The organism is Stenotrophomonas acidaminiphila (assembly GCA_002951995.1).
Lineage (GTDB): Bacteria > Pseudomonadota > Gammaproteobacteria > Xanthomonadales > Xanthomonadaceae > Stenotrophomonas > Stenotrophomonas acidaminiphila_A.
Map to the genome: position 1 here is coordinate 60,001 of CP019797.1, position 57,671 is coordinate 117,671.

The following is a 57,671-nucleotide window of genomic DNA, read 5'->3' on the forward strand; positions in this document are numbered from 1 at the left end:
TGTGCGTACAAGCAGTAGGAGCTCGAAAGAGTGACTGCGTACCTTTTGTATAATGGGTCAGCGACTTACTGTTCGTGGCAAGCTTAACCGTATAGGGGAGGCGAAGGGAAACCGAGTCTGATAAGGGCGCATAGTCGCGGGCAGTAGACCCGAAACCGGGTGATCTAGTCATGCCCAGGGTGAAGGTGCGGTAACACGCACTGGAGGCCCGAACCCACTCCCGTTGCAAAGGTAGGGGATGAGGTGTGATTAGGAGTGAAAAGCTAATCGAACCCGGAGATAGCTGGTTCTCCTCGAAAGCTATTTAGGTAGCGCCTCATATGTATCCTCTCGGGGTAGAGCACTGTTATGGCTAGGGGGTCATCGCGACTTACCAAACCATTGCAAACTCCGAATACCGAGACGGACTGTATGGGAGACACACGGCGGGTGCTAACGTCCGTCGTGAAAAGGGAAACAACCCAGACCCACAGCTAAGGTCCCAAATTTTGTGCTAAGTGGAAAACCATGTGGAAAGGCACAGACAGCCAGGAGGTTGGCTTAGAAGCAGCCACCCTTTAAAGAAAGCGTAATAGCTCACTGGTCGAGTCGGTCTGCGGGGAAGATTTAACGGGGCTAAGCACAGAACCGAAGCTTGGGGTGCATAACTTTGTTATGCGCGGTAGAGGAGCGTTCCGTAAGCCTGTGAAGGTGAGTTGAGAAGCTTGCTGGAGGTATCGGAAGTGCGAATGCTGACATGAGTAACGATAATGCGGGTGAAAAACCCGCACGCCGAAAGCCCAAGGTTTCCTTGCGCAACGTTAATCGGCGCAGGGTGAGTCGGCCCCTAAGGCGAGGCAGAAATGCGTAGTCGATGGGAAGCAGGTTAATATTCCTGCACCTCGCGTAAGTGCGATGGAGGGACGGAGAAGGTTAGGTGTACCAGGCGTTGGTTGTCCTGGGGAAAGGCGGTAGGTTTGGATCTTTGGCAAATCCGGGATCCTTCAAGACCGAGCACCGAGACGAGTCTTTAAGACGAAGTCACTGATACCACGCTTCCAGGAAAAGCTCCTAAGCTTCAGCTTACGCAGACCGTACCGTAAACCGACACAGGTGGGTAGGATGAGAATTCTCAGGCGCTTGAGAGAACTCGGGTGAAGGAACTAGGCAACATGGCACCGTAACTTCGGGAGAAGGTGCACCATTGCCGGTGGCCCATGCGGGCTATAGCTGGCGATGGTCGAAGTGACCAGGCCGCTGCGACTGTTTATCAAAAACACAGCACTCTGCAAACACGAAAGTGGACGTATAGGGTGTGACGCCTGCCCGGTGCTGGAAGGTTAATTGATGGGGTCAGCCGCAAGGCGAAGCTCTTGATCGAAGCCCCAGTAAACGGCGGCCGTAACTATAACGGTCCTAAGGTAGCGAAATTCCTTGTCGGGTAAGTTCCGACCTGCACGAATGGCGTAACGACAGCGGCGCTGTCTCCACCCGAGACTCAGTGAAATTGAAATCGCTGTGAAGATGCAGCGTTCCCGTGGCAAGACGGAAAGACCCCGTGAACCTTTACTATAGCTTTACACTGAACGTTGAGTTCGTCTGTGTAGGATAGGTGGGAGGCTATGAAACTGTGGCGCCAGCTGCAGTGGAGCCATCCTTGAAATACCACCCTGTCGTGCTTGACGTTCTAACCTAGGCCCGTTATCCGGGTCGGGGACCGTGTATGGTGGGTAGTTTGACTGGGGCGGTCTCCTCCTAAAGAGTAACGGAGGAGCTCGAAGGTACGCTCAGCGCGGTCGGACATCGCGCACTGTGTGCAAAGGCATAAGCGTGCTTGACTGCAAGATCGACGGATCAAGCAGGTACGAAAGTAGGACTTAGTGATCCGGTGGTTCTGTATGGAAGGGCCATCGCTCAACGGATAAAAGGTACTCCGGGGATAACAGGCTGATACCGCCCAAGAGTTCATATCGACGGCGGTGTTTGGCACCTCGATGTCGGCTCATCACATCCTGGGGCTGTAGTCGGTCCCAAGGGTATGGCTGTTCGCCATTTAAAGTGGTACGCGAGCTGGGTTCAGAACGTCGTGAGACAGTTCGGTCCCTATCTGCCATGGGCGTTGGAAGTTTGAGAGGGGCTGCTCCTAGTACGAGAGGACCGGAGTGGACGAACCTCTGGTGTTCCGGTTGTCACGCCAGTGGCATTGCCGGGTAGCTATGTTCGGAAGCGATAACCGCTGAAAGCATCTAAGCGGGAAGCGCGCCTCAAGATGAGACTTCCCGGGGCACAAGCCCCCTGAAGGAACCATGTAGACTACGTGGTTGATAGGTCAGGTGTGTAAGCGCGGCAACGCGTTGAGCTAACTGATACTAATGATCCGTGTGGCTTGACCATATAACCTCAAGTTGCCTTGGCCGACATGACATGTCGATAGACCCAAGTGCACGCTACGTCACAAGACCTACGAGAGGCTGGCGCTTTATCCTGCTCCAACGGATAGCGACCCTCCAACCCTCTCCCTGGTGAAATTAGCGCTGTGGAACCACCCGATCCCATCCCGAACTCGGAAGTGAAACGCAGCTGCGCCGATGGTAGTGTGGCTCAAGCCATGCGAGAGTAGGTCATCGCCAGGGGCTTTATCCCCAAACCCCCGCTGCTCACGCAGCGGGGGTTTGCTTTTGTGCGGCATCCAAAACCCGGCTGTCGCATGGACCAGAACGGCGCCTGACGGCGCCGTTGGCGTTTTCCACCCCTCAAATCAGCGTTGCTGCGGGCGTTGCCCGGCAGTGAGCCGCCCTGCGCGTGGCAAGGTTGGGTGCGGTGATGCATACCGCCTCGTCGTCGTCACCGCACGCTCCAGCAGCTGTATGCCTGCCTCTCGCTCACGTGCTACGTGCGAGCCCACGGATCTGCAGGAGTGCACTGCGACGGCCGCCCTGCAGGCGCGGGACAGACAAAAAGGCCAGCAGCCACGCGGGCCTGGCTGCTGCACCCTAACCGATCCGCCTAGGCGAAGGCGTGGAGCAGGTGCAGCCTCAAGCTGATCGGCGCCCACCGCACATACGACAACGGCGCCAAAAGGCGCCGTTGCTTCCATCATTGCCGCCAGAACGCGAAGATCACACCCGCCCGAACACCAGCGTCGCGTTCGTACCCCCAAAACCAAAGCTGTTCGTCATCACCCTCTCCAACCGCGCTTCCTGCGTCGAACGCAGGATCTCAAAGCTCTCAGCGCGCGGGGCCAGCGTGGTGAGGGTCGCTGCGCCGGATCTGAAGCCGTCGCGCCAGCGGGACGCCGCAACTCCGATGCAGGTCGGTGTATACGGTGCCTATACGGCGCCGCCGGATGCTTCACTGTGGCTGGTTAGTGGTGCAGCGCGCATGCCGCCACGTTGCCGTGCGGCCACCGCCCAGCGCGCGGCGATGTTGGGCGCGGTGATGCACACCGCCCTGTCCGTCACCGTCGTCACCGCCCGCTCCAGCAACTGGATGTCAGCCTCGTGCTGGCGCGCTACATGCGGGTCCTCGAAGAAGATCGCGCGTTGGCAGCGGCCCTCCAGCACACGGTCGGCGATCTGCGCATCCCCTCCCAGGGGACCACTCTGGAAACGCTGGATCCACGCCTGGTCGCGGGGCCAGCCGCGGCTCCAGGCCAGCTCGTTCAGGCGTTGCCCGGTGGTGCCGGTACCGATGCGCTGGCCGAACCGCGACAGCACGTCGAAGTGCTCGGCGGCGAACGCCAGCATCTGCGGCTTGCGGGCGTCGTGCGCGATCAGTGCCAGGGTCTGGTTGCCCAGGTCGTGGAGATCGTCGGCGCCGGGGTCGGCGGGCAGGCCTGCATGGATACGTTCCATCTCGACCCAGTCGCGGGCGCTGGCCACCGTGGAGATGAAGGGCTTGCCGTGGATGACGCACTGTCGCTTCAGCGCGATGGCCTCGGGGAACACCGATGACGGATCCACCGGATCGATCAGATAGATCGCGCCGTCCAGGGTACGTGCGGGCGTGCCCATGCCCACGATCTCGGCGACCAGCTTCATCAGTCCGCCGTCGCGGCCGTTCGGGTAGCGCGCCAGGCCGGGCAGGCTGCCGGGGGCAGGGCACCGGCGATGGCGTCATGGGTGCGGCCGACGGCATGCAGTTCGACGCCGAGCTCGCGGATGCCGCCGGCGCTGGCCCGGAGCCAGCGGAACAGGGCGGCGTCGGCGCGTTCGTGGTGCAGGCGGTTGGCGGCCAGGCCGATGCGCATGGAGATCTCGCTGGAGTGGGAACGCACTGAGTTTACGTGCTGGAGAGGGCCGGACCCGCGGCAGGGGCACGCAGCCGCAGTCGTCCGCTGCATGCCGCCGCGCTTCGGTGATGCGCGCGCCCGCGTGCCCGCGCACCGGGCGATGCGCTCGGGCGCGGGCACCGTCGACCCAGGTGACCACCGGGCGCGTTCCGGTACCCGCGAGGCACCCGGTCCGCGCCGCGCACAATGCGCGCCTCATCTGTCCCGGTCGGGACCGGAGAAACGGGCAACGCGGCATCCGGGCCTGCGGCCGTGCAACGCACGACTCAGTACAGCAGCAGCCGGATGATGCTGGCCGCGGCATCGCGCCCTTCGGCGACGGCCGTCACCACCAGGTCGGCACCGCGGACCGCATCGCCGCCGGCGAACAGGCGTGGATTGTGGGTCTGATAGGGCAGCCGGCCGGCGCCGCCGGTGACGATGCGGCCGCTGCCGGTCGCCTCCACCCCCTGCGATGCCAGCCAGCCGGGCAGGGTGGCGGAGAAACCGAAGGCGATGATCACCACGTCGGCTTCGAGCAGTGATTCGCTGCCTTCGATCGGTTCGGCATTGCGGCGGCCGTTGGCATCGGGCTCGCCCAGCCGCGTTTCCACCACGGTCACGCCGATCACTTCGTCGTCGGCGCCGGCCTCGATCGCCAGCGGCTGGCGGTTGAACAGGAAGCGCACGCCCTCTTCGCGGGCATTGGCCACTTCGCGCGCGGAGCCGGGCATGTTGGCCTCGTCGCGGCGATAGGCGCAGGTCACCCGCGCCGCACCCAGGCGGACCGCGCTGCGCACGCAGTCCATGCCGGTGTCGCCGCCGCCAAGCACCACCACCCGCTTGCCGTTGAGGTCCGGCAGCGTGATCTGGTCTTCCCAGCCGGCGATCGGGCGCCCCTGCGGATCGCCGCCGCCGACGATGCGCCCGTTCTGCACCAGGAACGGCAACGCCGGCAGCACGTTCTTCAGGTCCTGGCCCACCAGTCCGCCGTCGGTATAGCGGTAGGCGCCGGTACCCAGGAACACCGCGTCGTAGTCCGCCTGCAACTGTTCGATGGTGATGTCGCGGCCGATCTCCACGCCCAGCCGGAACTGCACACCCATGCCCTCGAGGATCTCGCGACGGCGCGCGATCACGCGCTTGTCCAGCTTGAAACTGGGGATGCCGAACTGCAGCAGGCCGCCGATCTGTTCGTAGCGGTCGAATACCACGGCCTGGATGCCGGCGCGCGCCAGGCGATCGGCGCAGGCCAGCCCGGCCGGGCCGGCACCGACGATGGCGACCCGCCTGCCGCTGGGCTGCACCGACTGCAGGTCCGGCTTCCAGCCGCTGGCCAGCGCGGTATCGACGATGTACTTCTCGACCGCGCCGATGGTCACCGCGCCGAATTCCTCCAGCGTGCAGCTGCCTTCGCACAGGCGGTCCTGCGGGCACACCCGGCCGCACACCTCGGGCAGCGGATTGGTCGAATGGCACAGCGTCGCCGCCTCGTGGATGCGGTCTTCCTGCACCAGCTGCAGCCACTGCGGGATGGCGTTGTGCACCGGGCACTTCCAGCTGCAGTACGGGTTGCCGCAGTCCAGGCAACGGCCGGCCTGGTGCTGCGCATCGGCCTTGTCGAACCTGCCGTAGAGCTCGCCCCAGTCACCGGATGTACGCAGTTCCACCGGAATGCGCCGCGGCATGGTGCGTGGGAGGTCGAGGAACTGGAAGGCTTGCTTGCGGCTCATGGGCAGCTCGTGAAGAGGGGGCGGGGGCGGAGCGGGGATGCCGTTGCGGCATCCCCGCCGCAGTCCCTTGGCGTGCGCGCGAAAGGGACTCCTGGCGTCATGCGGCGTTGCGTAGCGCGGCCGCCAGCGATTCGATGCTCGCGGCCTTGGGTTTGACCAGCCAGAACTTGCCGACGTAGTCGCGGAACTCGTCCAGGATCTGCTGTGCCCAGATGCTGCCGGTCAGCTCGCGGTGGCGGCCGATCAGGGCGTGCAGGTGCTGGCGGTAGTTCTCGAAGCCTTCGGCCGAGATGCGGTGGATGTCGATCAGCTCGTGGTTGTAGCGGTCAACGAAATCGCGGTCCACGTCCAGCACGTAGGCCAGCCCGCCGGTGAACCCGGCACCGAAGTTCAGCCCGACCTTGCCGAGCACGACGACGATGCCATCGGTCATGTATTCGCAGCAGTGGTCGCCGGCACCCTCGATCACCGCCAGCGCGCCGGAGTTGCGCACGCCGAAGCGCTCGCCGGCCCGGCCGGCGGCGAACAGCTCGCCGCCGGTGGCGCCATACAGGCAGGTGTTGCCGACGATGGCGGTACTGCGCGCCTCGAAGCGCGCGCCGCGCGGCGGTCGCACCACCAGCCGGCCGCCGGCCATGCCCTTGCCGACGTAGTCGTTGGCCTCGCCCTCGACTTCCAGGTTCAGCCCGCCGACGTTGAACGCGCCAAAGCTCTGCCCGGCAGTGCCGCGGAAGCGCAGGTTCAGCGGCGCGTCCTCCATGCCGTGGTTGCCGTGCGCGCGGGCGACGGCACCGGCAAGGCGCGTGCCCACCGAACGGTCGGTGTTGTGGATCAGGAAGCGGTGTTCGCCGCCACGCTTGTGCGCGATCGCCCCGGCCAGCAGCCCGTCCATCTGCGTGGCCAGGCTGTCCGGCGACTGGTACAGGCGCTGCGCCGCACAGTGCGAGCCTTCGTAGCGGGCCGGCGCCAGCAGCCGCGAGAGATCCACCTTGACCCCTTCGCGCGGCGCCACGTCCAGCTGCTCCAGCAGGTCGGTGCGGCCGACGATCTCATCCAGCGAGCGCGCGCCCAGGTACGACAGCCACTGCCGCACTTCCTCGGCCAGCAGCCGGAAGAAGTTCTCCACCCGCTCGGGCAGGCCAGTGAAATGGCCCTCGCGCAGGCGCTCGTCCTGGGTGGCCACGCCGGTGGCGCAGTTGTTGAGGTGGCAGATGCGCAGGTACTTGCAGCCCAGCACGATCATCGGGCCGGTGCCGAAGCCGAAGCTGTCCGCGCCCAGCAGCGCGGCCTTGACCACGTCCAGCCCGGTCTTCAGGCCGCCGTCGGTCTGCAGCAGGGTGCGGCCACGCAGGTCGTTGCCCACAAGTGCCTGGTGCGACTCGGCCACGCCCAGTTCCCATGGCACGCCGGCGTAGCGGATCGAGCTGATCGGCGAGGCGCCGGTGCCGCCATCGTGGCCGGATACGGTGATCAGGTCGGCGCCGGCCTTGACCACGCCGGCGGCGATGGTGCCGACCCCGGCATGCGATACCAGCTTCACCGATACCAGCGCGTCGGGGTTGACCTGCTTGAGGTCGTAGATCAGCTGCGCCAGGTCCTCGATCGAATAGATGTCGTGGTGCGGCGGCGGCGAGATCAGGCCGATGCCCGGCTTCGCATACCGCAGCCGCGCGATCAGCTCGTTGACCTTGTGGCCGGGCAGCTGGCCGCCCTCGCCGGGCTTGGCGCCCTGCGCCACCTTGATCTGCAGCACCTCGGCGTTGACCAGGTACTCGGCGGTGACGCCGAAGCGGCCGGAGGCCACCTGCTTGATCTTGGAGCGCTTCTCGGTGCCATAGCGCGCCGGGTCTTCGCCGCCCTCGCCGGAGTTGGAGCGGCCGCCGAGGCGGTTCATGGCGATGGCCAGCGCCTCATGCGCTTCCGGCGACAACGCGCCGAGCGAGATGGCGGCGGTGTCGAACCGCTTGAACAGTGCTTCGGCCGGTTCCACTTCGGCCAGCGGCACCGGCGTGGCCGCCTGCTTGAGCTGCAGCAGGTCGCGCAGCGCCGACACCGGACGCGAATGCACCGCCTCGGTGTAGCGGCGCCAGTCCTCGGCGTTGCCGGTGCGCGCGGCGCGCTGCAGGGTCAGCACCACGTCCGGGTTGTACATGTGGTACTCGCCGTCGTGCACGTACTTGAGCAGCCCGCCGACTTCGGCCGGGGCCAGCGCGTTCCAGGCGCGCGCGGCGAGTTCGCGGGCTTCGGCATCCAGCCGCGCCAGGCCGACGCCGCCGATGCGCGCGGTGGCATCGGGGAAGCACAGCCGCACCACGTCCGGGTCCAGCCCGACGATCTCGAACAGCTGCGCGCCGCGGTAGCTGGCCACGGTGCAGATGCCCATCTTGGAGATGATCTTGCTCAGGCCCTTGTAGATGCCCTTGCGGTAACTGCGGCCGATCTGCGAGACCTCGCCGCCCTTCTTCAGCAGCAGGATGCCGCGCCGGCCCATGTCGAACAGGGTCTGGTAGGCCAGGTACGGGTACACCGCGGTGGCGCCGAAGCCCAGCAGGCAGGCCATGTGGTGCGCGTCGCGCGCGGTGCCGGTTTCGATGATCAGGTTGACGTCGCAGCGCAGGCCCCGCTGCGACAGGTGGTGGTGCACCGCGCTGGTGGCCAGCAGCGCATGCACCATCGGCCGTTCCGGCACCGGGTAGCGGTCGGACAGCAGCAGCATCACCGCGCCGTCGCGGGCGGCCTGCTCGCATTGCGCGCAGATGCGCGCGATGCCGGCGGCCAGGCCTTCCTCGACGCTGTAGGACAGGTCGATCAGGCGGTTGCGTTCGACGTACTGCTCCATCTTCAGCAACTGCCGCAGCTTGCGCTGGCTCAGTACCGGCGAGTTGAGGATGACGTGGTTCACCGTCTCCGGCCCGGCATGGAAGATGTTGGTCTCCCTGCCCAGCTGGGTGGTCAGCGACATCGCGCAGTCTTCGCGCAGCGGATCGATCGGCGGATTGGTGACCTGCGCGAACGCCTGGCGGAAGTAGTCGTACAGCGGCCGGGTGTGGCGGCTGAGCACGGCGATGGGGGTGTCGTCGCCCATCGAGCCGGTGGCTTCCTGCCCGGTCTCGGCCAGTGGCCGCAGCACCTGCTCCACTTCCTCGGCGGTGAGCTGGAACAGCTTGTGGTAGCTGCGCAGGGTGGCTTCGTCGAACGGCTCCTCGGCGAGCGAGGGGTCGATCAGTTCGGTCTGCAGGTAGGTCACGCCCTGGTGCAGCCATTGCTTGTACGGGGCGCGCGCGCGGTTGATGCGGTCGATGGCGTCGGAGTCGAGCAGGTCGCCGCGCTTGAGGTCGATGGCCATCATCTGCCCCGGCCCCAGCTTGCCCTTGCGCACCACGCGCTCGGTGGGCACTTCCCACACCCCGGCCTCGGACGCCACCAGGAAGTGGCGGTCGGCGGTCAGCATCCAGCGCGCCGGGCGCAGGCCGTTGCGGTCCAGCGTGCACGCCGCGTAGCGTCCATCGCAGGCGACGATCCCGGCCGGGCCGTCCCATGGCTCGCTGTTCAGGCCGTAGAACTCGTAGAACGCGGCGAGGTCGGCGTCCTTGAATTCCAGCGACTGGGTCGCCGGCGGCACCAGGATGCGCAGCGCCTGGATCAGCTCCATGCCGCCGGCCACCAGCAGTTCGAGCATGTTGTCCATGCTCTGCGAATCCGAGCCGTGCATCGAGATCACCGGGTCGAACTCGGCGATGTCGAACCTGGGGGTCTTCCATACCCGGCTGCGCGCCTGCGCCCAGTGGCGGTTGCCCTCGATGGTGTTGATCTCGCCGTTGTGGGCGAGCAGGCGGAACGGGTGCGCCAGCGGCCAGCGCGGCATCGTGTTGGTGGAAAAGCGCTGGTGGAACACCACTACGCTGGCGGCCAGTTCGTGGCGCTGCAGGTCCGGGTAGAACGTGCTCAGCTTGTCCGGCAGCACCATGCCCTTGTAGCTGATGGCGTCGGCACTGAGCGTGGTGACGTAGTAATCGGCGACATCGCGCAGGGCCTGTTCGCTGCGGCGTCGCGCCAGGAACAGCGCCAGCGCGAACTGCGTGGCGTCCTGCCCCGGATCGGCATCGGCGAACACCTGCTCGATTCGCGGCAGGGTGTCGCGCGCCAGCTCGCCACAGACGCTGGCATCAATGGGTACCTCGCGCCAGCCGCGCGGATGGCAGCCGGCCGCGCGCAGCTGCGCGTCCAGCTCCCCGCGACAGCGCTGCGCGGCCGCGGGGTCATGCGGCAGGAATACCACGCCGGCGGCGAAGTTGGGCCCGAGCGCGATGCCGGCTTCCTCCGCCAGCCGCCGCAGGAACACGGTGGGCTTGCGCAGCAGCAGGCCGCAGCCATCGCCGGTGAGGCCATCGGCGGCGACGCCGCCGCGGTGGGTCATGCGCGAGAGCGCGGCGATCGCGGTGTCGACGAGGAGCCGGGAAGGCTGGTCGTCCAGCTGCGCGACCATGCCGAAACCACAGGCGTCGCGTTCGTCTTGCGGGTCGTAGAGCCCCTGGCGAGTGCGGAGGGTCATCTGGGCCTCGTGGTGCGCGGGTGGGCGGCGACACCTCACCCTCGTCCACCGCGGCACCCCATGCACGGCCATGTTGCTGTCGCGTGCACGGCATGCCCGTCACTGGAGCGCAGCGTTGAGGCCACCGGATGCGCTCGACTAGAACACAGATGCTGCGGTGCCGCAACGCATGGTTGCGGCAGCAACCAAACCCTTGCGCCGCAAGGCTTTGCGGCGTGTTCCGGGTCAGCCGCAGCGGACCCCGGTGACCACGTCCTTGTCATCCACTTCGATGTTCAGGCGCTCGCCCAGGAACTCCATGGTGACCGGCTGGTTGGGCTTGAGCAGGCGCAGCTTGGCGGCCCCGGCGTCCTGTCGTGCCTGCTCGGCCAGCGCCTCGGTGTAAGCCTGCCCGACCAGGCCTTCGACCTGGCTGGCATCGCAGCTGCCCACCGGCGGCGGCGTGGTGGCGACGCCCTGGTCCGGGGTGGCGGCGGCATCGGCGGCCTGCTTGGCCTGGTCCAGCGCCTGCTCCTGTTCTTCCGGGGCCGGGCCCTTGCACGCGCCCAGCGCGAGCACGAGCGACAGGGCGGCGATCAGGGCGGTGGGGCGGCGCACGGCGCGCGGCATCGTCGGGATTCGCATCGGAACTCCAGTGCTGATGAAGGACACCGAAGCATATCGCCTGGTTCCAGGCCTGTACCGTCGCAGCGCGTCATCCCGCCTGCATGCACAGGCGCCGCGCTCAACCGCAGCGCAGCGCGGTGATGGCGTTGCCGCGACCGACCTCGATGGTGAGGCGGTCGCCCCCGGACGTGGCGCTGGTCGGGGTCGCCGGCAGCCGCGTGCCACCGCGCACCGTCTGCACCTGCAGGCTGTCGCTGTCCACCCGCGCGCGTTCCACCGTGGCCGGCGAGGCGGCCAGCCCGGCCGCGCCGAGCACCATGTCGGTGTGGCATTGGCCGGAGATGACCCCGTCGATGGGCTGGATGCTGGCGACCGGCGCGCTGCTGCAGGCGGCGGCGGACAGCACGACGGTGCCGGCGAGGATCAGGCTGCGGTACATGGCGGACTCCATGGCGGGGCGGTGTGCCGAGCCTGCCGCCGCCGCCGTGTGCGGGCGATGAAAGCCGGCCGCGACGGCCGCGGCGATGCCCGCCGATAATGCGTGCATCGCCGCATGCGGAGTGGATCGATGTCGCAACAGGAAGGCTGCCGGGTCGTGGTGCTCGGCGGGTACGGGCATTTCGGCGCGCGCATCGTGCGCGCGCTGGCGGCGACCCCGGGCATCACCGTCATCGCCGCCGGGCGCCACCCGCAGCGCGCGGCGGCCAACCTGCCCGGGGTGGAGATGGCGCCGGTGCAGTGCCGGCGGCTGGATACGGCCGCGGCGACGTTCGCCGACGACCTGCGCGCGACCGGCGCCGATCTGGTCATCCACACCGCCGGACCGTTCCAGGGGCAGGACTACGGCGTCGCGCGTGCGTGCCTGGAGGCGGGCATGCATTACATCGACCTGGCCGACGGCCGCGATTTCGTCCGCGATTTTCCCGCGCAGCTCGATGCCGTGGCGCGCCGGCACGGACGCAGCGCGATCAGCGGCGCCAGCACCCTGCCGGCCCTGTCCGGCGCGGTGGTCGATGCGCTGCGCGGGCGCTTGGACGTACTGCAGTCCATCGACATCGTGATCGCGCCGGCGCAGGCCACGCCGCTGGGCATGGCCACGGTGCGCGCGGTGCTGTCGTACTGCGGGCAGTCGTTCCGCTGCTGGATCGACGGACGCTGGCAGCCGGTCGTCGGCTGGGCCGACCCGCAGCCGGTCACGTTCGCGCACATCGCACCGCGGCTGGCCTCGCCCTGCGACGTGCCCGACCACGACCTGCTGGTGCAGCGCCATCCAGGCGTGTCGACGGTGCGTTTCCGTGCCGCGCTGGAACTGCCGCTGCTGTCGCGCTGCCTGGCGGCCCTGGCCTGGCTGCGGCACCGTGGCGTGCCGCTGCCGATGGCGGCGCTGGCCGGTGCGTTCGCCCGCGCCGGGCGCTGCTTCGATCGTTTCGGCACCGACCTGGGCGGCATGCGCGTGACCCTGCGCGGGCAGCGCGGCGGCGTCGCCCACCGGGTGCACTGGGATCTCACCGCACCGATGCTGCACGGGCCGGAGATCCCCACCTTCGCCGCGGTGCTGCTGGCGCGGCGCCTGGCGCGTGGCGAACCGCTGCCGGTCGGTGCGCAGGCGTGCCTGGGCCTGCTGGACCTGCCGGAGTTCGAAGCCGAATTCGCCCGCTGGCAGATCGACAGCCAGGTGTCCTGAGCGGCCCCGCAACCTGAAGTATTCAGCCCGACACCGGGCGGTATGCCTTCCGGGCTATTGACTACATTTGTAGTCATGACTACCGTGGCGACAAATGTAGTCACGGAGTCGACCATGCGCCGCAAGACCATCGGGGACCAGGAGCTGGCCCTGCTGCAGTACATCGGGGAAAACGAACCGGCCAGCGTCGGCGAAGTCGCCGCCGGCTTCGGCGAGGCGCGCGGCCTGGCCCGCTCCACCGTGCTGACCATGATGGAGCGGCTGCGCGGCAAGGGCTACCTGCAGCGCGCGCAGGACCAGGGTGTGTACCGCTACCGCTCCACCGCGCAACAGCAGGAGGTGGTGAGCAGCGCGGTCGGCAGCTTCGTCGAAAAGACCCTGCAGGGCTCGATCTCGCCGTTCGTGGCGTGGATGTCGGAGAAGGCCGAGGTCAGCGACAACGAACTGGCCGAACTCGAAGCGCTGGTCAGCAGGCTGCAATCGCAGCGCCGGGAGGATTGATCATGGACAGCCTGTTCGAACTGCTGGGAAATCGCCTGCTCGCCACCAGCGTACAGACCGTCGTGCTCACCGCGCTGGTGTGGGTGTTGTGCCGCTGCGTGCGGCGACTGCCGGCGGCAACCCAGTGCGGGTTGTGGTGGCTGGTGGCGCTGCAGGCGGTGGTCGGCCTGGTCTGGAGCGCGCCGTTGCAGCTGCCGGTGCTGCCGGCGCTGGACACCACCGTCGACGTGGTGCAGCAGGCCGCCGCCGCGCAGCCGCAGGCCACCGCCGCACCGTTGATCGTGATGCAGCCACTGCCGCTGGAAAGCGGCTGGTCGTGGTTGCACGTGGTGATGGCGCTGTGGCTGGCCGGGGTACTGGTGATGGCGCTGCGCACCGCCTCGGCCTGGCGCGCCAGCCGCGCCCTGCTGCGCACGGCACGGCCCAGCGACGACCGTCGCCTGGATGCCGCGTTGCAGCTGGCGGCCGAAGCCCACGGCCTGCGCCGCGCGCCGCGGCTGATGCTCAGCGCGGCCATCGATTCGCCGCAGCTGGTCGGCCCCTGGCGGCCGGTGCTGCTGCTGCCGGCGCGTGGCCTGCCGCGCATGGGCGACGACGACCTGGACATGGCCCTGACCCACGAGCTGGTGCACCTGCAGCGCCACGACCTGTGGCTGGGGCTGGTGCCGGCGCTGGCCCAGCACCTGTTCTTCTTCCACCCGCTGGTGCACCTGGCGGCCCGCGAGTACGCGATCGCCCGCGAGGCGGCGGTCGATGCCGCGGTGGTCGCCGGCAACCGCCATTGCCGCCAGCACTACGGACGCCTGCTGCTGCAGCTGGGCGTCAGCCCCCGGCCCGGCGCCGGCCTCGCCAGCGCCTCGCCCACCTACCTGAGCCTCAAGCGGAGACTGCTCATGCTGCAGAACACCTCGTCCTTCCCGCGCCTGGGCGCGGGCCTGATCGTCGCCGCGGTGGCGCTGGTCGGCGTGTTGCCGATGCGCCTGGTGGCCATGCCGGCACCGCCGTCCCCGCCGTCCCCGCCGCCGGTGCCCGCGGCCCCCGCGGTACCGGCCGTGCCAAGCCCGCCTGCCGTGCCCAAAGGCGACCATTCGGTGGTGCACACCGTGATCAGGGCCAAGGGCACCGCGCCGGCGCTGCCCGCGCCGCCGCCGCCGGTAGCCCCGGCCGCCCCCAAGGCCCCGCCGGCACCGCCCGCGCCGCCGGTGTCGACGCATGGCGTGATCCATCTTTCGCAGAGCCCGAGCAGCAACGGCTACGTGCTGTTGAAAGACGAGCACAGCGTGATGAACGGCTCGATGGCCGATCTGGAGCAGGCGCGCCGGCTGGACGACGGCAACGGCGTGCTGCTGTTGCGTCGCGATGGCCGCGCCTACGTGGTGCGCGATGCCGGGGTGCTGTCGCGGTTCGAGCAGGCCTTCGCCGAAACCACGCGGCTGGGCGAGCAGCAGGGCCGCCTTGGCGAGCGCCAGGGCAAGCTGGGCGAACGCCAGGGCGAGATCGGCGGGCGCATGGGTGACATCGGCGCCCGCATCGGCGAGCTGGCCGCGCGCCAGGCGGAACTGGCGTTGGCCGCGCACGGCGGGGATGCCACGACGAGCCGCCAACAGGCCGAAGCCGCCCGCCGCGAGGCCGAGAAACTGCGCGCGCAGATCGACACCCCGGCCATGCGCGAGGAGATGCGTGAACTGGCGCGCCGGCAGGCGGAACTGGGCAGGCAACAGGCCCAGCTGGGCCGCCAGCAGGCCGCCGCCAGCGTGCGTGCCCAGCGCGAGGCCGAGCGCCTGATCGAGCAGGCGATCCGCGACGGCCTGGCGCAGCCGGTCCGCGGGTGAGGGGCCCTCGCCGGCGCGGGTCGGCGCCGGCATTGCAACGTGAAGGCGGGGCAAGCCCCGCCTGTACGGGGCCTGGCATTGCAATGCGAAGGCGGGCGGGCCCCGCCTCCACGTCCCGTAGGTGCCGGGCTTGCCCGGCACGTGGCTTTCCCGGCAACGCCCTGCAGGGCATGCCCCGCCTCTACGGGGCCAGCGAGGATGCCCGCTCGTCGGCCTCGGCCTGCACCAGGCGCAGGAACAACTGCGCCAGCGTCACCACGTCCTGGTGGTTGTGGTCGCCGACGCGGCGCAGGTTGCGCGCGCTGCCGCCGCGCAGATAGTCCAGCCAGGCGGCCGGTGCCTCGGAACCGGGCAGGTCGTCCTCGCGCTGGATGCGCAGCAGCTGCCGCTCGATGGTCGCCAGCCGGCAGTTCTCCCAGGTGCCGCGGTAGCGGCGCCGGGTCGGGAACAGCAGGTCGACGTGGTCCAGCGCGGAAAGCGGGTCGCCGCGCCGCGCCAGCCGGTAGCGCGTCTTCAGCAGTGGCGCGTCGTAGCAGCGGCCGTTGTAGCTGGACAGCACCGTGGTTGGCGCCAGCCAGCTGGCGAATACCTCCAGCATTGCGCTCTCGGCGCCCATCGTGGACATCAGCAGCTGGCGCACGCGCAGCCCTTCGCCGCGCGCCGCATCGCGATGCCAGTCGGCGGCGCCGATCATGAAAGCGCGGGTGCCGGTGCCGCCGGCCAGGCCGGTGGTCTCGGTGTCGAAGAACAGCAGGTCCTGCGGCCGCACGGTGTCGTCCGGGCGCCTGCTGAACGCCAGTGACAGCGGCTGCGCCGGAACCGGCTGCGGCAGGAAGGCCTCGATCAGGTGCAGGCCGGGCGCGATCTCGGTGCCCGGAAGCGCGCGGTCGACCGGGCCGTTGCGTGGCAGGCGCGGCGCCGTGGCCACCGCGCGCCCGCGCGTGGCCAGCAGGCGACGCAGGCCATCGCTGTCGGGCGTGCGCGCTGGCACGGCCGCGGGCTTGTGCCGGATCTGCTCGACCCACCCGAACACCGAGTCACCGCGTGGCGGTGCCGGCCTCGGCGCGGCGTCATGGCGTTGCGGAAGCGGCGCCTGCGGCCACGCCGCGGGCGCTTCCGGCGCCGGTGCGGCGCACGGCGCAGGCGCAGGCATTGCCGGGGGCGGCGGCCGGGCCGGTTCCGTGGCCGATGGCGCGGGGCCCGGCAGCGCCGCCGCAGGCGCGGCGGCAACGGCGGCATCGGCATGCCCGGCCTGCCTGCGCAGCGCCTTGAGCTTGTCCAGGCTGACGCTCATGGCAGCAGGTCGAGCGCCTCGTCCACGGCGTCGGCCGTGACCGCCGGCACCTGCGTGCAGCGCTCGGCCGACAGCAGCGACAGCACCTTCAATGCCAGCGAGCGCGGTGTTTCGCCCCGGCCCTGTTCCTGCGCGGCCAGCACCGGGCCGACGCAGGCCGGGCAGCCGGCACTGCAGTCGCAGCGCTCCACCAGCTCGAGCGCGCGCTGCACCAGTTCGGCCTGGCGCTGCCACAGCGGCTCGCTCAGGCCCACGCCGCCGGGGAAGTTGTCGTACAGGTACACGGTGGGCACGAAGCTCTGCATCAGCTCCACTGCGCCGTCGCCGCCCTCGTTGCCGCGCAGCTGGCCGCGGCCGCTCTGGTCGGCCACCGCGAACCACGCGCCGTCGCCATTGCCCACCGCCTTCTGCAGGTCGCGCGCGTCGGCCATCACCGCCACGGTGGCGACGATGTGCAGCGCGTACGCCGCGCCGAGGAAGCCATCGAGCGCATCCTGCTTCTGCGCGAAGCTGCGCAGCAGGGTGGCCTGCGGCAGCTGCCACCACACCGCGGTGGTGTGCAGCTCCTGGTCGGGCAGGTTGACCGGGCCATAGCCGATGTTCTCGTGCGTGTAGTAGCGGATCTTCTTGTAGCCGGCCACGCGCCGCACCACGTGCACCTCGCCGTGGTGCGAATCGCCGCGTCCGGCGGCATTGCCGTCGAAGCGGTCCAGCACCTTGAGCTTGGTGAAGTCGATGCTGTCGGTGTAGTAGTCCACGTGGGTGCGGGTGACGTAGGCCTTGCGCCCGTCCCAGTCCAGCCGCTCGACCTGGTAGGGCGTGCTCTGCACCATGTGGATGGCGCCTTCGTACAAGGTGAGCGCGGCGGCGGAATAGTCCACCTCGGCGATGATCTGCTGCTTGCCGTCGCTGCGGTCGACCACCACGAAGTTGCCATCGGCCACCGCGCGCAGGCTCACCGCGTTGGCCGGGTAGCTGTCGGCGATCCATTCCCAGCGCTCGCCTTCCTGGTGCACCACGCCGGTTTCGGCCAGCGCCTGCAGGAACACCAGCGGGTCGACCGGCCCGAACGGCTCCCCGCTCAGGAACGGCAACTCGAACGCCGCGCAGCGGATGTGGTCGAACAGGATCAGCGGCTGGTCCGGGGCGATGCGCGCGTGCTCGGGGTGGCGTTGGCGAAGAAGTCCGGGTGCCGCACCACGTACTGGTCCAGCGGCTGGCTGCTGGCCACCATCACCCCGAGCGCGGCCTGCTGGCGGCGGCCGGCGCGGCCGAAGCGCTGCCACGTCGCCGCCACGCTGCCGGGGTAGCCGTTGAGCACCACCACGTCGAGCGCGCCGATGTCCACGCCCAGCTCCAGCGCCGAGGTGCTGACGATGCCGTCGATGCTGCCGGCGCGCATGGCCCGCTCCACCTCGCGGCGCTCGGTGGGCAGGTAGCCGCCGCGGTAGGCGCGGATCCGCGCCGGCTTGCGCGGGTCGTTGTCGAAGATATCCTTCAGGTACTTGGTCAGCACCTCCACCATCAGCCGGGTCTGCGCGAACACCAGCGTCTTGAGCCCGCTCTTGATCGCGATGCGGGCGATGCGGTTGGCCTGCGAGCGCGCCGAGGCGCGCAGGCCCAGGTCCGGGTTGATCACCGGCGGGTTCCACAGCAGCACGTGCTTGGGGCCGCTGGGCGCGCCACTCTCGGTGATCGCATGCACCTGTTCTTCCACCAGCGCCTCGGCATGCGCATGCGGGTTGCCGATGGTGGCCGAGCACAGGATGAACTGCGGGCGCACGCCGTAGAACGCGCAGATGCGCTTGAGCCGGCGGATCACGTTGGTGACGTGGCTGCCGAACACGCCGCGGTAGGTGTGGATCTCGTCGATCACCACGTAGCGCAGGTTCTCGAAGAACTGCGCCCACTTGGTGTGGTGCGGCAGGATCGCCTGGTGCAGCATGTCCGGGTTGCTGACCACGATGTCGCCGTGCAGGCGGATCGCCTGGCGCGCGTCGCCGGGCGTATCGCCGTCGAAGGTGAAGGCCTTCACGCCGAGGTCGCCGGCGCGGTTGAGCTCCAGCAGCTCGGCCACCTGGTCCTGGGCCAGCGCCTTGGTCGGAAACAGGTACAGCGCCTTGGCGTTGCCCTGCATCGCCGCGCTCACCACCGGCAGCGTGTAGCACAGCGACTTGCCCGACGCGGTCGGGGTGACGACGGCCACGTGCTCGCCGCGCTGGGTGGCGTTCCAGGCGTCGGCCTGGTGCGAGTACAGCTGTTCGATGCCGCGCGCCCGGAGCGCGGCCTGCAGCGCCTCGGGGACGTCGTCGGGGATCGGCGCGTAGCTGCCTTCGCGGCCCGGGATCGTGAAGCTGCCGGTGACGCGGTCGCGGTAGCGCCGTGCCAGCCGCTGGCCAAGCAGCGCGCCGTCGCGCGAGGGCAGGCCGTCGGTGGTGGCCAGCGCCCGTTCGCTGGCTTCGGTGCGGGGAGCGAGGGAGAACGCCATGCCGGTAGTGCCGATCCAAAGACCGGCATGGAAGCACGGCGCCGTCTCAGCCTGTGAGACCCATGCAGGCTGAACGCCCGGCACGCCGCCAACGCAATCTGAAGGTGGCGCCCGTATGCTGCCTGCTTCGGCAACCGGCAGGGACAGGAACGGTGGCAAGGCCTCGATGGTACGCAATGGTGTTGGCGGGGATGGTGCTGGTGGGCGCGGCGCAGGCGCAGCAGGCGTCGCCCCCGGTCGTGGATACGGTGCCCGCGGCCGACCCCGCGGCCGACCCTGCGGCGGCGTCCACGGACGCGGTGAGGACGCTGGAGGAAGTGCGCGCGCTCAAGCCCGAGGACGACACGCCGCTGGACCTGTACCGCTTCCGCAACCCGGTGAAGATCGAGCCCAACCGCTTCAGCCGTTCATGGAGCGAACCGCCCACGCCCGAGCAGGTCAGCCAAAGCGGCGGTTACCTGCTGATGGGCATCAGCTACGGCCTGATGGCCGCTGCCAAGGGCCTGCACAAGCTGACCGGCGGCCGCGACCAGATCCAGTCGGCCATCGCCCGCCCACCGCCGGAGCTGAGCGAGGACCAGCGCCGCCGCGCGGCGCGCTTCTGTGCGCAGCAGGAGGGTTGCCAGGCCCCGCCCGGCGACTGAGCGCCGGCCCCGGGCGGCGGCCTTTCCCGCCCGCGCCCGCGCCTGCCGGGAAGCGCCGCATCGGCACGGTTGGCGGCAGCGTGATCGCCTACCATGGCGCATCTTCGACGGGCCTGCCGCAGTGACCGACCTCCTCCCCCTGAAGCCAGCGACGCCGCCGGCGCGCATCGCCGCCTGGGTGCTGATGCTGCTGGGCATGTGGGCGGTGCTGGAACTGGGCTTGGTGGTCACCCTGCTGTCCGGCCTGCTGGTGTTCCACCTCAGCCACGTGCTGGCTTCGACCGTGGAGGGCCGGCTGCCGCCGGGCCGGGCGCGGGCGATGGCGGTGGCCGTGCTGTCGGTGGCGGTGATCGGCCTGCTGGGCCTGGCGATCATCGCGGTGGTGTCGTTCTTCCGCAACGAAACCGGCGGGCCGGACGCGCTGCTGGCGCAGCTGATGGAAATCCTCAATACCTCGCGCCACCAGGTGCCGCCGCTGCTGCAGCCGTATATCCCGAGGACATGCAGGCGCTGCGCGCCGGGGTGAACGAATGGGTGGCCGAGCACCGCCGCCAGCTCGGCGTCGCCGGTACCTCGGCGGTGCAGATCGGCGTGCGGGTGCTGATCGGCATGGTGCTGGGCGCGATGATCGCGCTGTACGACGAACTGCCGCTGCCACGCATGGGGCCGCTGGCGCGGGAACTGGTCGGCCGTACCAGCCACCTGGCCACCGCGTTCCGCCAGGTGGTGTTCGCCCAGCTCAAGATCTCGCTGCTCAACACGCTGTTCACCGCGATCTTCCTGCTGGGCGTGCTGCCGCTGCTGGGCGTGCACCTGCCGCTGGCCAAGACCCTGGTGCTGATCACCTTCCTCGCCGGCCTGCTGCCGGTGGTGGGCAACGTGATCTCCAACACCGTGATCACCATCGTCGCGCTGTCGGTGTCGTTCTACGTCGCCGTGGCCGCGCTGCTGTTCCTGGTGGTGATCCACAAGCTGGAGTACTTCCTCAACGCCCGCATCGTCGGCGGTGAGATCCGCGCCCATGCCTGGGAACTGCTGCTGGCGATGCTGGTGATGGAAGCGGCGTTCGGCCTGTCCGGGCTGGTCGCCGCGCCGGTGTTCTACGCCTACGTCAAGCGCGAGCTGGTGGCCCAGGGCTGGGTGTGAGCCCGCGTCCGGCCGCTCAGGACGACACCCCGGCCAGCGCCGCGTACGTCACCCCCAGGATCACCAGCCAGAAGTAGATGCCGCCGATGAACACGTAGCGCGCCAGCGTCGCCCACCCGCGGCCGCCGTACACGCGCTGCTGCATCCACAGCAGGTAGACGGGAACCGACAGCCACAGCACCACGTGGATGCCATCGCCGATGGCGTTCACCAAGCGGTTGCCGATGGCGCCGGTGACGCCGATCGTCAGGAACGTGGCCAGCAGCACCAGCATCAGCCAGGCATGGCTGTACAGCGCCACCACCAGGTGTTCGAGGTAGCCGATGCGGCGGCCCAGGTAGGCCACGCGCAGCACCAGCGCAAACACTGGCATCAGGAAGAACAGCGCGCCGGGCAGGGCGGTGAGGAAGGCCTGCACGTACAGGTCGGTCTTGCCGCCCATGCGTTCCACGTTGGCCTTGCCGTTGGCCAGGCGCTGGTTGAGCCAGTGGTTGAAGAATGCCGGCATGCCCTGCACCACCACCGGATTGGTCTGCGGATCCCAGGGTCTGCCGTTGATGTCGGAATCGAACACGGTAGCCTGCTGGCGCCCGGTGGCCTGGCCCGCCGCCTGCGCCGCGCGCTTCATCGCCGAGGCCACGGTGTCCGGCGCGGGCACCGGCTGCCCGCGCAGTTCGGAGGTGCGCCGTGCGGCGGCGGCGTTCAGCGCGGCCATGGCCACCGTGAATGCCGGCGTGGCCGCGGGCGAAGCCGCCAGCTGGCGCTCGATCCCGGCCTGCTGCGCCGCGCGTATCGCCTCCACTTCCTGCACGGTCTGCGCGTTGGCGAACAGCGTGTTGTCGCCGCCGTTCAGGGTCATGTCGTCGACATGCAGGGTCAGCTTGCCGACGAAGAACGTGAACAGGGTCAGGATCACGAACAGCCGCAGCGGCTGCACGTAGCCCACGCGCTGGCCGCGGAGGTAGTTGAGCGCGACCCGGCCTGGCACCAGCAGGTCGCGCAGCGTGCGGAAGATGCGCCCGTCCAGGTGCCAGAACGACTCGAACACCTCTTCGATCGCGTGCCCCACGTGCTTGAGCGGGTTGTGCGCGCACTGCCCGCAGTGGTGGCAGTAATGGCCCTGCAGCGCCGCCCGGCAGTTGGCGCAGGCCCCATGCCCGTGCGCGTGGACGACGGCGGGAACCTCGGCAACGGCGGTGTCGTCTGGGGTCGGGTTCATCGGGAGCGCGGGTGGAAGCCGGGACGCGACACGATAGCGGGCATTGCCGGCGCGGTCAGCTGCGCGGTCGCGGCTTGCGGTGCCAGAGCGCGTTGACGATCACCCAGCGGCCGTCGAAGCAGCCCATCTGCAGGTGGTCGATGAACCAGGGGCTTTCCAGCCGCACCGTGGCGATGTCCTCGTCCACCTGCAGCACGCTCACCGTGCGCTGCCACTGTTCGCGCGGGGTCTTCAACGCGCCTTCGCGGGTAAGGCGGACCAGTTCGTCCGCGCTCATCCGGCCCAGCCCGAGGGTTTCGTCGGGCCTGTCCACGAGGTTGCGCTTGGCCAGGTCCGGGTGCAGCGCACGCGCCACCCGTGCCGGGTCGCCCTCCAGCTGTCCGTCCATGTAATCGTGGGCGGTGGCCTCGATGGCCCGCAGGGTGGCGGCATCCGGCGGTGCCGCGCCGGCGCCGCCGGCGACCCACAGCATTCCCAGCAGCAGAAAGCGCATCGTGGCTGGCGGCATGGCCGGCTCCTTCCCAGGTCGCGGCAGTGTGGCGGCCGCCGCGGCGCGCGGCATGGGCCGATGGTCACTGGCCCGCGGCGGGGTGGCCGGCGGCGGCACGTCAAGGGTGGGTGCGCCGGACCGCTTGGGCTACAGTAGCGCGATGACGAAAGAGCACATTCCCGGCGGCCTGTTGATCGCCATCGAGGGCATCGACGGTGCCGGCAAGTCCACGCTGGCGCGGGGGCTGGCCGAGGCGCTGGAGCGGGCCGGCGCCGAGGTGGTGCTGAGCAAGGAGCCGACCAACGGGCCGTGGGGCACGCAGCTGCGGGCCTCGGCGGCGACCGGGCGGCTGAGTCCGCAGGAAGAAGTGGACCTGCTGCTGCGCGACCGCCGCCAGCACGTCGAAGCATTGGTGGTGCCGGCGCTGGCGCGCGGCGCGGTGGTGATCCTCGACCGCTACTTCCCATCGATGGTGGCCTACCAGGGCGCCGCCGGCCTGCCGGTGGACGAACTGCTGCAGCTCAACGCCTTCGCGCCGCGGCCGCACCTGCTGCTGCTGCTGGACCTGCCGCCGGCCACCGGGCTGGCGCGCATCCACGCCCGCGGCGACGTGCCCAACCATTTCGAGACGGCGCAGAACCTGGAGCGTTGCCGGGCGATCTTCCAGCAGCTGGAGTTGCCCGGCAAGCAGGTGATCGACGCCAGCCAGAACGAAGCCGAAGTGCTGCGCGACGCGCGTGCGGCCATCGCCGCCGCGCTGGCCGCACGCGCCGATGGGCAGGGCGGACCGCTGCGGCGCTTCCAGGCGCAGGACCCGGCGCCGGCCACCGGCCACTGACCTCCCACCTCCGCGATGCCGACGCCTCTGCCCCCGGCGAAGCGGCGCCCCGTGCCGGCGGCCGCGGGCCCGCATCCGCGCAACCGCCACCAGGGCCGTTACGACATGGCACGGCTGCTGGCGGCCAACCCGGCGCTGCGCGCGCACCTGCGACGCACCCCGGACGGCGGGCAGAGCATCGATTTCAGTGATCCGCTGGCGGTACGCGAACTCAACCGCGCGCTGCTGGCCAGCGACTACGGCATCGGCCACTGGGATATCCCCGCCGGCTACCTGTGCCCGCCGGTACCGGGCCGCGCGGATTACCTGCACGGCCTGGCCGACCTGCTGGCCGCCGACGCCGGTGGCACGATCCCGCGCGGGCCCGGGGTGCGCGTGCTCGATATCGGCGTGGGCGCCAACTGCATCTACCCGCTGCTCGGCCAGGCCGAATACGGCTGGTCGTTCGTCGGCAGCGACATCGATTCCGTCGCCCTGCGCTCGGCCGCCGCCAACGTCCAGGGCAACGGGCTCGACCGGCTGATCGAACTGCGCCTGCAGCACGCGCGCGGCAGCCTGTTCGCCGGTGTGGTGCAGGCGCAGGACCGCTTCCACCTGACCCTGTGCAACCCGCCCTTCCACGCCTCGGCCAGAGAGGCGGCGCAGGGCAGCCAGCGCAAGCTGCGCAATCTTGGCGACGGCAAGCCCGCGCCGCGCGGCAAGCCGCCGCTGTTGAACTTCGGCGGCCAGGCCAACGAGCTGTGGTGCACCGGCGGCGAGGCCTCGTTCCTGCGGCGCATGATCCGCGAGAGCGTGGCCGTACAGGCCCAGGTGCTGTGGTTCAGCTCGCTGGTGGCCAAGCGCGAGCACCTGGCCGACCTGCACCGGCAACTGTCCCGTGCCGGCGCGCTCGAGGTGCGTGAAGTGGCGATGGCGCAGGGCAGCAAGCAGAGCCGGTTCGTCGCCTGGACCTTCCACGCCGCCGCGCGCCGGGCCGGGTGGCCGGCGGGGTAACCGCCGCCATTGGAACATCGGCTGCCGTCGGGCCATGATGCGCCCGGGAAACAGGGAGCGTGCAGCATGCCGAGCGAGGCCGTCGGACAACTGTCCATGGGGAGTGGCCGCATCAACTACGTGTTGATCGATCACGAGAACGTGCAGCCCACCGACCTGCGGCTTCTGGACCGTGCGGACATCCGCCTGTGGGTGTTCGTGGGTGCCGGCCAGGCCAAGCTGTCGGCCGAGCTGGCGATACAGATGCAGGCCATGCGCGAGCGTGCCGATTACGTGCGCATCTCGGGCAATGGCCCCAATGCGCTGGATTTCCATATCGCGTTCTACATCGGCCAGTTGTCCGCCAGCGACCCGCGTGGGTTCTTCCACATCATTTCCCGTGACACCGGCTTCGATCCGCTGGTGGAACACCTGAAGGGCAGGAAGATATTCGCCTGCCGCTCGACGGCGATCGCCGGCATGCCGCTGTTCGCATCGGCCGCGGCCACCGAGGTGAGCGCGGTGCCCGCGGCGCAACCGAAACCGAAACCCAAGGCGAACGCGGTGACGGTGGTGGTGGACAAAGCGCCCCCGCGGCCGCTGCCCGATGCACCGGTCGCCGCGGCGCCCGCCACGGCCATGCAGCGGCTGACGCGGATGAAGACCGTACTGTCGAAGACGAAAACCGGGCGGCCGGGAACCCTCGCCGCATTGAAGAAGCATGTCGCCGCGCACTTCCAGAACCAGATCGGCGCCGACGACGTGGGGGCGATCGTGGCCGGCCTGGAACAGGCCGGCGTGGTGAAGCTGGATGGCCTGAAGGTGCGCTACGACTGAGCGCCATGGGCTCCGGCCGGCGGCATGGCCGCGTCCCGGGGCGGCCGCGCCCATCGTGCAGGCAGGCAGCCCGCGCTGCACGGTGTCCGCCGACGCCCCGGGTGGTGGCTGGTCACGGGGCCTGAACGCGGCATCGCCGACAGTGCGGCTCCCCGACCCAGGAGCTGCTGCATGCGCCTTACCCCCCTGTCGCTGGCCTGCCTGACCCTGCTGCTGCCGGCCTGCAGCCCGTCGTCACCGCCGGCCGCCACGCAAGCGGAGGCAGCCGCCGTGGCGACGCAGGAACAGGCGGATGCGGCGCCGGCCGAGGCCGCTTTCGAGTTCCCGGCGATCCCGCCGATCATGGTGCCCAGCCTCGTCGGCAGCGGCCCGGCGCAGAAGCAGCTGGAAGCCTCGATGCAGGCACTGATCGACCCGGTGGCCGGCATCAGCGTGCGCCCGGCGAACTGCGCCACCGACGGCGCGCTGGTCAACGAGAGCGGCTTCACCAATCTCGATGCCGCCGGCAACCTGCAGCGCGTTGCCGGCGAGGGCGTGTTCGAGGTGGCCGCCGATGGCAGCGGCCTGGCGGTGACCGACGAGGATGTGGTGCGGGTCAATCCCGATGGCAGCGGCAGCATCGTCAACAGTGCCGGCACCTTCGAGGTGAAGGCCGACGGCTCCGGCACCTATGTCGGCGAGCATGGGCATATCGAGCTGGACGGCAAGGGGGGCGGCACCTGGGTGGGCGACTTCGGCAACATCGAGAACCATGGCGATGGCTCGGGCCTGTGGGTGGGCGAAGAAGGCAGCATCGAGGTCCGCGCCGATGGCTCCGGGCGCTGGATCGGCGGGCCCGAAGGCATCGCCGAGAACCGCGGCGACGGCACCGGTACCGTGGGCGCGGTCGCGCGCGAGGTGCGCATGGCGCCGCTGCCGCCGCTGCCGCCGGCCGGGCGCTTCCCGCTGCTGGACAAGTTCAGGCCGTCCGGCGCGCCGTGTGGATTCGTCGTCACCCTCAGCGACAAGGTGCTGTTCGACTTCGACAAGGCGCAGGTACGTGCCGACGCCGGCAAGGTGCTGGACGCGCTGGCCACCGCGCTGCAGAAGGTGCCCTCGCGCGCCATCGAAGTCCGCGGCCACACCGACGCCAAGGGCGGCGACGACTACAACCAGGCGCTGTCCGAGCGGCGCGCGCAGGCGGTGGTGGCGGCGCTGCGCCAGCGCGGCGTTGCGCAGGACGCCAGCGCGCGTGGCTATGGCGAGGCGCAGCCGGTGGCGCCCAACGAAGTCGACGGGCGGGACAACCCCGGCGGCCGCCAGCTCAACCGCCGCGTGGAGATATTCGTGCGGACCTGAGCGGGAACCGGGCGCGGGCCCGGAAAGCCGCAGCCCGCACGAGGGACGCTGGCTTCAGGGAGCGGGCCCGGCGCCGGTAACGGACGCCTCGCTCAGTGCGCCCACCACGCCGCCAGCACCGGCATCGGCGCGCCGCCATCGATGCTGACCTGCAGGTCGAGCATGCGGTCGCCGCCGCCCTGGAAGTAGCGCAGCTCGAAGGCGTGCGCGCCGCGCGCCAGTGCGCGGCTGCCATGGGTGGTGCCGGGCGACTGGGGGCCGTCGCGGTCGATCACCACGGTGTCGTCCAGCCACAGGCGCGCGCCGTCGTCGGAGGCCAGCGAGAACCGGTAGACGGCATCGGTGGGCACGCGCACGACCCCGCGGTAGCGCAGGCCGAAACGCTCCTGGCGGGCGAAGTCCGGCAGGTCGATGACGTCGGCGGTATCCGAGCGCACCGGGCGCATGCCGGGCAGGTCGTCGGTCTTCTGCACCGGCGCCTCGAAATAGTCGCGCTGCAGGCCAGGTCGGCGCATGCCAGCCGACGCCGCCGCGGCGGGCTGCAGGGTGGTCCGCGCGTAGCTGGCGCGCATCGTCGGCCCCAGCCGCCCGTCGGCGGTGAGCAGCCGCGCCGCCACCTGTACCGGCCCCCGGGTCAGGTCCAGCGCCAGCGGGCCCGCGTAGCGCGGCGAGTCCGCGGTGGGCTCGCTGCCGTCGGTGGTGACGACGATGGCGGCATCGTCCAGCGGCGAGCGCAGCGTCAGCGTGGCCGTGGACGCCAGGGTCAGCACGTCGCCGTCCAGCCCCAGCACCTCGGGCACGCGGTAGTTCACGCCCATGCGGCCCAGCGCGGCCAGCTGCGGCCCCAGCCGCGCGGCGAAGCCGTCCCAGTCGCGGCGGTCCCGCGCCGACCACAGCACCTCGCTCATCGCCAGCGCGCGCGGCCACAGCATGTACTCGGCGGCCTGCGGCGTGCGGATATGCTCGGTCCACAGGTTGGCCTGGCCGCCACGCACGTGCGCGGCCTGCGCCGGGGTGAGCTGCGCCGGCACCGGTTCGAAGGCATACACCTGGTGCAGCGGCAGGTACTGCGGGCAGTAAGGTTCGTCGGCCGCGCGCGACTGGCAGTAGTCGAAATAGGAATACGACACCGGCGTCATCACCACGTCATGGCCGCGCCGTGCCGCCTCGATGCCTTCGCCGATGCTGCGCCAGGCCATGATCGTGGTGCTCTTTGCCGGGTCGCCGGCGAGCATCTCGTCCCAGGCCAGCATGCGCCGGCCGTGCTGCTGCAGGTAGCGTTCGACCCGGCGCATGAACCAGCCCTGCAGCGCATGCTCGTCCTTCAGCCCCTCGCGGCGGATGATCGCCTGCGCGAGTGGGCTCTGCTGCCAGCGCACGATCGGCGCCTCGTCGCCGCCGAGGTGGATGTATTCGGAGGGGAAGATCGCCATCACCTCGTCGAGCACGTTCTCGATGAACGTGAAGGTCGCCTCGCCGGGACAGACCACGTTGTCGTCCACGCCCCAGTCCACCCGCACCTGGAACGGCCCCGGCGTACAGGCCAGCTCCGGGTAGGCGGCCTGCACCGCGACGGTATGGCCGGGCATCTCGATCTCCGGCACCACGGTGATGTGCAGCCTGCGCGCGTACTCCACGATCTCACGCGCCTGGGCCTGGGTGTAGAACCCCCGTAGCGCGTGCCGTCGTACGCGATGCGGCCGTCGCGCCGGTGCAACGCGGTCTGCGCGCGCCACGCGCCGACCTCGGTGAGCTTGGGGTAGCGCTTGATCTCCAGCCGCCAGCCCTGGTCGTCGGTCAGGTGCCAGTGCAGCACGTTGAACTTGTAGCGCGCCATCAAGTCGAGCTGGCGCTTGATGTAGTCCATCGGGAACAGGTGGCGGGCCACGTCCAGGTGCAGGCCGCGCCAGGCGAAGCGCGGCGCGTCGTCGATGGCGACGTGGGCGATGCCGTCGCCGCCGTCGGCCAGCAGCTGGCGCAGGGTCTGCAGGCCATGGAACAGGCCGGCGTCGCCGGCCGCGCGCAGGCGGATGCCGCGTTCGTCCACGCGCAGGGTATAGCCCTCGGGGTTGGCGCCGGCGTCCGCGTCCAGGGTCAGGGTGAGGTCGGCCGGCGCGCGGCTGCCGGCCGTGTCCAGCGGGCGCTGCCACGCCGCCCGCAGGATGTCCCCGGCCAGCACACGCAGCGCATCCACGCGTGCCGGGTCGCCCTGCGTGGCGATGCGCAGCGTGGCACCGGGACGGTAGCGCCCGGGCTGCATGTCCATCCGTGCCGGCAGGGGGACGACCGACGGGGGTGTTGCCGCGCTGGCCGGCGACGGGGTCGGACATGCCAGGGCAACGACGAACAGCAGCGGGCGAAAGGCACTCATGCGCATGCGGGTCTCCGGGACAGACGTGGCGTCGGAAGGTGGCGCTTTCCCTCGTGCGCCGACATGATCCCGTGGACAGGGGGCAACGGCGACGGGAGGAGCGGGCGATGAAGACGATGACGATCCTGCGCGGCCTGGCCGTGCTGCTGCTGGGCCTGGCCAGCGCCTGCACGGCTGCGGCGCCGCGCGAACCGAACGTGGTGGTGGTGACGCTGGACGGCGTGCGTGCGCAGGAGATCTTCGGCGGCATGGATGCGGACATCGCGCGCGCGGCCGGCGACGAGAGCGGGGACGCCGGCCAGTTCGATCGCTACCGCGGCGACAGCGCCGCGCAGCGGCGCGCACGGCTGATGCCGTTCTTCTGGGGCACGTTGATGCGCGATCACGGCTGGGTCGCCGGCAATGCAACGCTTGGCAGCCGCGTGCAGCTGGGCAACCGCATGCGCTTTTCGTATCCCGGCTATGCCGAGCTGCTGACCGGGATGCCGCGCGATGACAGCGTGACCAGCAATGCCGCGATCCAGAGCCCGTACCCGACCGTGCTGGAGTTCGTGCGCGAGCGGCTGCGCCTGCCACGCGCCAAGGTCGCCGCCTTCGGTTCGTGGGACCGCTTCGCCGGCATCCCCGAGCACACCCGCGGCAGCATTACCGTCAACGCCGGCTTCATGCCGTTCGTTGACAGCGATCCGGGCATCCGCCGGCTCGATGCCATCCAGGCGCAGGCACGCACCTGGCGCCACGAACGCTTCGACGCCTTCACCGCGGCGTTCGCGCTGCGCTATCTGGAACGCGAGCGCCCGCGCCTGCTCTACGTGGGGCTGGGCGATACCGACGAGTGGGCGCACGCCGGTCGCTACATGGACACGCTCGAGGCCCTGGCGCTGGCCGACCGTTTCCTGCAGACACTGTGGCAGTGGCTGCAATCGCAGCCGGACTACCGCGACAACACCGTGCTGGTCATCGCCACCGACCACGGCCGCGGCCGCACGGTGCGCGACTGGAGCGACCACGGCCCGGACGTGGAGGGCGCGCAGGACGTGTGGCTGGCGCTGGCCGGCCCCGGCCAGGCCCGTCGTGGCGAACTGCGGCAGGCCCCGGACCTGCGCCAGGGACAGATCGCCGCCAGCATCGCCGCGCTGTTCGGCCTGGACTTCCGCGACATGGAACCCGGTGCCGGCGAGCCGGTGCAGGAAACGCTGCGCAGGCCCTGAGCGGCGCGTGCGCTGGCCTATACTCCCGCCATGTCCCCGCCTAAGAAATCGCAAGGGATGCGGAGCCAACGCGTGCCAGTCAAGAGCATCCAGAACCGCCGGCTTTACCAGCAGATCGCCGACCAGCTGCGCGGCATGATCAACCGTGGCGAATACCCCCCGGCAGCTACCTGCCACCGGAACGCGAGCTGTCGCAGCAGTTCGGCGTCAGCCGTACCTCGCTGCGCGAGGCGCTGATCGCGCTGGAGGTCCTGGGCCTGGTGCGCGTGCGCGTCGGCGACGGCGTGAGCGTGATCGGGCCGGAGCAGAGCGGGGCCACGCCCAGCGTCGGCGCGCTGGACCGCGCCCGCCAGCTCAACCCGTGGACGCTGGATCCGGAGCTGGGGTGGTGGCCGATTTCGATGCCGAGATCCCGCCATTCTCGCTGCTCAGCGCACGCCGCCTGGTGGAGCCGGAAGCCGCCGCGCTGGCGGCGGAAAACGCCACCGAGGAGGAGATTGCCGGGATCGAGGACGCGCTGCAGCGGAACATCGCCGACAACCTGCACCACTCCACCACCCATCCGGGCGACCGCCTGCTGCACGTGCGCATCGCCGACGCCAGCGGCAACCCGGCCTACGCGCTGTTGATCCGCCACCTGCTCGGGCACCGCTATGGCGCCATGTTCCAGCGGCTGCAGCATCTCTACACCCCGCACGACATGCCGCACCGCTCGGAGAACGAGCACCAGGCCATCGTCGATGCGATCCGCGCGCGTGACCCGGCAGCCGCACGCAAGGCCATGCGCGTGCACCTGGATTCGGTGATCCGGATCTTCTCGCGCGGCGAGGCCTGACCCGCAGCGCGCCGGCCGGCTCACGCCCGCGGCCGTGCGCACAGCCCGTAGCCGGCGACTACCGCGAAGCACAGTGCCGGTACCCAGAATGCGCTTTCGATCCCGCGCAGGTCGGCGATGCGGCCCATGAACCACGGCACGATGGCGCCGCCGACGACGGCCATGATGATGAAGCTTGCGCCGCGCTTGGTCTGCGCGCCCAGCCCCTTCACCCCCAGCGCGAAGATGGTGGGGAACATCATCGACATGAAGAAAAACACCGCGACCAGCGCCGCCACCGACACCGTGCCGATGCCGGCCACGACCACCGCGCACAGCACGACATTGATCGCCGCGTACGCGGTGAGCAGCCGCGCCGCCGGCACCACGCCCATCAGCGCGGTGGCCAGGAAGCGCCCGGCCAGGAAGCAGCCCAGCGCCACGGCGAGCAGGTAGGCCGCGCGCTCGGACGACAGCCCCGGCACGTGGTCCACCGCGTAGTTGATGAAGAACGCACCGACGCCGACCTGCGCGGCGACGTAGAAGAACTGCGCCACCACCGCGAACACGAAATGGCGTTGCCTGAGCAACGGCGGCTGCCGGGCCGGCGCCACCGGGGCCGCCGGCCCGGCAGCCGCCTCGGGCATGCGCGTGCGCCACACCAGCACCGCGATGGCGATGACCACGATGGCGGTGGCGACGTAGATCAGCTGCACGCCGTGGCTGCCGGAAATACCCGATGCCGGGGCGCCGAAGAACAGCTTGCCGCCGATGAAGGGAGCGATGAACGTGCCCAGCCCGTTGAACGACTGCGCCAGGTTGAGCCGGCGTTCCGAGCTCTCCGCCGGGCCGAGCACGGTGGCGTAGGGGTTGGCCGCGGTTTCCAGGCAGGCCAGCCCGCAGGCGATCACGAACAGCGCGAACAGGAAATACTCGAACACGCCGGCCGCGGTGGCCGGGATGAACAGCAGCGCGCCGACCGCGAACAGCCCCAGCCCGAGCAGGATGCCGGTCTTGTAGCCGTGGCGCTCCATCAGCCGCGCCGCCGGCAGCGCCATCAGGAAGTAGGCGCCGAAGTAGGCCGCCTGCAGCAGCGCCGAGCGCGCGCGGGTGATGTCCAGCGCTTCCTGGAAATGCTTGTTGAGCACGTCCAGCAGGCCATAGGAGAAGCCCCACAGGAAGAACAGGCTGGTGACCAGCACGAAAGCCAGGCGGTAGCGGCGTGCGCCGGTGTCCTGCGGGCTCGGGGCGGTACCGGGCAATACGGGCATGGCATTGGCTCCTGTGGATCGGATCAGTCGGTGTCGGCGAGGCGGAACAGGCAGTGCATCGGCGTCCACTTGGCGCCGTCCGGCGTCCAGGGCGTGGCCGCCTGGAACGTCCACATCAGTTCTTCCCACGCACGCAGGCGCGGGTCGCCGGCCTCGGCCGCGGCCAGGCGCGCGGCGTCGAACACGGCATCGTCGGTGTCCATCACCATCACCAGGCGCGTGCCCAGGCGGAAGATCTCCAGCTCGCGCACGCCATGCCGGCGCAGATGCGCCAGCACCTCCGGCCACACCGCGCGGTGGTATGCCTCGTACCGCGCGATCAGGGACGGGTCGTCCTTCAGGTCGAGTGCGAGGCAATGGCGCATGGATGGGCTCCTCAGGTCAGTGCGCGGTCGAGGTGGGTGTAGCCGCCGTCCACGAACAACCATTGCCCGGTGACGTGCGAAGCGCGTGCCGACAACAGGAACAGCACGCTGTCGGCGATCTCGTCGTCGCGGGTCATGCGCCGTCCCAGCGGAATGCGGCGGGTGATGTCGGCGAGCTTGGCGTCCGGGTCGTCGAACCCGGCGAGCCAGGTGCGGTACAGCGGGGTCATCACCTCGGCGGGTACCACCGCGTTCACCCGCACGCCGTCGCCGGCCAGTGATGCCGCCCATTCCCGGGTCAGCGACAGCTGCGCGCCCTTGGCCGCGCAGTAGCCACTGGTGTCGCCCTGGCCGGTGAGCGCGGTCTTGGACGAGACGTTGACGATGGCGCCGCGCGCGGCCTTCAGCGCATCCACGCACAGGTGCGCCATCACGTAGTAATGGATCAGGTTGCGCTCCAGCGAGGCGACGAAGGCCGCGCGGCCGGCACCCAGGCCGACGCCGTCGTTGACCCCGGCGTTGTTGACCAGGCCGTGCAGCGCGCCGAACCCGGCCAGCACCTCGCGCACGGCGCTCGCGCAGGCCTCGGCATCGGCCAGTTCCAGCGGAAAGAAGCGCGCGCGTGGTTGCAGCGCCTGCAGCCGCTGCGCGAAGCCGGGCTCCGGCGCGCCGCGTGCGAACACCACCGGAATGGCGCCTTCGGCGGCCAGCGCCAGCGACACCGCCCCGCCAATGCCGGCGTCGCCGCCGGTCACGATCACCACCTTGTCGCGCAGCTGCAGATCCATCACTCCTCTCCCCCGGGGTGTACGCCATAGCAGCGTGCGGCATTTCCGCCCCACAGTCGTGCCTGCTCGTCGCCGGACAGGCTCGCGGCCCAGTCGCGCACCAGTGCGGCGACCACGGCGTAATCGGCGCGCAGCAGGCACACCGGCCAGTCCGAGCCGAACAGCAGGCGGTCGGGCCCGAAGGCGTCCAGCGCCGCGTCGAGATGGCGCTGGATCGCGCTGGCATCCAACCGCGCGGCACGGACCTCGGTGACCAGCCCGGATACCTTGCACAGCACGTGCGGCAGTGCGGCCAGCTCGCGCAGGCAGCGCCGCCACTGGTGTCCGTCGCCGCCATCGATGGCCGGCTTGCCCAGGTGGTCGAGCACCAGCCAGTGACGGTCGTGGCGCGCACAGAACGCGGCTACCGGCGCCAGCTGCGCCGGTCCGCGCACCAGGATGTCGTAGACCAGCGATTGCGCCTGCACCGCGCGCATGCCGCGCGCGAAGCGCGCATCGGCCAGGGTCGCGGCCACGTTGGCGTCGTCCTGCAGCAGGTGGCGCACGCCGGCGAAGCGTGGCTGGTCGCCCCAGTACGCCAGCCGACCGCCGGCATCGGCGGCGAGCAGGTCGACCCAGCCGACCACCGCGGCGATGCGCGGATACTGTCGCGCCAGGCCAAGCAGGAAGGTGTTCTCGGCCTCGCTGGCGCGCGCCTGCACCGCGATGCAGGCGTCGATGCCGGCGCTGTCGAGCAGCGGCAGCGCCTCGTCCGGCAGCCGGTCGCGGCGCAGCGCGTCCATGCCGGCGTCCATCCACGGGTAGTCCGCTGCGGTGTAGCGCCAGAAGTGCTGGTGGGCGTCGATGCGCGGGCTCATGGCGCCAGCTCCGCGCGCGGGGCGACGCTGGCCGTGTCGAAGTGCAGGTCCAGGTCCTGCGCCGGATAGGACGGCGCGGCCAGTTCCACGCGGATGATGGTGGCGCCGGCCTCGGCAGCGGGCAACACGAACGGGCCGATCGACTGCGTGCGCAGTGTCGCGCCATCGACCTCGCGCTGCTGGTCGCCGACGCGGAGGCGGTAGCGCTGCTGCGCGGGCGCCTGTACGCCATCGAAGCGCAGCCAGGCCGTCGCCCGCGGCGTGCTGGTGCGCACCGCGGCCTGCAGCGACACCGTGGTGGTGCGCTGGGTGCGGTAGCCACTGCCGAAGGCGAAACTGGTGCCGGGCTGCCAGGCCCGCATCGGCAGGGGGGCGCGGCCGTCGGCCGACAGCGCGACGGTGCCCGCCGGCACGATGCGCGCCGGCCCGTCCAGGTCCACGCGCAGCACCGGCAGCACCGGGTCGGGCGCCTGCGCCGGCAGTTCGATCACCACGTCGTCGCCCTGCCGGCGCCAGGCCAGTGGCGTGGTGTCACCGCCGGCCACGCGCACCGCGCGCGGATCGCTGGCCAGGCCGCGCACCACCAGGTCGCCGCCGCGCCAGTCGCGCACGAACAGGTACAGCCCGCCGGCGTCGGCCAGGGTGCTGCCCCATGGCTGCGGCGGCAGGCCGCCGGGGCGTGCGTCCAGCGCGGCGTTGCCGTGGCGCCGCAGCCATTGCCCGAGGCCGCGCAGGACCGCGGCCTCGAACGGCACGATGGCGCCGCTGCCCTCCGGGCCGATGTTGAGCAGGTAGTTGCCACCGGCCGCGCGCGCCTGCACCAGGCCGTTGGCCAGTTCGCGCAGCTTGCCGGGCAGGTCGTCGCGCAGCTGCCAGCGGCGGTAGCCCCAGGTGGCGTGGTAGATCGAGGCGGGTACCTCGAACGGCGGCTGCATGGTCGCCGGCGGCGCTTCGTTGTCGCCCAGAGTCACGAAGTCGCCGGCGTTGTTCCAGATGCGGCCGTTGATCGCCGCGTCCGGCTGCAGCCGGCGCACGATGCCGGCCAGGCGCCGGCTCTGCGCGGTGGTGGGCGCGGCCATGTCGAACCACACCTCGGTGACCGGGCCGTAGTTCGTCATCAGCTCGGTGAGCTGCTGCTCGATCAGCGGCTCCATCGCCGGCGGGATCGGGTTGCTGTTGTCGCGCACCTCGGTTTCGTGGCCGGCGTGCCAGTCCACCAGCGAGAAGTACACGCCGAAGCCGACGCCGAGACGGTGGCAGGCGCTGGACAGCAGCTTCAGCGGGTCGCGGCCGAACGGCGTGCGTTTGACGATGTTGTAGTCGGTGCTCGCCGTGTCGAACATGGCGAAGCCATCGTGGTGCTTGGCGGTGACCACGATGTAGCGCGCACCGGCATCGCGGGCCAGGGTGCAGATCGCGTCGGCGTCGAAGGCCGGCGCGGCGAAGCGCCCGGCGACCCGGGCATAGTCGGCCGGTGCGATCTGCGCCCAGCCCTGGATCTGTTCCGAATAACCCTGCGTGACCGGCCTGCCCTGCCACTGCCCGCCGAGTTCGGAGTACAGCCCCCAGTGCACGAACATGCCGTAGCCCAGCGCATGCCAGCGCGCCAGCCGTGCCTGCCCGGTGCCGTCGCCGGCCGCCGCCGTGGTGCCACCGATAACCGACGGCGTCGGTTCGTGCTGGCAGCCGCCGGCGGCCAGCAGCGCCGCGCAGAGCAGCGCGGCTATTGCCGCGGCGCTGGCGCGGGCAGGGTTCACGCGGGACCGCCGCGGTGGGCGCTGCCGTCCGGGTAGCGGTACTGCTCGCGGCTGGCGGGCTTCATGGTGATCGAAAAGCCCGGCGCGGCAGGCGGCAGGTAGGCGGCGTCGCGGATCGTGCATGGATCGAGGAAGTGCTCGTGCAGGTGGTCCACGTATTCCACCACGCGGCCTTCGCGGGTGCCGGCGATGCACACGTAGTCGATCATCGCCAAGTGCTGCACGTATTCGCACAGGCCCACGCCGCCGGCATGCGGGCATACCGGCAGGCCGTACTTGGCGGCCAGCAGCAGGATCGCCAGCACCTCGTTGACGCCGCCGACGCGGCAGGCATCGATCTGCACCACGTCGATCGCGCCGCCGACGATGAACTGCTTGAACATCACCCGGTTCTGGCACATCTCGCCGGTGGCGACCTGTACCGGTGCCACGCCCTGGCGGATGGCACGGTGGCCGGCGACGTCGTCGGGGCTGGTCGGCTCCTCGATGAACCACGGCCGCGCGAACGCCAGCTGGCGCACCCAGTCGATGGCCTGGCCCACGTCCCAGATCTGGTTGGCGTCGATCATCAGCCGACGCTCGGGGCCGAGCACTTCGCGGGCGATGCGCACGCGGCGGATGTCGTCCTGCAGGTCGCGGCCGACCTTCAGCTTGACGTGGTCGAAGCCGGCGTCCACCGCTTCCCGGCACAGCCGGCGCAGCTTGTCGTCCGGGTAACCCAGCCAGCCGGCGGAGGTGGTGTAGCAGGGGTAGCCTTCGCGCTCGAGCGTGGCGATGCGCGCGGCCTTGCCGGCCTGGCGTTCGCGCAGCAGGGCCAGCGCCTGGTCCGCGGTGATGGCATCGGTGAGATAGCGGAAGTCCACGCAGCGCACCAGTTGTTCCGGCGTCATGTCCGCCACCAGCCGCCACACCGGCTTGCCCTCGGCCTTGGCCCACAGGTCCCACACGGCATTGACCACCGCGCCGGTGGCCAGGTGCATGGCGCCCTTGTCCGGGCCGATCCAGCGCAGCTGGCTGTCGGAGGTGACGTGGCGCCAGAAGCGGCCCATGTCCGCGGCGATCCAGTCCAGCCGCAGGCCGACGACCAGGTGCCGCAGCGCCTCGATCGCCGCGCAGCACACCTCGTTGCCGCGGCCGATGGTGAAGGTCAGGCCGTGGCCTTCCAGCCCCGACCGGCTGGTTTCCAGCACCACGTAGGCGGCCGAATAGTCCGGGTCCGGGTTCATCGCGTCCGAGCCGTCGAGCTGGCGCGAGGTGGGGAAGCGGAGGTCCTCGACCCGCAGGCCGGTGATGCGCACGCCGTCGACGGCTGCGTTCATGCCTGCACCACCTTCTGCCGCTGTTCGCCCAGCCCGGTGATGCCCAGGCGCATGACCTGGCCGGCGCGCAGGTAGACCGGCGGCTTCTGCCCCAGGCCCACCCCCGGCGGCGTGCCGGTGGAGATCACGTCGCCCGGCTGCAGGCTCATGAAGCGGCTCAGGTAGCTGACCAGGAACGGCACCGGGAACACCATGGTGCGGGTGTTGCCGTCCTGGTAGCGGTGCCCGTCCACCTCCAGCCACAGGTCCAGCGCCTGCGGGTCGGGGACCTCGTCGGCGGTGACCAGCCACGGGCCGAGCGGGCCGAAGCTGTCGCAGCCCTTGCCCTTGTCCCAGGTGCCGGTGCCCTCGAGCTGGAACTCGCGCTCGGAGACGTCGTTGACCACGCAGTAGCCGGCCACGTGGTCCATCGCGTCGGCCTCGGCGATGTAGCGCCCGCCGCGGCCGATCACCACGCCCAGCTCCACTTCCCAGTCGGTCTTGTACGAACCGCGCGGGATCTGCACGTCGTCGTCCGGCCCGCAGATGGCACTGGTCCACTTGCTGAACACCACCGGCTCGGCCGGCACCTGCGCCCCGGTCTCGGCGGCGTGGTCGGAATAGTTCAGGCCGATGCACACGAACTTGCCGACCCGGCCCACGCAGGGGCCGATGCGCGGCGTGCCCGGCACCCGCGGCAGGGCCGCCGGGTCGAGCGCGCGCAGGCGCCGCAGGCCTTCCGGGGTGAGCGCGTCGCCGGCGATGTCGGCGACCACAGCCGACAGGTCACGCAGCTGTCCCGAATCGTCCAGCAGTCCCGGTTTCTCCGCACCGTGCGGGCCGTAGCGCAGCAGTTTCATGGTGTGTTCCTTGATCCTTGGGGGAGGTCAGTTGATCCAGCCGCCGTCGATGACGTGGATGGCGCCGGTGGTGAAGGCCGATTCGTCGCTGGCCAGGTGCACCGCCAGCGCGGCGATCTCTCCGGGCTGGCCGAGCCGGCCCATCGGCTGGCGGCCGACGAATGCGGCCTGCACCGCCTCGAAACTGCTGCCCTGCTGGCGCGCCTGCTCGGCGATGCGCGCCTCCAGCGACGGCGAGCCCACGGTGCCGGGGCAGATCGCGTTGCAACGGATGCCCTGGCCGACATGGTCGGCCGCCACCGCCTTGCTCAGGCCGATCACCGCGGCCTTGGTGGTGCCGTAGATGAAGCGGTTGGGCACGCCCTTGATGCTGGACGCCACCGAGGCGACGTTGATGATCGAGCCGCCGCCGCGCGCCAGCATGCCCGGCAGCAGGGCGCGGATCAGGTGGAACATCGAGCCGACATTGAGCTGCCAGGCCCGCTCCCATTCCTGCTCGCTGGCGTCCAGGATGCTGCCGCTGTGCACGTAGCCGGCACAGTTGAACAGCACGTCCACGGCGTCGCCGCCGGTGTGGCGGGAGGCCAGCGCGGCGATGGCGGCGCGATCGGTCACGTCCAGCTGCAAGGGAGTGAGCGCTTCGCCGGCCTCCTCGCGCAGGTGCTGCAGCGCGTCGCGGTTGATGTCGGCGGCGATGACCCGGGCGCCCTCGCGGACGAAGGCCAGCGCGGTGGCGCGGCCGATGCCCTGCGCGGCGGCGGTGACCAGGGCGTGTTTGCCTTGCAGGCGCATGGAGTGGACTCCCGGGTTGAATTGGTACAGCGGTTGGACCAATGCTATCGTGCCTCGGGCCTGTTGCAAACGGGGGTGTCGAAAATGCGGCGATATGCGGCGAGGAAAACCGGGCGTGACCGGTGCGGTCCGGTCTTGCCGGGACCGGGCGGGAGTTCCACGGGCACCGGTGCCACGTGGCGTCACACCGGGCCCGAGGCCAATGCAGGTGATGGCGGCGTGGACCCGGCGGCGTGCGGTGATGATGGGCTGCGCGTGGCGGTTGCCGGCGCGTGGCGCGGGGAAAGGGCAGGGTCCTGCCTGTCGCTTTGCCGGTCGCCGCCCGGCCCGTTCGGGGAGAAGGGACGAACGGGCGCAATTCCACTGCCATGAAGGGAACCGACCGATGACGGACAAGACATCACACTGGACCCGGCGCGGCTTCCTTGGCGCCGGCGCGGCCGGCCTGGCCGGCACCGTCGCTGCGCCGCTGACCGCAATGGCGTCGCCGGCCTGCGCGTCGCCGCCCGGCGCCGGGGCCCGCCCGCGCCCGGACGCCGCCCAACTGGCATGGCAGCGCGAAGAGCTGTCGATGTTCGTGCATTTCTCGATCAATACCTTCACCGGCCGCGAGTGGGGCGACGGGCGCGAGAGCCCGCGGCTGTTCGCGCCGGCGGCGCTGGATGCGCGACAGTGGGCGCGCACCGCGCGCGCGTGCGGCTTCGGCAGCATGATCCTGACCGCCAAGCACCATGACGGCTTCTGCCTGTGGCCCACCGCGACCACCGCCCATTCGGTGGCATCCAGCCCCTGGCGCGGCGGCAACGGCGACCTGGTGCGCGAGTTCACCGACGCCTGCCGCGCCGAAGGCCTGGGCGTGGGCTTCTACCTGTCGCCCTGGGACCGCAACGCCGCGGTCTACGGCCAGGGCCGGGCGTACGACGATTTCTACATCGAGCAGTTGAGCGAGCTGCTCACCGGCTATGGCCCGCTGACCGAGCTGTGGTTCGACGGGGCCAGCGGCGACGAACCCGGCGACAAGCGCCAGCAGTACGACTGGGCGCGCATCCATCGCACCGTGCGCGCGCTGCAGCCGCATGCGGTGATGTTCTCCGACGCCGGCCCGGACGTGCGCTGGATCGGCAACGAGAGCGGCAGCGCCGGCAGCACCTGCTGGGCCAGCGTCGACCCGGCACGAGTGCCGCGGCCCGGTGCCAACGATCCATGGACCGGCGAGGCGCTGCAGCAGGGCGACCCGCACGGCACGGTCTGGCGTCCCGGTGAAACCGACGTGTCGATCCGTCCGGGCTGGTTCTGGCATGCCGCGCAGGACGCGCGGGTGCGCACGCCGGAGAACCTGCTGGACCTGTACTTCACCTCGGTGGGACGCAACAGCAAGCTGCTGTTGAACGTGCCCCCGACGGCACAGGGCCTGTTCCACGACAACGACGTGCGCGCGCTGCGTGGTTTCGCGCGGCTGCGCGCGGCGATGCTGGCGCAGGATCTGGCCGCCGGCGCCGCGGTCACGGCCAGCAGCAATGGCGGCATGGCCGGACAGGTGACCGATGGCGACCGCGACAGTTTCTGGACGCCCGCCAACGGCATCCGCGACGGTTGGCTGGAGCTGGCTCTGGCGGCGGACGCGGAGTTCGACGTGATCCGCCTGGAGGAAGCCATCGCCCACGGCCAGCATGTCGCCAACTACCGCGTCGATGCCTGGCGCGACGGCTGCTGGCAGCCGCTGGCCTGGGGCACCACGATCGGCCACTGCAAGCTCGACCGTGTGCCGCCCACCCGCACGCCGCGGCTGCGGATAGTGATCGAACACGCCTACGACGCGCCGCGCATTGCCCGCATCGGCCTGCACCGCAGCGCCGGTGGCGACTGGGCGCGCCCGGACAACCAGGCGGGCGGCGACGCATGATCGACCGCCGCCAACTGCTGCGCGCCGCCACGCTCGGCCTCGCCACGCTGTCGCTGCCGCCGCTGGCCCTGGCCGCCACGCCCGGCCACGGCGGTACCGCCGCCTTCGGCTGGCGCGGCCAGAACTTCCTGCTGCACGGCAAGCCGTTCGTGATCCGCGGCGGCGAGATGCACATCGGCCGCATCCCGCGCGCGCACTGGCGTGCGCGCCTGCGCATGCTCAGGGCCATGGGCCTGAACACGGTCGGCACCTACCTGTTCTGGAACCTGCACGAGCCGCGCCCCGGCCGCTTCGACTTCGAGGGCCAGAACGATATCGCCGCGTTCGTCCGCATCGCGCAGGAAGAGGGCGTGTGGGTGATCCTGCGCCCTGGTCCCTACGCCTGCGCCGAGTGGGAGTTCGGTGGCTTCCCGGCATGGCTGCTGAAGACCCCGGACCTGCGCGTGCGCACGAACGACCCGCGTTTCGTTGCCGCCGCCACCCGCTACCTGGAGGCGGTCGGCGGACAACTGGCACCGCTGCAGATCCACCGTGGCGGGCCCATCCTGATGACCCAGGTGGAGAACGAATACGGCTCCTTCGGCAGCGACCACGGCTACCTGGCCAGCATCCGCGACGCGCTGCGCGCGGCTGGCTTCGATGGCCTGCTGTACACCGCCGACGGCCCAACCGAGCGCATGCTCGGCGGCGGCACCCTGCCCGACGTGTTGGCCACGGTGAATTTCGGCGACGATGCCGCCGGCGGCTTCGCCGCCTTCGCCCGCCACCGCCAGGGCGTGCCGCGCATGGCCGGCGAGTTCTACCCGGGCTGGTTCGACCACTGGGGCGAGCGCCACCATACCGCCGCCGACCCGGCGCGGGTCGCGCGCAACCTGCAGTGGATGCTGGAGCGCGACATCTCCTTCAGCCTGTACATGTTCCATGGCGGTACCAGCTTCGGCTTCATGAACGGCGCCAACGACAGCGCCACCGAGCCGTACCAGCCGGACACCAGCAGCTACGACTACGGCGCGCCGCTGGACGAGGCCGGGCGTCCGACGCCGGCGTTCCATGCGCTGCGCGCGCTGATCGGCGGCCACCTGCCGGCCGGCGAGACCCTGCCGGTGGTGCCGCCGTCGCCGCCGATGATCGCCATCGCGCCGGTGACGCTGGACGCATCGGCACCGCTGCAGTCGTTGCTGGGCGAGCCGGTGCGCGCGGTGCGCCCGCTGACCATGGAAGCACTCGACCAGGCCTACGGCTTCGTCTGGTACCGCGCGCGCCTGCCCGCCGCCGGCAAAGGCGCATTGCAGGTGGGTGACGTGCGCGACATGGCGCTGCTGTACCAGGACGGCCGCCGCCTGGGCACGCTGGACCGGCGCCGCGGCGATACCGCGCTGGAACTGGAAGTGCAGGCCGGGGTGCCGCTGGACCTGCTGGTGGAGAACCTGGGACGCATCAACTACGGCCCGCGCATGGTCGACGAGCGCAAGGGGCTGCTGGGGCCGGTGCGCTTCGCCGGCAAGCCGGTGCTGGACTGGGAAATGCACCCATTGCCGCTGGACGACCTTTCGGCGCTGCGTTTCAGCCCCGGTACACCGGCGGCACCGGCCTTCCATCGCGGCCGCTTCGTGCTGGACGCACTGGGTGACAGTTTCATCGACATGCGCGGTTGGGGTCGCGGGCATGTGTGGATCAACGGCCATCACCTGGGCCGGTACTGGCACATCGGGCCCCAGCAGACGCTGCTGGTACCGGCACAGTGGCTGCGGCGCGGGGAGAACGAGGTGGTGGTGCTGGAGCTGGAGCGCGATGCGCCGCCGTTGCGGGTGCAGGGGCTGGTGGATCCGGTGTTCGAGACGCCGGACGCGGCGCAAGGCTGACCCGCAGCCGCTGTTGCTGTTGCCGTGACTTTGCTTTTGCGTCTGGGCTTTTGATTTCCAGATCCCCTTCCGCAGCGACGGAGCCGACGGGAAAAACCCGAAGGGCGACGCGCATGGACGCGCGTCGTTTTTCGACGAGACAGGGATGTCTCGTCGAAAAATCCCGGCGGCGGAGTGGACCCGGAGTGCGCAGCACGGAGGGCGCGTAGGCAGGGGCGTGTTTCTTTGGGCCACGTTTCTTTGCACGAGCAAAGAAAGGTGGCTCGCGCCCCGAAGGGGAGCGAAAGCCGTTGATCCTGTTTCTGCCCTTGCTCTGACTTCTCCTGGATCGCCAAGAGCGAATATCCGGGAATCCGTGCCAAAGCGATAGCCAAAAATTCGGTGGATCAAGCCCGAGGCAAAGCGATAAGCGAAAGCTTGAAAGCAGAGCTTTCGCCCCTGCTTCGCAGGAGCGAGTTACTTCTCTTTGCTCGTGCAAAGAGAAGTAACCAAGAGAAAGCACGCCCCTGCCTCCGCACCCAGCCCGCTGCGCGGGCTGGGTCCACTCCGCCGGCGGGATTTTTCGACGAGACATCCCTGTCTCGTCGAAAAACGACGCGCGTCCATGCGCGTCGCCCTTCGGGTTTTTCCCGTCGGCTCCGTCGCTGCGGAAGGGGACCCGGAAGTCAAAAGCCCGGGCAACAGCAGAATCACGGGCAACCGCAACCGCAACCGCAACCGCAACCGCAACGGCAACGGCAACGGCAACGGCAAGCGGAGCAAGCTCCGCTTCTACGGGTGGGGCGTCATGGCGACGCCTTGCAGCCGCTCTGGTCCTCGACGAAATAGCCGTTGACGCTGGCGATGCTGCGCTGCTGGCAACCGCCGTCGTCCTCGCGCCGCCACACCTGCCGGGTGTGCGCCGTGGCGTTGCGCTGCCCGCGCGCCGCGCCGCTGGTGTACGACGCCGTGCCGACGAAGCGGTCGCGCGTCAGCGCGCTGCGGGTGCCGCCGGCCGAAGTTTCGCTGCGCCTCGTGTCGTCGTGGATGTCCAGCGTGGTGGTCAGGCGCGGTTTGCCGTCCACCTGGGCGGTGACCAGCGCGCCGTCCAGGCCGAAGCGCTGGTCCAGCGTCTCGGTACTGGCGTTGCCGTTCTTCGGGGTGCGGGTGAGGGTCTGCAGGTCGCGCCATTCGGCCAGCAGGTGGTCGTCGCCGTCCTCGTCGCGGGTCCAGCGATGATGCAGGTCGCCTTCCAGCGAGCGCTCCACCGTGGTCTGCACGGTGCCGCGCGAGCCGCTCACTTCGCCGCGGGCGACGAAGCGGCGCTGCCAGCGGTACAGCATGCGCTGCTGCTGCGGATCGCCTGCGTCCAGGTCGCCGTCGTGCGCGACCTCGCCCAGCTCGGCCTGCAGCAGTCGCGCGCGCACGCGCTGGCCGCCCGGGTCGCGCCAGACCTGCACGTTGGGCATCAGCTTCCAGCCCTCGCGGCCGGCTTCCAGGCCGAGCACGCGGAAGCGGATCTCGTGTGGCCGGCCGTCGTTGAGCAGGCCGATGAAGGGCGTCAGTTCGTAGCGGATCGGGGCGATGTCGAAGGCGCGCGGGGCGGGGATCGCGTACCACAGGAACGGGTTGGACCAACCGCCGGTGTAGATGTGCGGGTACGGTGCGGCGATGCCGGCAACGCGCCCGTCCACCAGCACCTGCACCTCGCGGTAGGGTCCCTGCCTGGACTCGCACCAATAGCCGTCGGCGGTGGTGGCGAAGTACCAGAATTCCTCGCAGCCGCCGCCCGAGCCGGTGGCGTAGACCTCGGCCAGCAGGCGCTCGGTGTCCGCCGCGAGGGTGAGGCTGCCGACGGTGTCCTGGCCGTCCCCGTGCAGCGCGTCCAGCGCCCGCACCTGGTCGGCGCTGGCCAGCGGCGGATGGGCGGCATCGACGGCATAGAAGCGCAGCTGCAGGCGCATCTCGAACACCCCGGTATAGGTCTCGTTGACCACGTTGCCCAGGTGCATTTCCACCGGTTGGCGGGTGGCCAGCAGCGGTGCGTAGGCGCTCACGTCCTTTTCCACGTGCCAGGTGATGCCCTCGGGCGAGGGCTCGGGGTGCTGGTACGGAACACCGTCACTCCACCGATGGCGACATGGCCGATGCGGTCGTACTGGCGCCCCTTCACTTCGCCGTCGATGCGCAGCACCACCCGGCTCCACGGGCCGGGGCAGGCGCGCGCCGCATCGAGCGTGGCGCGCGCCGGCTCGAAGCTGGTGAAGCCATGGCGCAGCACGTCCACGGTGCAGGCCGGCGGGTCGGCCGCGGCCGGCGCGGGATAGGCCGTGCGCGGGTCGTCATGGTCGTTGCCGAACTGCGCGGGCGGGGGGCGGCCAGCGCGGGCATGGCCAGGGCCAGCAGTAGACAGGCAGGCGCGGTGCGGGTCATCGCATTGTCTCCGTCGCGCCCGGCAGGCGCACCGTCCAGGCGTAGGCGTCGGCCGTGGCGTTGCGCACGGCGGTGGGAATCTCGATCAAGGTGTGGTCTCCATCGCGGCGCCAGGCCAGGGGGGCGTCCGTGCCCAGCACGGTGAGCCGCGCACCTTCGCGCGGGGCCGGGCCGGGGATCTCCAGGCGTGCCGGCAGCCGCGTTTCGCCCGCGTCCGGCAGGTAGATGGCGTAGACGTCGCCGTTCGCCAGGCGGGTGTAGCGGTACTTGCCGGCACGATAGGGCGCCACCGCGCGGCTGGCGTAGATGGCCTCGCCGTTGACGCGCATCCACGCGCCGATCTCGTGCAGCCGTCGCACTGCTTCGGCCGGCAGCCGGCCGTCGGGCTGCGGCCCGACATTGAGCAGGTAGTTGCCGCCCTTGGCGACCACGTCCACCAGCATCTGCACCACGTTGCGCGCGGACTTGTAGTTGTCAGCGGGCGTGTAGCTCCACGAGTCGCCCAGGGTCATGCAGGTTTCCCACGGGTACGGCAGCGGCAGTTCCGGAATCTTCTGCTCGGGCGTGCGGTAGTTCTCGTAGCGGCCGCCGACCGCGCGGTCCACCACGATCAGGCCGGGTTGGTTGCGCCGCGCCATCGCCACCATGCCCGGCATGTCGATGTCCTGCGGCCACGGTACGCCGGCAATGCCGTGGGCGAGGTCACCCCGGGTGTCGCCGGGACGCACCCAGCCACCATCCAGCCACAGGATGTCGATGCGGCCGTAGTCGCGGGTCAGCTCGTCGACCTGCGCATGGGTGTAGTCGACGAAGCGCTGCCAGCGCTCCGGGTACCGGCGGGTATCGTAGTTGACGTGGCGGTTGGGCGTGGCGAAACGCGGCCACCAGTAGTCGTCACTGTGCCAGTCCGGCTTGGAGAAATAGGCACCGATGCCGAAGCCGGCGTCGCGGAAGCTGTCGAATACCTGCCTGCTGATGTTGGCGCGCGGGTCGTCATGGAACGGCACGTTGGGCGCGGTGATCCGGTAGTCGCTCTGCTTCGTGTCGAACATGGCGAAGCCGTCGTGGTGCTTGGTGGTGAACACCACGTACTTCGTGCCCGCGTCGCGGGCCACCTGCGCCCATGCGGCCGGGTCGAACTTCACCGGGTTGAAGGTGTCGGGCAGGTGTTCGTACTGCCTTACGTAATCGTTGTAGGCCACGCCGTCGGGGCGCCGGCACCAGTCCACGTCCTCGGCGCAGATCGACCAGGACTCGACGATGCCCCATTGGCTGTACGGACCCCAGTGCAGCATCAGCCCGAACTTCCAGTCCTGCCATTGCGCCAGCCGGCGCACTACCTGCGGATCGGTCTCGGGCACGTAGTCGCCGGGGCTGTCGGCGCGGGCGCCGAACGCGGCGGGGAGCACGAGTGCGCCGAGCAGCGTCAGCGCCAGCAGACGATGCGGCTTCATCCGTTGCTCTCGATGGGGCGCGATTCCTCGCGGTACAGTTTCACCGGCGCGTCCAGTTCCAGCGCGACCACGGTGATGTCGCTGTCGAAGCCGTCCTGCGGCAGGGTCAGGAACAACAGGCCGGGCTGCTTGGCCCAGTCGTACTTGCCCACCACCCGCACCTGCACCGGCTGGTCGGCGCCGACCACGCGCGCGCGCAGCACCCTGCTGTCCAGGCCCTTGACCAGCACGTCGCCGTTGGGGCGGCCGTCCAGGAACAGGTACAGCGTCCGGCCGTCCTTCGAAAGCGTGCTGGGGCCGGCGAAGTGGTCCGGGCCGATACCGGCGGTGGTGCCGTAGATCGCCTCGCGGTGCTTGCCGGTCCAGCGCCCCAGCGTGTCCAGGATCTCGACCTGGCGCGGGTCGAGGCTGCCGTCGGCCTTCGGGCCGATGTCCAGCAGCAGGTTGCCGCCCATGCCAATGGTCTGGGCGAAGATCTGGAGGATCTGGGCCGGGCTTTTGTACTCGTTGTCGCGCGGCTGGTAGCCCCACGAGCGGTTCATGGTCAGGCACAGCTCCCAGTAGCGCTGCGCGGGTCGCAGCACCGGCAGGCCGAGTTCGGGCGTGGCGTAGTCGCCGTACTGGTTCAGGCGCGAATTGATGACCAGACCCGGGTTGCGCGCGAGCATGTCCGCGCGCAGCTTCGCCGACTGCCATTGCCCGGCGTCGTGCTCCCAGTCGCCATCGAACCAGAGCAGGTCCGGACGGTAGCGTTGCTGCAGCTCGGCGATCTGCCCCTGGTAGTAGTGCAGGAAGCGCTGCCAGCGCCGTGGTTCGCGCGCGGGGTCGTAGCGTTTTTCCTTGCGCGTGAACACGTCGTAGTCCGGGTAGGACCAGTCCGGCAGCGAGTAGTACAGGCCGACCTTGAGCCCGTCGGCGCGCAGCGCATCGACGAACGGGCCAACCAGGTCGCGTCCGGCGGGCGTGTCGCGCACCACATTGATGCCCTGCGTCGAATCCCACAACGCCACCCCGTCGTGGTGCCGGGTGGTGAGCACCGCGTAGCGCGCACCGCTGCGCCGGATCAGGTTGGCCCATGCCTGCGGGTCGTAGGCGCTGGCGGTGAATCCACGCAGCTGCTTCATGTAATCAGCGTGGGAGATCTTGCCGTTGAAGAACGACCAGGATTCGTCGATGCCGTCCACCGCGTAGATGCCCCAGTGGATGAAGACGCCCAGTTTGGCGTCGGCGAACCATTGCAGGCGTTGCGCGCGCTGTTCGGCGGTCTCGCCGTGCAGGTCGGCGTCAGCGTTGGCCGGGGCCGCCTGCGCGGGTGGGCTCGTGGCGGGTACGGCCAGTACGGCCAGCAGCAGCGTGAGGGCGGTCAGGCGCATGGGCATCGGCAGATCATCCGCTTCAATGGCTGGACCAATCCTAACGGCATCGTCCGTTCATGCAAGTCCTGGCCGCGCGGCAGCCGGTGCCCGTGCCCCCTTGTCGGCTGTAAGCGTCGCTGTTCCCGCCGCCAGGCTGACCCGCCCGCGCGGCGAACACTGGAAGCGTTTTCAGGGGCATGTGTGAATTGAATCGGTCTAAATAGTGACGGACATCACATTTTTACCGTAGTGTTGCGATTATGTTGACGCCATGCGCGGTGCTCAGGGGGGCTCGTGCATGTCAACTGGTTGGACCTTTGATCCGATTTCGTCTTCCCGGGAGGGGGAATTAGTGATGATTCGTTCCTGCACACACCACCGCACCGCGTTGGCAGCCGCCCTGGCTGTGGCGCTGGCTGCCCCGTTCGTTGCCGGCGCACAGGACGCGCCCAAGGAAAAGGGCCGCACGGCCCAGGCCAAGGATCTGGATGCCATTACCGTCACCGGCTCACGCATCAAGCGCTCCGAGGTCGAAGGTCCGGCACCGGTGACGGTCATCACCGCCGAGCAGATGAAGAAGGAAGGCTTCGCCACCGTCTATGACGCCCTGTTGACCATCACCGAGGCGATCGGCTCGGTGCAGAACGATTACGACTGGGGCCAGAGTTCGGTCAACGCCAGTCCGCTGAACCTGCGCAACCTCGGCCCCGGCCGCAGCCTGCTGCTGATCAACGGCCACCGTGTGGCCGACTATCCGATGCCGTACCAGGGCAAGAGCAACTTCGCCAACTACAACAACATCCCGACCGGCATCGTCGAGCGCATCGAAGTGCTCACCGGATCGGCGTCCGCCATCTATGGCTCCGATGCGATGGGCGGCGTGGTCAACGTCATCCTCAAGGACAACATCGACGGCCATACCGCGCGGGTGCGTTATGGCGAGGCCACCCGCGGCGGGCGCGAGAACACGGACATCGTGCTGTCCGGTGGTTTCGGCGGCGATCGCTGGAGCCTGGTCTACAACCTGCAGCACTTCAAGCGTGGCGAGCTGCTGGCCGGCGACCGTGCGTTCATGGACAGCGAGGACGACAAGGACTACGCCACCTGGAACCCGGTCGAGCGGCATTACGGCATCGGCAAGGCCACGCCCTACCCGGGCCTGCGCCTGCGCCAGCCCGGCACCGTGGACAACCTGCCGGGCATCGGCAGCGTCACCCGCCTGATCGCGCCGCCGGAAGGCGCGTGTGACCAGTACGGCAGCCTCTATTACCGGTTCACCTACCGCGGCTACGACCGCAACACCGGTGCCGAGTCGACCGGCGGCACGATGTGCGCGCAGCGCGTGTTCAACAACTGGGCGCTGCGTACCGGCAGCGAGGACAACTCCGGCTACCTGCACGGCACCTTCGATTTCAGCGATGAGACGCAGGGATGGGCCAGCCTGGGGGTGTGGGACTCGACCGGCCGCTTCAACAGTTTCCTCGATGGCTTCTCCAGTCCGAACTTCTGGGATCCCCGTGCCAACAATGGCGCAGGCGCGCCGCGCAACTTCCTCAAGTTCCTGGCACCGCAGGAAATGGGCAACCACGACGCCATCCTGACCCTGTCCAAGGAACGCGCGATCGACGTCAGCGCCGGCGTGAAGGGCCGTTTCGGCGACCGCTTCGACTGGGAGGCGATGGTCGGCCGCGCCACCTACGAGGTGCGGGAGAACTTCCCGACCTACAACCAGGGCAAGATGTTCGACTTCTTCATGGGCGCGCAACAGGGCACCGCCGCCAACGGCATGCCGATCTACACGCCCGACTACAACAAGCTGTGGAATCCGCTCTCGCCCAGCGAGACCTCGGTGTTCCTCGGCCGCGGCAACAAGAAGGCGCGTTCCTGGTTGAACCAGGCCAGCTTCACCGTCGATGGCGACCTGTTCGAGGGCTGGGCCGGCCCGATCGGCTTCGCCGGCGTCGTGGAAGCGGCGCGGCAGGGCTACAGGCTGACCCCCGACCCGAAGACCCTGGACCCGGATGATCCGGATGGCTGGTACACCCCGTTCGGCAACATCGAGCAGGGTGGCGGCAGCCGCAACCGCTATGCCGCCGGCGTCGAATTCCGCGTGCCGTTGCTGGACAGCCTCACGGCCAACATCGCCGGCCGCTACGACAAGTACGACGCGGTGCGCAGCGGTGCCAAGTTCACCTACCAGACCGGGCTGGAGTGGCGGCCGCTGGATACCCTGCTGGTCCGCGGCAGCTACGGCACCGCGTTCCGTGCGCCGGACATGCACTATGTCTATGCGCTGCCCAGCTCGGGCGTGTCCGATTTCACCGACTACGTGGCCTGTGCCGACAACGGCGGTGGCGGCGGCTACGGTTGCCCGTGGGACGGCCGCAACAACGTCCAGTTCAAGATCGAGGACGCGCGCGTCAACCGGGGTGGCACGCCGGACCTGAAGTATGAGGAAGGCGAGTCGTACACGATCGGCTTCGTCTGGGATGCCTTCAGCAACTTCTCGCTGTCGGCGGACTACTGGGACATCAGCATCGACAACCTGATCGACGACATCGGCGCCGACGACCTGCTCAAGGCCGAGGCCTACTGCAGCCGCAACGGCTTCACCCCGGACGGCGCGCCGCTGGCATCGCCGCCCTCGTCGCAGTGGTGCTCGGAGGTGGCCGGCCGCATCCACCGCACCCCGGGCGTGGCGGGCAGCGTGGCCGGCTCGGTCACCATCGACATCAACCCGGTCAACCGGGCCGAAACCCAGGTCGCCGGCGTCGACGTCAGCGCCCGCTACCGCCTGCCCGACACCGTGACCGGCAGCTGGAGCTTCAACCTGGGTTACACCAACATGCTGACCTACAAGCAGCGTGGCCTGTCCACCGAGCCGCTGGTCAACACCCGCAAGGAACAGAACCCGCGCACCAAGCTCACCGCCAGCGCGAACTGGATATGGGAGAAGTGGAACGCGACCCTGCTGGTGTACCAGAAGTCCGGCGGCCGCGAGAACGGCTGGGGCGGCTGCGAGCCCCTGGCCGACGGCTACACCGCGCTGACCTACGTCGACGACGCCACCTGCCGCGACGAAAATCCGACCAGCGTCACCTATGGCCAGACCTCCAGGCGTCACTACGGCCATCGCCAGCCGCGCCGCTACTTCAACGGCAGCGTCGGCTACCAGGTCACCGACGCCTGGAAGGTGAACCTGTACGTGTCCAACATCTTCGACAAGATCTACGGCGACAAGTGGGCGGGTGATTTCGCCTTCAACGTGGACGATCCGGTCGGCCGCGAAGTGGCCGCGGAGGTCATCTACCGGTTCAAGTGATCCGCCGCCGGTCCCCGTCATCCCGACGGGGACCGGGCACCGATCGCGCTCGCGGGGCACCGCATCACCGCCTCTCCGTTCTCCCATCTGTCTCTCCCCCCTCGCAAGAGGCCGCAGCATGGGACACCTGGTCCGGCCCCGGCCGGACCTTTTTTGTGGGCGCCGTCCAGCCGGGAGCCGGGGCATGGCTAACGGCCCGTGCGCCGGGTAGCGGCTGCGGCGATCATCGCGGTCCCGAACCGACGCGAGACCTGCCGATGCACCCGATCCGCCCCGCCCTGCTGGGACTGGCACTGATGGCCGCCCTGGGCCTGGCACACGCCGCCCCGGCCGTGCCCGCCACCGACGCCCGCGGCGTCGCCATCAGCGAGGCGGCCTATCCGGGCACGATCCGGCTGGAGGTGGATGCCACCGACCTCGGCCAGCGGGTGTTCAAGGTGCGCCAGACCGTGCCGGTGCGGCCCGGGCTGCACCGGTTCCACTATCCGGCATGGCTGCCGGGCAACCATGCCGCCAGTGGCGCGATCGAGAAGCTGGCCGGGCTGGTGGTCACCGGCAACGGCCAGCGCCTGGAATGGACCCGCGATCCGCTCGACGTCTTCACCTTCAACGTGCAGGTGCCCGAAGGCGTGGCCGAGCTGCGCATGGACTACCAGTTCCTCAGCCCCACCGATGCCGCGCAGGGGCGCACGGTGATGACCCCGAACATGCTCAACCTGCAGTGGATCGCGATGGTGCTGTACCCGGCCGGCCATGCCGCGCACGCCATCAGCTACCGCGCCAGCGCCCGCTACCCGCAGGGCTGGGAAGCGGCCAGTGCGCTGGAGGTCGAGCGCCGCGACGGCGACACCGTGCATTACGCGCCGACCAACCTGGAGATCCTGGTCGATTCGCCGGTGTTCGCCGGCCGCTACCACCGTACCTTCGATCTGGCGCCGGCCGGCACCCGGCCGGTGCGCCTGAACGTGTTCGCCGACCGCGCCAAGGACCTGGAGGCCAAGCCCGAGCACATCGCCCAGCACCGCGCGCTGGTGACCCAGGCGCGCCGGCTGTTCGGCGCCGAGCACTACAACCACTACGACTTCCTGTTCGCGGTGACCAGCCAGCTCGGCGGCATTGGACTGGAGCACCAGCGCTCCAGCGAGAACAGCGAGGATCGCGACTATTTCAGCGGCTGGAATCCCAAGGTTGGCAGCAGCGACCTGCTCGGCCACGAGTACACGCATTCGTGGGACGGCAAGTACCGGCGCCCGGCCGACCTGGCGACGCTGAACTACAACGTGCCGATGCAGGGCAGCCTGCTGTGGGTCTACGAGGGCCAGACCCAGTACTGGGGCAACGTGTTGACCGCGCGTTCCGGCATCCGCCCGCTGGATGCCTCGCGCGACGCGCTGGCGCTGGTCGCGGCCACCTACGCCGGCAACCGCCCCGGCCTGGAATGGCGCTCGCTGGGCGACACCACCAACGACCCGGTGATCGCGCGCCGCAAGCCCAAGCCCTACCGCGGTTACCAGATGAGCGAGGACTATTACCAGGGCGGGCAGATGCTGTGGCTGGAAGCGGACGTGCGCATCCGCCGGCTCAGCAGCGGCAAGCGCAGCCTGGATGATTTCGCCCGCGCCTTCTTCGGAAAGAACGACGGCCAATGGCAACGACCGGACACCTACACCTTCGAGGACGTCGCCGCGACCCTGGAACAGGTGCAGCCCACCGGCGACTGGGCGCGATTCCTGCGCGACCGCCTCGAGCGCCGGGTGGGCCTGACCGGCGGCATCGAGGCGTCCGGCTGGAAGCTGGTCTACACCGACACGCCCAGCGCCTACTACACGGCGACGATGAAGGGCCGCGGCGCCAGCTTCATCTACTCGCTGGGGCTGTCGCTGGACGGCAATGGCCGCATCGGCGAGGTGCGCTGGGACAGCCCGGCGTTCAACGCCGGCCTCGGCAGCGGCATGCAGGTGCTGGCGGTCAAGGACCTGCAGTACAGCGCCGGGGAGCTGGAGGACGCGGTGCGCGCGGCAAAGGACGGCCAGCAGCCGATCCGCCTGCTGGTCAAGGACATGGACGTGTACCGCACGTTCGCCATCGACTACCGCGGCGGCCTGCGTTACCCGTCGCTGCAGCGCATCGAGGGCACCCCCGACTACCTGACGCCGATCTTCAGCGCGCGCAGGTAAAAGCGGCAGAAGGCAACGGGCGGACATTGGACGAGGCAGGCGGGCATCTGGTCAGCCTGCCCTGTCCACGAGGTGAAGTGGACAGCGGACGGCCGCGGATCGCCGCCCCCGTTGCCTGTCCCGGCAGGCATGCCGCTGCGCGCGCCTGCCTGCCAGGCACCGGCAGCCGCCGGCGGCAGGGTGCTTTGCCCGATGCCCGCTCCGGATCGAGCCGGTCAGCCGCTTGCCGCTTGCCGCAGGCCGGCAAGGACAGGCTCATCGCGCCCGGGCAGCGCGCACGGGTTGTGGTCGCGGAAGGGGGCCGGGTGCCAGGCCGAAAGCCTGACGGGTGCGATCCGGCGGCGGGTGCGGCACCCGTGAGCTGAAGGCCGGCGCACCGTACGTGCCGCGGGTTGCCCCCGATGCCGGGATCATCGACCCGGTGACCGGTTCGCGGTTCGCGGTTCGCGGGGAAGCGGGCCTCTGTCCGGCAAGCTGAGGCAAAAGCACGCCACCGCAACAGCGACGCCACCCTGCCGTGCCGCTGCGGGAGTTGGCGACCCCCGGGGCATCGCCCGGATGGCGCGCCGGCCGGTCATGGCCAGCGATCGTAGGGCGCCGCAGGGCGTCGCCGGAGACCCCGCGGAAGCACCGGTCGCGGCCTACGGCGCGCCTGTGTCACGGCGGATGACAGCCGGGCGCCGCCGCTCCAGCCACCACAGCAGCGCCGCCACGCCGATGAAGCCCAGCAGCCACGGCCAGCGTGCACCGGGCACCGGCAGCGCGGATGCTGCGGTAATTCCGGTGCTGCCGCGCAAGGCTGAAGTGGCCTCGCGCGCGGCCTGCGCGTGCAGGGCGCGTGCGTCGGCCGGGGCGATGATCCGTATCCCGGCGCTGGTATCGCCGGCGACGACGCGGTGCCAGCCGGCCTGCCGCGGCCACCAGCCGCTGCAGTTGCCGGCGCGTGGATCGGCCAGCAGGAGGGTCGTGCCGCCATCGGGGGCTTCGATCCGGGTGCCGTTAGGCAGCCCGCACAGCGCGGTGCGCTCACCGGCCCAGGCCCAGGCGGGCAGCCGTGCCAGCGGCGATGCCGGCAGCGGCCGCGCCAGCACCGCCAGCACCTGGTTCCACAGTTCGGCATGGGTGTCGGCGTGGCCGGCCAGCACCAGGGTGTAGCTGTCGGCGACCGGCAACAGGCCGATGCGGCCGCGGCCGACGGCGCGCCAGCCGCCGATCGCGCTGCCGTCGGCGGCGCGCAGCAGCGGCACCACGCCGGGATTGGCGAACGCCAGGTCGAAGCGCTCGATGGCCGGCGCCGCGGGCGCGCGCTCACCGTCAGTACCTGCATCCGCGCCCGTATCGGCATCGCGCAGCTTCAGCGTGGCGGTCCGTTCGCCACCGCGCACCTCCAGCCCCCAGTCGCGCAGGGTGCGCCTGGCATTGGCGTCCAGCGCGCCGCCCATGCGCACCAGCACGCCGAGGCCGTCGCGCATCGCCGCGGCGATGGCCGCGCGCTGCGCCGAGGACAGCGCCGCCAGGCGGCGCTCGTCGAGCAGCAGCAGGTCGAGCCGGGCGAGGCTGGCCGGGTCGATGGCCGCCGGTGCATCGCCCAGCTGCACCCCGCCACCGACATGGATGCCGGTCTGCACGGTGGCGCCGGTGTCGGCGGCCCAGCGCTGCAGGTACTTCAGTTCCGGCCCCGGGGCGCCCGCCAGCAGGCGCAGCGTGGGCGCCGGCAGCGGGCGCACGCGCACCGGCACCGGTACCTGGTCGAGCCGCCTGCCCTCGCGGTCGAGCACGCGCAGGGTGAACTCGACGTCGCCGGCGTCGCGCGCGCTGGCCGCCAGGCGGACGCGACCGTCGTCACCGGGGGCGGCGAGGGCAACGCGATGCCCGGCCGGGTCGAGCAGCTCCACCCGCGCCTGCGGCAGGCCGTGCACGCGTGCGCCCACCTCGAAGCGCGCGCCCGCGGCGAGCGGTGGCGGCGCCTGCAGTTCGACCAGGCCGCGCGGCGCGGCACCGGGCAGGAAGCGCAGCGGCGGCAGTGTGGCATCGCGGTCGCGCGCCGGCAGGCCCTGGCCGACGATGACCAGTTCGCGGGTGCCAGGGTGCTGGCGCAGGGCGGTGGCCAGGTCGGGTACCCGCTCCACCCCCGCCAGCGCCGGCGCTTCCGGCAGGCGTACCCGGATGGCGGCACGAACCGCCGCCAGCTCCGCCGCGCGCGTGCCGGCGGTGGCCACCAGCAGCGTATCGGCAGGCACCGCCTGGCGTGGCGGGAACAGCGCCAGCCCGAGCAGCAGCGCCGCCGCCAGCTGCAGCACCAGCTGCACCGCCAGGCGTGCGCGCGGCGGCCGCGGCGGCAGGCACAGGCGCAGGCTGGCGAGCAGCACGGCCAGGGCGATGACCCCCAACGGCAGCCAGGCACTCATCGCGCGGTCTCCTGCGGTGCGGCCAGGGCATCCAGGTAGCGACGGCCCATGGCGTCGGCGGCATCGCGCCGTGCCGGCGGCCCGGGGGCGCGCGGCAGCGCCGGCCACAGCTGGTCGCGCAGGCGCTGGCGGCAGGCATGGCAATCCGGTTGCTGGCGCAGTGCGTCGATGGCGGCGGCGATGTCGAGTGGGTCGGGCACCGCCTGCGGATGCGCATCGAGCCAGCGCGACAGCGCGTCCAGGTTGACCGCCGCGTCCGCCGTCGCCAGCGCCCGCCATGCGTCCACCGGGGTGCGGTCGCCGGGCTTGCGTGGCGGTAGCTGCAGGTCGCGGTTGCCCAGCCCGTCGCGCTTGCCGCCCATGCGCCGCGCCAGGTCGATCGGCGGCAGCTCGGGGCCGACCCGCGCCAGGTAGACGCGCTCGGCCTGCTGCACCTGCTTGATGAAACCCAGCGCCTTGTAGGCGTAGGGCAGCGCCTGGTCGGGATGGCCCTGGCGCAGGTGCCCTTCGGACTGCCACATCTGGTCGAGCGCGGCCTTGAGGATGGCGCGGGTCTGCGGATCCAGCAGGGTGGCGGCCTCGGCGTGGTCGTGGGTATGGCCGTACTCGGCGAGCACGTCGGTGGCGCTGCCGAACGCCGCTGCGCTGCCGTCGCCGGCCTCGGCATGGTCATGGCCATCGTCGTGCGCGTGCTCACTGGCCGCGGTGTCGCCGGTGGGCGCGCTGTCGCTGGTTGGCGGCGGTTTGGCGCCACCCTCGGCCTCCTCGCCGAGGAACTGGCCATAGCGCAGGCGCAGGATGCGCTGGTCCACGCCGATGGCATCGGCCCGCCGGGTGAAGGTGTCGGCATCGAGCGCGCCGCGCTGCTTCAGCAATGCCTCGGCGTCGATGATGATCTGGCGCTGGCTGCGGAAATAGGCCGGCATCACTTTCTTGATCGCGCCTTCCAGGTCGCTGGTCTGCACTTCCTGCGCGCTGGGCAGGCGCAGGATCAGGCTGGGGCTGCGCGCTTCCTGCGGCTGCGGCGCGCGGTTGTCGCGCACGCCCAGGCGCGCCACCACCTCGTCGCCGGGGCCGACGCCCAGCGCCGCCAGGTCGACGTCGTAGGCGAAACGGCGCGCGGTGGCCGGGCCACTGCCGGCCAGCTCGATGCGGCGCTGCTGGAAGTCGATGTTCTCGCCGCTGCCCTTGGCGGTGGTGAGCTCCAGCACCGCGCCGGCGGCGACGCCGAAATCGTCGCGCGCTTCGAACCGCAGCGGCCAGCGGCGCTGGCGCGGCGCGGCGCGGGTCAGCGTCTGCACCGGTTCGATCACCTTCACCTGCGGCGGCCGGTCCGGCACCACCTCCAGCCGCCACGCGCGCCCGGCCCCGGCCAGCGCCGGTTCGGTGGCGATGCGGTACAGGCCGGAGCGCTGCAGGGTTTCGTGGGTCTGCCAGTGGTCGCCGTCGCGCTGCAGCGGCAGCCGGCGGCCATCGTGGAACTGCAGCCATGCCTGTTGCGGCTGCGGTGCGAAGCGCAGCTGCCAGTGCAGGCGGCTGCCCTGCAGGGCGCGCGCATCGAGCTTCGCGCCGGCGCTGGCGGGCTGGCCGGTATAGGCGGGCGGCGTCACCTGCAGCCGCGTGCCGCGCAGCGCGGGCGGCGCGGATAGGGCAGCGGCAGTCGCGGAGGCATCGTGGCCGCCCGCGACCACCGCGGCAGCGCGCGGCCACAGCAGGGCGGCGGCGGCGACCAGCAGTGCGGCGCCGAAGCACGCGGCCAAGCGCGGCCACGGCCAGCGTGGGCGCAGGTCGGGCGGCGCCGCGCGCAGGCGCTGTTCGATGCGCGCGCGCTGGCGCTGCTGCAGCGGGTTCAGCGTTTCCGGCGCGGCGAACAGCAGGTCGGCGCTGTCCTCCAGGCGCGGTTGCTGGTCCAGGCGCGCGATCAGCCAGCGGGTGTCCAGGCGCCGTGCGCGCCAGGTGGCGACAGTGGCG

The 57,671-nt window shown here is 70.3% G+C and carries 33 protein-coding genes, 2 rRNA genes and 6 pseudogenes (2 of these 41 only partly in view); 17 read left to right on the forward strand and 24 right to left on the reverse strand.

What is annotated here, in order from left to right; genetic code table 11:
* Nucleotides 1-2,382: ribosomal RNA gene (locus tag B1L07_00250) — 23S ribosomal RNA — on the forward strand (it extends 511 nt beyond the left edge of the window).
* Between the two features lie 115 nt (nt 2,383-2,497).
* Nucleotides 2,498-2,612 (forward strand): 5S ribosomal RNA (gene rrf, locus B1L07_00255).
* Between the two features lie 696 nt (nt 2,613-3,308).
* On the opposite strand, the pseudogene B1L07_00260 reads toward rrf, so the two are convergent.
* The 5 genes and pseudogenes from B1L07_00260 to B1L07_00280 all read right to left on the reverse strand — a co-directional run bounded on the left by B1L07_00260 (nt 3,309) and on the right by B1L07_00280 (nt 11,579).
* Nucleotides 3,309-4,228 (reverse strand): annotated as a pseudogene (locus B1L07_00260) (methylglyoxal synthase).
* 308 nt (nt 4,229-4,536) lie between these two features.
* Entirely contained in the window at nt 4,537-5,982 is a 1,446-nt protein-coding gene (locus B1L07_00265) for a glutamate synthase small subunit (GenBank protein ID AUZ53819.1), read from the reverse strand.
* Between the two features lie 97 nt (nt 5,983-6,079).
* Complete coding sequence (locus B1L07_00270) at nt 6,080-10,534, reverse strand: glutamate synthase large subunit (GenBank protein ID AUZ53820.1); 4,455 nt, start codon at nt 10,532-10,534, stop codon at nt 6,080-6,082.
* A gap of 225 nt (nt 10,535-10,759) precedes the next feature.
* Nucleotides 10,760-11,143 (reverse strand): Elastase inhibitor AFLEI Flags: Precursor, encoded by a 384-nt coding sequence (locus B1L07_00275; GenBank protein ID AUZ53821.1) that lies wholly within the window; start codon nt 11,141-11,143, stop codon nt 10,760-10,762.
* 115 nt (nt 11,144-11,258) lie between these two features.
* Nucleotides 11,259-11,579 (reverse strand): hypothetical protein, encoded by a 321-nt coding sequence (locus tag B1L07_00280; GenBank protein AUZ53822.1) that lies wholly within the window; start codon nt 11,577-11,579, stop codon nt 11,259-11,261.
* 114 nt (nt 11,580-11,693) lie between these two features.
* On the opposite strand from B1L07_00280, the gene B1L07_00285 reads away from it, so the two are divergent.
* The 3 genes from B1L07_00285 to B1L07_00295 all read left to right on the forward strand — a co-directional run bounded on the left by B1L07_00285 (nt 11,694) and on the right by B1L07_00295 (nt 15,157).
* A complete protein-coding gene (locus B1L07_00285) occupies nt 11,694-12,824 on the forward strand; it encodes a saccharopine dehydrogenase (GenBank protein ID AUZ53823.1) in 1,131 nt (376 codons plus the stop codon).
* Between the two features lie 114 nt (nt 12,825-12,938).
* Nucleotides 12,939-13,325: a methicillin resistance protein gene (locus tag B1L07_00290; GenBank protein AUZ53824.1), complete on the forward strand. Its 387-nt coding sequence runs from the start codon at nt 12,939-12,941 to the stop codon at nt 13,323-13,325.
* 2 nt (nt 13,326-13,327) lie between these two features.
* The gene (locus B1L07_00295; protein ID AUZ53825.1) at nt 13,328-15,157 is read left to right on the forward strand and encodes a hypothetical protein; all 1,830 of its coding nucleotides are present in this window, start codon (nt 13,328-13,330) and stop codon (nt 15,155-15,157) included.
* A 181-nt stretch (nt 15,158-15,338) separates the two neighbouring features.
* Here B1L07_00295 and B1L07_00300 read toward each other — a convergent pair whose 3' ends face one another.
* A complete protein-coding gene (locus B1L07_00300) occupies nt 15,339-16,451 on the reverse strand; it encodes an exonuclease (GenBank protein ID AUZ53826.1) in 1,113 nt (370 codons plus the stop codon).
* Nucleotides 16,448-18,939: pseudogene (locus B1L07_00305) on the reverse strand (helicase). The gene B1L07_00300 and the pseudogene B1L07_00305 overlap by 4 nt, the downstream one beginning before the upstream one ends.
* 191 nt (nt 18,940-19,130) lie before the next feature.
* On the opposite strand from B1L07_00305, the gene B1L07_00310 reads away from it, so the two are divergent.
* Complete coding sequence (locus tag B1L07_00310) at nt 19,131-19,583, forward strand: hypothetical protein (GenBank protein ID AUZ53827.1); 453 nt, start codon at nt 19,131-19,133, stop codon at nt 19,581-19,583.
* Between the two features lie 181 nt (nt 19,584-19,764).
* Nucleotides 19,765-20,729, forward strand: a pseudogene (locus tag B1L07_00315) (hypothetical protein).
* A gap of 16 nt (nt 20,730-20,745) precedes the next feature.
* Here the strand turns inward: B1L07_00315 and B1L07_00320 are convergent.
* Both B1L07_00320 and B1L07_00325 read right to left on the reverse strand, forming a co-directional pair.
* Entirely contained in the window at nt 20,746-21,948 is a 1,203-nt protein-coding gene (locus B1L07_00320) for a hypothetical protein (GenBank protein ID AUZ53828.1), read from the reverse strand.
* 55 nt (nt 21,949-22,003) lie between these two features.
* Nucleotides 22,004-22,456 carry a hypothetical protein gene (locus B1L07_00325; protein AUZ53829.1) on the reverse strand — a complete coding sequence of 151 codons (453 nt, stop codon included), beginning with the start codon at nt 22,454-22,456 and terminating at the stop codon, nt 22,004-22,006.
* 142 nt (nt 22,457-22,598) lie between these two features.
* On the opposite strand from B1L07_00325, the pseudogene B1L07_00330 reads away from it, so the two are divergent.
* The 4 genes and pseudogenes from B1L07_00330 to B1L07_00345 all read left to right on the forward strand — a co-directional run bounded on the left by B1L07_00330 (nt 22,599) and on the right by B1L07_00345 (nt 26,423).
* Nucleotides 22,599-23,207: pseudogene (locus B1L07_00330) on the forward strand (dTMP kinase).
* Between the two features lie 84 nt (nt 23,208-23,291).
* The gene (locus B1L07_00335; protein ID AUZ53830.1) at nt 23,292-24,269 is read left to right on the forward strand and encodes a 23S rRNA (adenine(1618)-N(6))-methyltransferase; all 978 of its coding nucleotides are present in this window, start codon (nt 23,292-23,294) and stop codon (nt 24,267-24,269) included.
* A 96-nt stretch (nt 24,270-24,365) separates the two neighbouring features.
* Nucleotides 24,366-25,085, forward strand: coding sequence for a hypothetical protein (locus tag B1L07_00340; GenBank protein AUZ53831.1), 720 nt, complete (start codon nt 24,366-24,368; stop codon nt 25,083-25,085).
* 171 nt (nt 25,086-25,256) lie between these two features.
* Nucleotides 25,257-26,423: a hypothetical protein gene (locus B1L07_00345; protein ID AUZ53832.1), complete on the forward strand. Its 1,167-nt coding sequence runs from the start codon at nt 25,257-25,259 to the stop codon at nt 26,421-26,423.
* Nucleotides 26,424-26,515: 92 nt separating this feature from the next.
* On the opposite strand, the gene B1L07_00350 is transcribed toward B1L07_00345, so the two are convergent.
* Nucleotides 26,516-28,159, reverse strand: a complete 1,644-nt coding sequence (locus B1L07_00350; GenBank protein ID AUZ53833.1) for a hypothetical protein — start codon at nt 28,157-28,159, stop codon at nt 26,516-26,518.
* A complete protein-coding gene (locus tag B1L07_00355; protein ID AUZ53834.1) occupies nt 27,856-28,800 on the reverse strand; it encodes a hypothetical protein in 945 nt (314 codons plus the stop codon). Before B1L07_00355 ends, B1L07_00350 begins: the two co-directional genes overlap by 304 nt.
* A gap of 101 nt (nt 28,801-28,901) precedes the next feature.
* Between B1L07_00355 and B1L07_00360 the strand changes: the two genes are divergently transcribed.
* Nucleotides 28,902-30,005: a hypothetical protein gene (locus tag B1L07_00360; GenBank protein ID AUZ53835.1), complete on the forward strand. Its 1,104-nt coding sequence runs from the start codon at nt 28,902-28,904 to the stop codon at nt 30,003-30,005.
* A 72-nt stretch (nt 30,006-30,077) separates the two neighbouring features.
* A pseudogene (locus B1L07_00365) lies at nt 30,078-30,840 on the forward strand (GntR family transcriptional regulator).
* A 20-nt stretch (nt 30,841-30,860) separates the two neighbouring features.
* On the opposite strand, the gene B1L07_00370 reads toward B1L07_00365, so the two are convergent.
* Genes B1L07_00370 through B1L07_00405 form a run of 8 tightly spaced genes read right to left on the reverse strand, consistent with a single transcriptional unit; the run spans nt 30,861 to nt 38,807 of the window.
* Entirely contained in the window at nt 30,861-32,090 is a 1,230-nt protein-coding gene (locus tag B1L07_00370; protein AUZ53836.1) for a glucose/galactose MFS transporter, read from the reverse strand.
* Between the two features lie 23 nt (nt 32,091-32,113).
* Complete coding sequence (locus tag B1L07_00375; GenBank protein AUZ53837.1) at nt 32,114-32,455, reverse strand: L-fucose mutarotase; 342 nt, start codon at nt 32,453-32,455, stop codon at nt 32,114-32,116.
* Nucleotides 32,456-32,466: 11 nt separating this feature from the next.
* Nucleotides 32,467-33,243 (reverse strand): short-chain dehydrogenase, encoded by a 777-nt coding sequence (locus B1L07_00380; protein AUZ53838.1) that lies wholly within the window; start codon nt 33,241-33,243, stop codon nt 32,467-32,469.
* Nucleotides 33,243-34,100 (reverse strand): amidohydrolase, encoded by an 858-nt coding sequence (locus B1L07_00385; protein AUZ53839.1) that lies wholly within the window; start codon nt 34,098-34,100, stop codon nt 33,243-33,245. The genes B1L07_00380 and B1L07_00385 overlap by 1 nt, the downstream gene beginning before the upstream one ends.
* Entirely contained in the window at nt 34,097-35,857 is a 1,761-nt protein-coding gene (locus B1L07_00390) for a hypothetical protein (protein AUZ53840.1), read from the reverse strand. The genes B1L07_00385 and B1L07_00390 overlap by 4 nt, the downstream gene beginning before the upstream one ends.
* Nucleotides 35,854-37,176: a fuconate dehydratase gene (locus B1L07_00395; protein ID AUZ53841.1), complete on the reverse strand. Its 1,323-nt coding sequence runs from the start codon at nt 37,174-37,176 to the stop codon at nt 35,854-35,856. Before B1L07_00395 ends, B1L07_00390 begins: the two co-directional genes overlap by 4 nt.
* Nucleotides 37,173-38,015, reverse strand: a complete 843-nt coding sequence (locus B1L07_00400; GenBank protein ID AUZ53842.1) for an ureidoglycolate lyase — start codon at nt 38,013-38,015, stop codon at nt 37,173-37,175. The genes B1L07_00395 and B1L07_00400 overlap by 4 nt, the downstream gene beginning before the upstream one ends.
* A 27-nt stretch (nt 38,016-38,042) precedes the next feature.
* Nucleotides 38,043-38,807 (reverse strand): NAD(P)-dependent oxidoreductase, encoded by a 765-nt coding sequence (locus B1L07_00405; GenBank protein ID AUZ53843.1) that lies wholly within the window; start codon nt 38,805-38,807, stop codon nt 38,043-38,045.
* 385 nt (nt 38,808-39,192) lie between these two features.
* Here B1L07_00405 and B1L07_00410 point away from each other — a divergent pair, with 385 nt between their 5' ends.
* Entirely contained in the window at nt 39,193-40,710 is a 1,518-nt protein-coding gene (locus tag B1L07_00410) for an alpha-L-fucosidase (GenBank protein ID AUZ53844.1), read from the forward strand.
* Nucleotides 40,707-42,572, forward strand: coding sequence for a hypothetical protein (locus B1L07_00415; GenBank protein ID AUZ53845.1), 1,866 nt, complete (start codon nt 40,707-40,709; stop codon nt 42,570-42,572). The genes B1L07_00410 and B1L07_00415 overlap by 4 nt, the downstream gene beginning before the upstream one ends.
* A 785-nt stretch (nt 42,573-43,357) precedes the next feature.
* Here the strand turns inward: B1L07_00415 and B1L07_00420 are convergent.
* From B1L07_00420 to B1L07_00430, 3 genes and pseudogenes are all read right to left on the reverse strand, one after another.
* Nucleotides 43,358-44,964, reverse strand: a pseudogene (locus B1L07_00420) (hypothetical protein).
* Nucleotides 44,965-44,980: 16 nt separating this feature from the next.
* Nucleotides 44,981-46,438, reverse strand: coding sequence for an alpha-L-fucosidase (locus tag B1L07_00425; GenBank protein AUZ53846.1), 1,458 nt, complete (start codon nt 46,436-46,438; stop codon nt 44,981-44,983).
* Entirely contained in the window at nt 46,435-47,811 is a 1,377-nt protein-coding gene (locus B1L07_00430; GenBank protein ID AUZ53847.1) for an alpha-L-fucosidase, read from the reverse strand. The genes B1L07_00425 and B1L07_00430 overlap by 4 nt, the downstream gene beginning before the upstream one ends.
* A 337-nt stretch (nt 47,812-48,148) precedes the next feature.
* On the opposite strand from B1L07_00430, the gene B1L07_00435 reads away from it, so the two are divergent.
* Nucleotides 48,149-51,115, forward strand: coding sequence for a hypothetical protein (locus B1L07_00435; protein ID AUZ53848.1), 2,967 nt, complete (start codon nt 48,149-48,151; stop codon nt 51,113-51,115).
* A 266-nt stretch (nt 51,116-51,381) separates the two neighbouring features.
* Nucleotides 51,382-53,292, forward strand: coding sequence for a peptidase M61 (locus tag B1L07_00440; GenBank protein ID AUZ56378.1), 1,911 nt, complete (start codon nt 51,382-51,384; stop codon nt 53,290-53,292).
* 641 nt (nt 53,293-53,933) lie between these two features.
* Here the strand turns inward: B1L07_00440 and B1L07_00445 are convergent.
* Together B1L07_00445 and B1L07_00450 are read right to left on the reverse strand one after the other, a co-directional pair.
* Complete coding sequence (locus tag B1L07_00445) at nt 53,934-55,700, reverse strand: hypothetical protein (GenBank protein AUZ53849.1); 1,767 nt, start codon at nt 55,698-55,700, stop codon at nt 53,934-53,936.
* A protein-coding gene (locus B1L07_00450) for a hypothetical protein (GenBank protein AUZ53850.1) crosses the window boundary here: on the reverse strand, nt 55,697-57,671 show its 3' portion. 158 nt of this gene lie beyond the right edge of the window; 1,975 of the gene's 2,133 nt are visible here — the last part of the coding sequence; the start codon falls outside the window, past its right edge — the gene reads right to left on this strand; the stop codon is at nt 55,697-55,699. Before B1L07_00450 ends, B1L07_00445 begins: the two co-directional genes overlap by 4 nt.

Excerpts from the sequence above, each read along its gene's own strand:
- B1L07_00360 (AUZ53835.1), top strand. The coding sequence starts at position 28,902 with ATGAAGACGATGACGATCCTGCGCGGCCTGGCCGTGCTGCTGCTGGGC.
- B1L07_00270 (AUZ53820.1), bottom strand. The coding sequence starts at position 10,534 with ATGACCCTCCGCACTCGCCAGGGGCTCTACGACCCGCAAGACGAACGC.
- B1L07_00415 (AUZ53845.1), top strand. The coding sequence starts at position 40,707 with ATGATCGACCGCCGCCAACTGCTGCGCGCCGCCACGCTCGGCCTCGCC.
- B1L07_00435 (AUZ53848.1), top strand. The coding sequence starts at position 48,149 with ATGATTCGTTCCTGCACACACCACCGCACCGCGTTGGCAGCCGCCCTG.
- B1L07_00280 (AUZ53822.1), bottom strand. The coding sequence starts at position 11,579 with ATGTACCGCAGCCTGATCCTCGCCGGCACCGTCGTGCTGTCCGCCGCC.
- B1L07_00290 (AUZ53824.1), top strand. The coding sequence starts at position 12,939 with ATGCGCCGCAAGACCATCGGGGACCAGGAGCTGGCCCTGCTGCAGTAC.
- B1L07_00285 (AUZ53823.1), top strand. The coding sequence starts at position 11,694 with ATGCGGAGTGGATCGATGTCGCAACAGGAAGGCTGCCGGGTCGTGGTG.
- B1L07_00345 (AUZ53832.1), top strand. The coding sequence starts at position 25,257 with ATGCGCCTTACCCCCCTGTCGCTGGCCTGCCTGACCCTGCTGCTGCCG.
- B1L07_00320 (AUZ53828.1), bottom strand. The coding sequence starts at position 21,948 with ATGAACCCGACCCCAGACGACACCGCCGTTGCCGAGGTTCCCGCCGTC.
- B1L07_00335 (AUZ53830.1), top strand. The coding sequence starts at position 23,292 with ATGCCGACGCCTCTGCCCCCGGCGAAGCGGCGCCCCGTGCCGGCGGCC.
- B1L07_00430 (AUZ53847.1), bottom strand. The coding sequence starts at position 47,811 with ATGCGCCTGACCGCCCTCACGCTGCTGCTGGCCGTACTGGCCGTACCC.
- B1L07_00325 (AUZ53829.1), bottom strand. The coding sequence starts at position 22,456 with ATGCCGCCAGCCACGATGCGCTTTCTGCTGCTGGGAATGCTGTGGGTC.
- B1L07_00385 (AUZ53839.1), bottom strand. The coding sequence starts at position 34,100 with ATGAGCCCGCGCATCGACGCCCACCAGCACTTCTGGCGCTACACCGCA.
- B1L07_00310 (AUZ53827.1), top strand. The coding sequence starts at position 19,131 with ATGGTGCTGGTGGGCGCGGCGCAGGCGCAGCAGGCGTCGCCCCCGGTC.
- B1L07_00445 (AUZ53849.1), bottom strand. The coding sequence starts at position 55,700 with ATGAGTGCCTGGCTGCCGTTGGGGGTCATCGCCCTGGCCGTGCTGCTC.
- B1L07_00375 (AUZ53837.1), bottom strand. The coding sequence starts at position 32,455 with ATGCGCCATTGCCTCGCACTCGACCTGAAGGACGACCCGTCCCTGATC.
- B1L07_00370 (AUZ53836.1), bottom strand. The coding sequence starts at position 32,090 with ATGCCCGTATTGCCCGGTACCGCCCCGAGCCCGCAGGACACCGGCGCA.
- B1L07_00425 (AUZ53846.1), bottom strand. The coding sequence starts at position 46,438 with ATGAAGCCGCATCGTCTGCTGGCGCTGACGCTGCTCGGCGCACTCGTG.
- B1L07_00300 (AUZ53826.1), bottom strand. The coding sequence starts at position 16,451 with ATGAGCGTCAGCCTGGACAAGCTCAAGGCGCTGCGCAGGCAGGCCGGG.
- B1L07_00355 (AUZ53834.1), bottom strand. The coding sequence starts at position 28,800 with ATGCGCATGAGTGCCTTTCGCCCGCTGCTGTTCGTCGTTGCCCTGGCA.
- B1L07_00395 (AUZ53841.1), bottom strand. The coding sequence starts at position 37,176 with ATGAACGCAGCCGTCGACGGCGTGCGCATCACCGGCCTGCGGGTCGAG.
- B1L07_00400 (AUZ53842.1), bottom strand. The coding sequence starts at position 38,015 with ATGAAACTGCTGCGCTACGGCCCGCACGGTGCGGAGAAACCGGGACTG.
- B1L07_00405 (AUZ53843.1), bottom strand. The coding sequence starts at position 38,807 with ATGCGCCTGCAAGGCAAACACGCCCTGGTCACCGCCGCCGCGCAGGGC.
- B1L07_00275 (AUZ53821.1), bottom strand. The coding sequence starts at position 11,143 with ATGCCGCGCGCCGTGCGCCGCCCCACCGCCCTGATCGCCGCCCTGTCG.
- B1L07_00265 (AUZ53819.1), bottom strand. The coding sequence starts at position 5,982 with ATGAGCCGCAAGCAAGCCTTCCAGTTCCTCGACCTCCCACGCACCATG.
- B1L07_00295 (AUZ53825.1), top strand. The coding sequence starts at position 13,328 with ATGGACAGCCTGTTCGAACTGCTGGGAAATCGCCTGCTCGCCACCAGC.
- B1L07_00340 (AUZ53831.1), top strand. The coding sequence starts at position 24,366 with ATGGGGAGTGGCCGCATCAACTACGTGTTGATCGATCACGAGAACGTG.
- B1L07_00410 (AUZ53844.1), top strand. The coding sequence starts at position 39,193 with ATGACGGACAAGACATCACACTGGACCCGGCGCGGCTTCCTTGGCGCC.
- B1L07_00380 (AUZ53838.1), bottom strand. The coding sequence starts at position 33,243 with ATGGATCTGCAGCTGCGCGACAAGGTGGTGATCGTGACCGGCGGCGAC.